The following is a 57,671-nucleotide window of genomic DNA, read 5'->3' as shown; positions in this document are numbered from 1 at the left end:
TTGGTAAAATTATCGATAGTGTGGTAAAGGATTTGATCATGCCGTTGATATCTGCAGTTATTGGTTCGGTAGATTTCAGTAATCTCTATATTGTATTGAAAGGGGAGGTTGCCGCTAATCTTGCGCTGGAGGAGGCACGTAAGGTGCCTGATACTGTTATTTTTGCCTATGGTAATTTCATTACTGTAGCCATTAACTTTTTATTATTAGCTCTGGCTGTATTTATGTTGGTGAAAGGTATTAATTCTATGAAACGCAAACAGGAAGCTGAACCTGTGGCGCCAGCTGCACCTTCAAAAGAAGAAGTGTTATTGGCAGAGATCAGAGATTTACTTAAAAATAAATAAAAGAATTTGCTGAATGAAAAGGGGCTAATTACAGAAGTAATTGGCCCTTTTTTGTGTTGACTGTTTTTTACCGATAAAATAGTGTTGTTTACCGACGATTAGAATAGCTACATGGCTGCTGTGTTGTTAATGGCACAGGTTGTCTGTAATTTTGATGAAGCAAAGGCGATTAAATAAATTGGAAACAATAGCGGTTAGCCATATTTAGATTAGAAAAGGAAATGGGAAATTTGAAAACAAATAACTCCAGCAGAATGTGTACAGGGCTAGTAGTCCTTTTGATCGGGGTAGTTTTTCTGTTGGACAACATAGGGGTTAATATTCCGAAATGGATCATCGATTGGCCGATGTTGTTGATTGCTATTGGACTATTGGTCGGATATAAACGCAAATTTGAGGTTGGACTCTGGATGTTTTTTGTGGCAGTGGGCGGTTTTTTTACAATTGAGTCAATTGTAAATGTAGATTTTTCGAAATATTATTTTGCACTAATCTTTATCGCAATTGGAGTTTTTCTGATCATTAAACCAAAAGGACGTGGTTTTCAGGGAAGACGCTGGAAAAAGAAATGGGCGCAAAAATGTGCTGCCTATGAAAGTGTTGGTAGCCAGAATGACGATGGTGTACAAACTCCGTATGATATAGACAAGAATGACATACTGGATACGGTGAATGTATTTGGTGGTAGTCATCAGAACATTTACTCTAAAAATTTCAAAGGCGGGGATGCCATAGCGATTTTTGGGGGCTCGGATATCAATCTTTCCCAGGCAGATTTTGAGGGAACCATATCGCTTGATGTGGTTGCGATCTTTGGTGGAGTTAAAATTGTTGTTCCTCCAAGCTGGGATGTAAAATCAGAAGTCACTGCGATATTTGGTGGTATAGATGACAAACGTGCACTTGGGCAAGTGGTTTCTGAGCCTAAAAAGACTATAATAATTAAAGGGGTGGCTTTATTCGGAGGGGTGGATATCAGAAATTTTTAAATTCTATGTTATGAAATGGTTTTTAGTAAGGTATATTTATGAAATTATTAGTGGCGACGGGGGATATAAGGCGCAGTTTGATGAGCAACTAAGGTTAATTAGTGCAAATACTGGTAATGATGCAATTTGCAAAGCGGAAGGCATGGCTGATGATTTTCATCCTCCTTTTAGAAACTATAAAGGCGAACTGGTAGAATGGAAGTTCATCTGTATTGCCGGACTTCATGAAATACAGACACCAACTGATGGTGCGGAGGTGACTTCAATATTACATGAACCTCAGGATGCCCTCGATTTTAGAGAACAAATAAACAAACGAAAAGAATTTTTGGATAATGCCATTGGTGTATTATAAAATAAATCAGCTTAAATAATCTATTTTGACAACAAGTCCGTTATCAATATTAAGAATACAAAGAGTTGCCGGTGCTATTTTTTTAGCCTGGGCTTCTTTGTTTGTAATTCTTTTTTACGTGACGCTGAACTTTAGTATTGAGGTTTCAATTGCTGATAGTTTAATTACCAACGGACTAATGGCGATGGGTTGTTTTATTTTGAGTAATATGCTTGGGTATTATCAGCCAAAAAAAGAAACCATCCTTTTTGTGCTGATGCTTACGCTTGTATTGGCCTTAATTGTCACTTTTATCAGTAAATTCTGTCTGAATATGTTGTTTCCCAGTGATTTGACATATCGAAGCTTTTTAAGATTATCATTGTTGGTTCGTTTTATCATTGTATTTGTGTTCCTTGCCTGGTGTGCATTAGCCAATATTTTATGGTACAGACTAGAGGAGCAGTCAGAAACCCAGGAGCGGCTATTAATGGCGCAGAACCTTTCTAAGGAAGCTGAGTTGAATAAACTGAGGCATCAGCTCCAACCTCATTTTTTGTTCAATAGTCTGAACTCAGTTTATGCGCTTACCATTGTGAATCCTAAAGAAGCAGGTACCATGATTACAAAACTTGCCGCATTTTTAAGAGGTACTTTGAAAAGGGATGATGAGGTTTGGGTGACTGTAGGGGAGGAAATGGAGTACATACAACTTTATCTTGATATTGAAAAAGTAAGGTTCAGCCACAGGCTGAGTGTCGATATAGATATAGACAAAGAAACGTTAAATTTGAAATTGCCTGGTACTTTACTTCAGCCAATCGTGGAAAATGCCATTAAGTTTGGCTTGTACAATACCGCTGCCGCAATTACAATAGCAATAACCGTTAATGTAGAAAATGGCGTGCTTGTCATTAGAGTTAGAAATCCATTTGATCCGGAAATGAAAGCTACAGGAGGTACAGGATTTGGATTGACGGCGATTAAAAGACGATTATACCTATTGTTTGCTGATGAGCAATTGTTGCATGCACAGGCTACTCAGGAAAATATATACATAACTACCCTTAAAATACCTCAAGCAGATGATACGAACCATACTAATTGATGATGAATCCCTGGCAAGGGATATTGTAAAGCATTATCTGAGTGATTTTCCTGATATTGAAGTCGTAGCAGAATGCAGTGACGGTTTTGAAGGATTAAAAGCGATCACACAACATCAGCCTGATTTTATTTTCCTGGATATTCAAATGCCTAAAATTAACGGGTTTGAAATGCTGGAACTGGTAGAGAATCCTCCTGCTGTGATATTCACCACTGCATTCGACGAATATGCTATCAAAGCTTTTGAAGTAAATGCGGTAGATTACCTGTTAAAGCCGATTGAACAGGTAAGATTTGAACAGGCCATTAAAAAAATACCGGCACGGTTGAATAGTACAGATACCGAGGCCACTCAGGAGCTTCTAAATTCGGCAGCGTTGAGCCCTGCCCAGAATAACCGGGTGGTGGTAAAGAAAAATGGAGTAATCAAAATTATTGCTGTCGGAGATATTCATTACCTGGAAGCAGATGATGATTATGTTAAATTAAGTACTACAGAAGGAATTTTTCATAAGAATAAAACCATGAGTTTCTTTGAACGGACACTGGATCCGGGTCAATTTATTAGGATACACCGTTCGTATATTATAAATTTGTCGGAAGTAACCCGCATAGAACTGAAAGAAAAAGATAGTTATGTGGTGCTTCTGAAGTCGGATATCTGGTTGCCGGTGAGCAAAACAGGATATGTAAAACTAAAAGCAGCCTTAGGTATGTAGAAAATTCTAATTCTATTTGCAATTAGAAAAAAATCAAACTATATTTGCACCTCTTATTTAAAAAAATAGTCAAGATATAATACAGTTATGAAAAGAACATTCCAACCTTCGCAAAGAAAGAGAAGAAACAAACACGGCTTCCGCGAAAGAATGGCTACAGCAAACGGTAGAAGAGTATTAGCTTCTCGTCGTGCAAAAGGAAGAAAAAGATTATCAGTTTCTGACGAACGTCGTCATAAAGCATAATTTTTGATTGCAGCACTTTAAGTGTTGGCAGATCAGAACATCTGCAAATTTGCGATCAAAAACATGAACACATTTAACAAAGAAGAACGGTTGTGTAGCAGGAAGTTAATTGACTTGCTATTTAAAAACGGTTCTTCTTTTTTATTATACCCATATAGGGTATCTTATTTGCTTACAGCTACTTCTCATCAATTTCCTGTTCAGGTTGTAATTAATGTGTCTAAAAAGCGCTTTAAAAAAGCTGTTGATAGAAACCGCATTAAAAGATTGACCAGAGAAGCTTACCGCCTGCAGAAGCAAGAGTATTTGTACGCTTTGATTCCTGAATCTGAAAAGCTCTTATTACTTTCCATCCAATTTATAGGCAAGAAGATTTATGACTATCCTTTTTTCGAAAAGAAGTTGTCAGGAGTTTTTAAAAAGCTTACAGCTGAATTGCAGGTTAAAATGACTCAGGAAAATGATCGGCCTTCTTAAACAAATAATTGGCTGGTTCTTCCTCGGACTGATCAAGCTTTATCAGTGGCTTTTGTCGCCATTGTTAGGTGCCAGTTGCAGGTATACACCAACGTGCTCACAATATGGGATTGAAGCGATAAAAAAACATGGGCCTTTTAAAGGAGGTTGGTTAACTTTGAAACGCATTGGCAGATGCCATCCCTGGGGTGGACATGGTCATGATCCTGTTCCGTAATTTTATATTTATCATCAATGGCTACTACTATACTTCAAATCGAAACTGCTACACAAGTTTGCTCTGCTGCACTATCAAAAGATGGTAAGACCATAGCGCTAAAGGAACTAATGGCAAGTAACATTCATGCAGGCAGTCTCACTTTGTTTATTGAGGAGGTGATGAAAATGGCCGGTCTTCAGTTTTCTGATCTGGATGCAGTAGCGGTGAGCAAGGGCCCTGGTTCGTATACCGGACTTAGAATAGGTGTTTCTACTGCGAAGGGACTATGCTTTGCACTGGATAAACCATTAATTGGCGTGGATACACTTCAAATGATGGCTTCTGGTTTTATACACGATGAACCTGCGTATACGGGTGCAATCTGTTCGATGATTGATGCAAGGAGAATGGAGGTTTTTACTGCGGTATATAATGCCAAATTGGACTCGATAATGGATACCAATGCTAAGATAATTGACGAGTATAGCTTTGCAGAGGAGCTGAATTCCGGAGCATTAATGTTCATTGGTGATGGTGCTGCGAAGTGTAAGGATGTGATCAGCCATAAAAATGCTTCGTTCTCTGAAGCTAATTTTAATTCTGCCAGCAACATGAGCGCATTGGCATATAATGCTTATTTGCAATCAAAATTTGAGGATGTAGCATATTTTGAACCATTTTACCTTAAGGATTTTGTGCTGACTACACCTAAGAAAAAGGCTGGCCTGTAGTATGTTTACCTCCTCTTTGAGAATACACTAAAGAGGCGTTTGAAAAAACTGGATTCTCCATCGTTAATTCCCGGCATTCTACTGCTATTCTGAGGATGCTCTACAGTATTTCCAAACTTAATTCCAATTCCCATGTAGAAGGAGGCACCATTGTAACCTTTTCCTATGGTAATATCTTGTTTGATCGCTCCTTTTGCTTGCGACACTGTTTTAAAAAGATCGTCAGATCCGAGAAAGACCTCGAAATTGGGTGTTTGATACATTCCCTGCATACCAAATAGAAACAAGTTGTTGAAATTGTATGAAGGAATGGCACTTAATGAAAATTGATCATACTTAAATTTGTTGACAAAAGCTGCGTCGCCTCCTTTATAGAACAGATTCTTCGATACAATTAAAGCAGGCGTGTAGGTGAAATAAGGAACTGAAATACTGAATGCTTTTGAGATCATAAAATCAGCTTTTGCATTCGTAAGACTATAGAAACGTTCGCGTGTTTCGCCGTCGGTGGCTATTTCTGTAATCCTGTTCTCGATAGATGAAGGGTTAGCCTCTGGGTCCAAAATAATCAGGGGATCATTGATGTTGTTGAATTGATTATAGTAAGAGCTTTTAGCCCATCTGATAACGCCCAAATCCTTTACGTTGGCCATCAGGAATACGCCGCTTTTTGAGGTGTAGCTGGTACCGAAGCTAAAGGCAAGTCCCGGATTTTTGAATGTTGGTACCAAGTCTTTTTTGGAGAGTTCATCTGTTTCAAGAAAATTTGCCCTGTAGCTTCCTTTAAGTGCAGCTACGAGAGGCTGTGTATCTGATCCTGGATTAAAAAATGACTGTTTGATTTGAAGTTTATTATAGGTGATGCCGCTCAATAAACTTAATTTAACACCAAATGCGAGTCTCTTGTTATAATTTTCCCGATAGCTGATGCTAAACTGGTGATAAGATTGTGCATAGCCATTGTTGTTAAAAGCATCTTCGAAATCTTGTCCTTTGTAAGCATCAAATCTATTGTAATTGTCTAGTAATGCAAATGTTTCATTGGTGTAGTCCAAATTTCCATCCGTACGCAACTGCCAGGAGAGTCCTATTTCTTTATGATATTTATAAGATTTGAATATTTTAAAGTTAAACAGGTAGATGTTACTGCTGTGGAAAATATGATTTACTTCATTGTTTCCAATGGTGATGTCTTTTGCTGAATATACGCCTTCATTAATCAGACGTCGGATAGTGTTTTCATTTCCTTTGGTTGACGCATTTAATCCGAGATATGGAAGGAAAAAGTTGGATGCAAATTTACGTGAAGAGTCCAGTACAAATGTTTTCTGCGCAGGATTTTCAAAACCATCAAACAGAGTTTTAGTATTGAATAGTCCATATTGCTGGGCTTTTGAATGTACTGTGAAAAATAAGAAGCAAATAACCAGGTATCTTTTGTTCATCATGTAGTTATGGAATACTTATTATTGAATCGGTTTGTAGTGAATTACTATCTGGTGATAGTTTGATCTTTTTATTAATCAGTACATTGGTTTGGAATTTTCCATTGTCGCCGCTTAACTGATATATGAATGAGGTATAGTTTTTTAGGCCTTTTTCATTTCTGATTTGTTTATAATACGGCTGGTACAAGTTCTTTAAGAAAATATCGGAAGAATTTTTCAGACCAATGAAATAACTGATATTGGCTGTATTTGCTAACTGGTCTATTGCCGTGCTATAATCCTTGTCATTAATTAAAAGCGTATTATTTTTGTAGCTATTTAAGAACGACTGTACGCTGCTGGCATTATTAGAAAAAACCATATAGTTATCTATAATGCAATAGAAAGGCCTTTTGAATTTCTTTAGTGGCTCACCAAAATAAGCATACAATAGGTTGTCTTCTTTTAATACTTTAATATCCTGGCTATATTCTGTGCTAAGGTCTAGAAGAAGCTGGGTTACTTTATCTCCATTGCTTAGTTCTATTGCTCCAATTTTTTCTGTTGTACTCAGCTGGAAGGTAATGAATTGATTTTTAAAGTATTTTGGAAAGATCTGCTCCAGGTTAATCCTGTATTTCTCATTATAATTCTTAATGATTTTGGAAGTGTTATGCTCATCTTTTATAAGTGCAAACCAATTGTCTAATGATTTTTTCCAGCTGGTGTAATTGTCTACTGCAAAAACTGAATAGTTGGCGGTGTTTTCAGGAAGTATATTCGTTATGCTGATTTTCTGAGCTTTTAACCCGGCAAATAAATGGTAATAACCGTTGTCATCATTAGGAGTTGTTGTTCCTGTAAGAAGGATTTTTTCTTTACTGAAGTTGTAGGTCAGGCTTGCAAATGCATGCTGATTGTTGAACACAGAGAGTTCTCCTGTTAATTTTCCAGGCAGCACTGCTTTTAAAAGTGAGGGCATAACCTCAAAATTGATATATACTTCTGCAAGGCTATTTTTTGTAATCCGGCTATTTGATTTTATATAATCTACAAATTTACTGCCCTTATTGAATGAGGATAAAAGCACGTCGTTGATAGGTTTGGTAGTACCCGACAATAACAATAAGTTGTCTTTTATACCCAGATAGAAGATATTGCTGTCTGGCAATCGCATACTGATCAAGTTTTCTTTGCTACCCGTTTCGATTGAATGGTCTTTTAAAGTTTTGCGTAACTGGTCAATGTTGATTCCTGCTTTTATCTGCGTACTGTAGAGGAAGTCTATGTTTTTGTTGCCGCCTGGAATTAAACTGATATAAACAGCTTGTTTGTCAATGGCATAGTTGATTTCAGGAACAGATAAAATGTAGGTTTTTAAAGACTCAAGCTCTGAGAATTTATCATCACCCGCTATTTCTTTGAATAAATCCTGTGCCTTGAGAATATCCAGGATGCTTTTGTCATTTTCAAAGGAGAAAATGAAGGCCGAGTTTGTAGTGGCGGCGTAAAGACTGCTGTCGTTATTCTTTAATTCTGAATTTAATCCGGAAAAATATAGATATGCCATTGTGATGATGGCAGCAATGAGTGTGATTATTATGACTAAAATCTTTTTCATCTGTCGTTTAAGCAAACTTAGAGAAAGTTATGCTAGTATCCATGAAGACCTATTAAAATATAGCCAATTTTATCTAAGTTTGTTTTGAAAAAAATTGGGTTATAATGAGTAGACGCATATTATTGACAGCGGCTCTATTGGGTGCTGTAGCAGTTATGTTTGGTGCTTTTGGTGCACACGGATTGAAAAGAGTTGTAGATGCAGGATCGCTGGAGATATGGGCAAAGGGTGTAGAATATCAGTTTTATCATGTGTTCGCATTGCTGTTTCTCTCACAACTTAAAACTGAGCAGACCAGGCTTGTCAATCTGGCTTACTGGTTTTTTACATTAGGTATTCTTTTTTTCTCAGGTTCGTTGTATCTGCTGGCTACAAGAGATGTTTTAAATATAGGTTTTGTCAATTATATTGGTCCTGTAACTCCCATTGGTGGCCTTTTATTTATATTGGGCTGGTTGTCATTGTTTTTAGCAGCAGTAAAGGGTAAATAATGTTTGAGATTGATGATGAGGAATTTGTAGAAAGGGAGACTTTATTTATTGAAGTGATACTTCCGCTGTCACTTGCTAAAAATTACATTTACAGGGTTCCCTTCGATCTAAACGGACAGGTAGGGGTAGGTAAAAGAGTAGTAGTTCAGTTTGGTAAAAATAAAATTTATACCGCACTGATCAAAAGCATCAGTCATGAAGCCCCCGGCATATATGAAGCCAAGTATATTATAGATGTTGTAGATGCCTATCCGATCATTACTCACGAACAATTAGAACTGTGGGATTGGATGACTTCGTACTACATGTGTAATGAAGGTGATGTAATGTCGGCAGCCTTACCGGCAGGTTTAAAACTTGCCAGCGAGACTATAATTGTATTAAAAGAAGATGCTGTTCCTGAGGAAGGCGTGGTGTTTACAGAAAAAGAGGATGTAGTACTCAAGGCTTTAAGAAGCAGACCACGCTTAACTATAGACGATGTTTCTGCCTTATTAGGTCAGAAGACAGTTTATCCGATTATCAATGGTTTGCTGGATAAAGGAATGGTTTATATTGCGGAGGAAGTGGTTGAGAAATATAAGCCATTACTAAAATCATTTGTCAGTTTAAGCTCTTTTTATCAGGACGAAGAGAATTTAAGACAACTCTTTGCTATTCTCGAAAAAGCGCCTAAACAGCTGGATGCTCTTTTAGCTTATTTAAAGCTCTCCAAGCAACAGGATGTAATATCTAAACAAGAGTTGCTGGAGGAAAGTAATTGTGGACAGGGAGCATTAAAATCCTTGTTAGATAAAGAAATATTTAAGGTTTACAAAAGACCCGTAAGCAGACTGCGGGATTATAGCGATGACTTTATTCTCAATTTTGAACTGAGTAATGCGCAAGATGGGGCGTTAAAGAAGATTGAGCAGGAGTTTGCTGAAAAAGACGTGGTGCTGCTGCATGGTGTGACCGCATCAGGGAAAACGCAGGTCTATATCAAACTTATTGAACAGGCTATTGAAAAAGGCGGACAGGTCTTGTTCCTGTTACCGGAAATTGCCCTTACAACGCAGATTGTAGAGCGGATCCAGCGTTATTTCGGAGATGCTATAGGTGTTTATCACTCCAAGTTTAATAATAATGAACGTGTAGAAATCTGGAATAAGGTTTTGAATGGGAAATATAGGGTTGTGCTTGGCGCTCGCTCTGCGGTTTTTCTTCCTTTCAAAGAATTGAAACTGATTGTTGTCGATGAAGAACATGAATCGTCGTATAAGCAACAGGATCCGGCACCACGTTATCAGACACGTGATGCTGCGGTATATCTGGCGCATTTACATAAAGCCAAAGTAGTATTGGGATCAGCCACGCCATCGATAGAAAGCTATTTTAATGCCAGAGGTGGAAAATATGGTTTGGTCACAATAAATGAACGCTTTGGAGGTGTTGAATTACCTCTTCAGGAAGTGATCAGCATTTCCGAAGAAACGAAAAAGAAAAAAATGGTTTCTTATTTTTCAGGTAAATTGATCGATGAGATTGCTTTTACACTGGAGCATAAAGAGCAGGTGATACTTTTTCAAAACAGGAGGGGGTACGCGACAATATTGATTTGTGCAACCTGCGGCTACGCACCTAAATGTGTGAACTGTGATGTTTCGTTAACTTATCATAAAACCAGCGGCAAATTACACTGCCACTATTGTGGTTACCATCAGAGCAGCATTAATATTTGCCCTGCCTGTGGATCAGTGCACGTTGAGCAAAAGGGTTTTGGTACAGAAAGGGTGGAAGAAGAGCTGAGCCTGATTTTTCCTGAGGCAAAGATATCCAGACTTGATGTAGATAGTACGCGTACTAAGAATGGATTGCAACAGATCATTTCTGAGTTTCAGGAGAAAAAAACTGATATCCTGATTGGGACTCAAATGGTCGCTAAGGGATTGGATTTTGATAATGTCACGCTTATAGGCGTAATTAACGCAGATACATTATTGAACTACCCTGATTTCAGGGCTTTTGAAAGGAGTTATCAATTGCTTGCCCAGGTAGCAGGAAGAGCAGGCAGAAGGGATAAACAGGGCAAAGTGATCATTCAGGCTTATGATGATAGCCATCGAATTATTAATCAGGTAATAGAGAACAAATATCTTGAGATGTATAACGAGGAATTGTCTGAACGCCGGCAATTTAATTATCCTCCGTTTACGAGACTGATTTTCATTAATATCAAACATAAGGATTCCGATCTGCTAAATATGGCTTCGCAAAAATTCGCTAACGAGCTTAGGGCTCATTTGGGAGGACGTGTATTGGGTCCAGAACAACCTTTGGTGGCTCGTGTAAGAAATTATTACATCAAACAAGTGATTATTAAGAGTGATAAGACTACTTCTTTACCTAAGGTTAAATCGCTGTTAAAAGAAGTTATTCTACAATTTCAGGCTGAAAAGGACTTTAGGGGATTGAACATACAGGTTGATGTAGATCCTTACTAATTTTATAGCAATTGATTCTGTGTTGATTAGCTGTTTTTTGTAGAATTGGGGATAAATATTTAACCGGATTAAATTTCAAAAGGCTATTTTTGGAACAGTATGGCATACAAATTTGTTGACAATTATAGGGAAAAGGGAGCTAGAAAGAAGTTGGTAGCTCATCTGGAAGCAAGAGGGATTGAAGATAAAAATGTACTCAAAGCAATAGGTAAAGTTCCCCGCCATTTCTTTTTTGATGAAACATTCTGGAACCAGGCCTATAAAGATATCGCCTTTCCGATAGGAGATGGTCAGACCATTTCACAACCCTATACCGTTGCTTATCAAAGTGAATTGCTCCACATTAAAAAAGGTGATAAAGTGTTGGAAATTGGAACGGGTTCGGGTTACCAGACTTGTATTCTGATGGAACTTGGTGCGAATGTTTATACGATAGAACGTCAGGAAAGTATTTACAGACACACGATCAGGGTGCTTCCTGGAATGGGGTATAATGCACATTTCTTTTTTGGTGATGGATCTAAAGGCATTGCTGAACATGCACCTTACCACAAGATCATCGTAACCGCCGGAGCTCCATTTGTGCCGGAAATTTTATTAAAGCAACTTAAAATCGGTGGCATACTGGTGATACCGGTAGGAGATGAGCATTCACAAAAAATGGTCACTGTAATTCGTGTCAGTGAAACTGACTATGAAAGGATCGAGTTGGATACTTTTAGATTTGTACCATTGGTTGGAGATCAGGCCTGGTAGTTTTATACCTTCATGGCCCTGTCCATCTCACGCTTCGATTCTCTGTCTTTAATGCTATCTCTCTTGTCAAATTCTTTTTTACCCTGCGCAAGCGCAATTTCTATTTTTGCAAAACCCCGCTCATTAGTGAAAATTCTAAGGGGCACGATGGTGTAACCTTTTTCCTCACTTTTTACTTTAAGTTTTTTTAGCTCTCTTTTTTGAAGTAGTAATACCCGGTCCCTTTTGATGTCATGGTTGTAAAATGAACTGTGACTATATTCTGAAATATGCAGGTTGCGAACGTACAATATGTTTCCAATGAACATACAAAAAGCATCTGACATATTGGCTTTTCCTTGTCGGATCGCCTTTATTTCAGTACCTAACAACGCAAGTCCGGCATTGTATTTTTCGACAATGTGGTAGTCAAAATAGGCCCTTTTATTTTTAATCTGGATATCGTTTTTCATTCAGGTTGCTAATATCTGAATTTTATCTTACTATAAGTACTGGAATGGAGACTTTATGACGCACTGAATTGACTGTGGTACCTAAAATGAGGTCCTTCAGTCCTTTATGTCCATGTGCTCCCATCACCAGTAATTCTAGATTGGTTTCATTGCTGATGTCTACAATTGCTTTCACTGTACCGCCATAGCCGATGTGGATGGTTGAATGGTAACCAAGTTCGGAAAGGTTAGTCTGGTATTTTTCGAGGTTTTTAGTATCGCTTTGTGTTTCATAATCCATTGCTGAATCGCCATGATACCTTGCAACAGCGGTCTCAACCACATGGATCAAATGATAGTGAGCATCTTTGCCGCCCTGGATGAGGGCGTGTCTGATGGTTGTCCGATCGTTTTCAGAGAAATCAACTGTGATGCCAATTCTGGTGTAGTTTATTTTTTCTATCTCTGAAATGTTCAATGCATTGCCGTGAGGTGCTATATTGTTCTCCTGTATTCTTGATTTTACCATAGGATAGATAAATATGTACAGCAAGAGCATCGCTATGAGTATTGCTAAAGGCACTATAATGGCATACACGTACCACCCGCCTTCTGCTCCCCAATTGGAAATCTCTTCTATTACCAACTTTACATTTAGTGAAACAATTACGATTGAACTTACCCAGGCAAGAACCTGAACCCATGGTTTTATCGCAAAACCTTTCATGGCTTTTTTATCAGAAGTAAAGTGGATTAATGGAATAACCGCAAATCCCAGTTGCAGGCTCAGTACCACCTGGCTCAAAATTAACAAACCGCCAAGTGCTTCATTACCAAACCACAATATGGTGAAAAATGCAGGTATGATGGCCAACAGACGTGTGATTAAACGGCGAAGCCAGGGTTGTATGCGTAACTTTAGATGCCCTTCCATTACAATTTGACCAGCAAGTGTACCTGTTACCGTTGAGCTTTGTCCGGCAGCAATCAGCGCAATAGCGAATAGGGCCGGGGCAACGTTTCCGAAGATGTTTTGTAAAAGCTTATGCGCATCTTGTATCTCTGCCACCTCGTGTAAGCCATTTTTGTAGAATGCTGCAGCTGCCAATATCAGGATGGCCGCATTGACAAAAAAAGCAAGATTTAAAGCAACAGCAGTATCTATAAAATTGAATTTAATCGCTTCTTTTATGCCTTTTGTGTCTCTTTCAAATTTTCTGGTTTGGACCAAAGAGGAATGAAGGTAGAGATTGTGTGGCATAACAGTGGCTCCTATAATTCCAATAGCAATATACAGTGCTTCACCTGAAAGCATAGATGGTTCAAAGCCTTTCGCTATCTCTTTAAGTGAAGGTTCAACGATGAACATTTCAACCAGGAAAGAGACGCCTACAATGAAAACCATAGATACAATAAAAGCTTCCATTTTGCGCATGCCTTTATTCAGGAGGAATAAGAGTAGAACCGTATCAAAAATAGTAACGCTGATGCCCCAGATGAGCGGTAGGCCAAAAAGCAAGTTTAACCCGATGGCCATTCCAATGATTTCTGCAAGGTCACATGCAACTATTGCAGTTTGAGCCAAAGCAAATAAAGGGATATTTACCCATTTCGGATAGGCATTTCTGGAGGCCTGAGCCAGGTCGAGTCCTCTCACAATACCTAGTCGGGCACTTAAAGATTGCAGGAGCAGGGCAATCAGATTGGACATTAACAATATCCAGATCAACTGATATCCAAACTTGCTTCCTCCGGCGATATCCGTTGCCCAGTTTCCAGGATCCATATAGCCTACACTTACGAGATACGCAGGGCCAATAAATGACAGTATTCGCCTCCATCCGGTACGTTTACTCGTGTCTACACTCTGATGTACTTCGCTTAAGGATTCAGTATTCTTTTTTGGTTCGGTCTTTTTCATCCGTATATGTTTGTTTTCAATTGTAATGAAGCTATCAGATTTATGTATGCGAGTTGTGGTTTTAACATCCTGATGGTTTCATATAATAGTTTTTTTGGTTCAAATACTAGGAGGTGGTGTTGTTGGTTGACGTTTTAATGAGTACATGCTTGGCAACTTCTCTGCTGACATTTAGTTTTTTGGACTCAACAAGTAGTTCTACTGATCCGTCAAAATCTATTACATCTATGATTTTTAATGGTTTGCCTAAAGTAAGCCCTAGTTTTTCAAGGTGTTTTAAAAATGGAGAGGAGTGGTCGCTGACCCCCATAATAATCCCTGTCTCTTCTTTTTTTAGTTTGCTTAATTTGACGAATGTTGCGGTATCGAATTTTCCATTTTTATCTGGTATAGGATCCCCGTGAGGATCATTTTTTGGGAAAGAAAGAAACTCGTCCAGACGTTCTATCAATTCAGGAGAGTTAATATGTTCCAGTTCCTCAGCAATATCGTGTACTTCATCCCATTTGAAGTGCAACTTTTCTACGAGAAATACCTCCCAAAGTCTATGTTTTCTAACAATATCAATTGCTAAAGATCGTCCGGATTCAGTGAGTTTTACCCCTTGATATTTTTTGTAATCTATTAATTGTTTATCAGCCAGCTTCTTTATCATATCAGTTACTGAAGCCGCTTTGGTTTGCATTCGTTCTGCTATTGCATTCGTTTGAACGTTCCCTTCATTATTTAATGAAAGATGATAAATGATCTTTAAATAATTCTCTTCTGTAAAGGATTGCATTTCTGTTTGTCTAACTAAAAGTTTAGACAAATCTAAAAAAATAATAGAGAAATAAACTATAAATATTTGCAACTTTTTTAGAATAAAATTTGGTAATTAATGCTTTCTTATTCTACCTTTGGGCTTATTATTTTTTTAAGATGGCAGCAGAACTAGATAAAACGGATTTTAAGATTTTAAAATTACTACAGGAAAATGGTAGGATTACCAATTTACTTTTATCTCAGGAGATAGGCCTTTCGCCGGCTCCGACTTTAGAAAGAGTGAGAAAGCTTGAAATGTCAGGTTATATTAAAAGTTATCACGCTTTAGTTGACGAGGAAAAACTGGGATTAGGAATTAAGACGTTTATACAAGTTCAACTTGATTTTCATAAAAATAATACCATACAGATTTTTCTTGATGAGGTAAACCAGATCAAGGAAGTCACGGAATGCCATCATGTTACCGGTCAGGCAGATTTCCTTTTAAAAGTTTATGTGAATGATATCAAGGCGTATGAACGTTTAATTATGGATAAGATCAGTAAAATTTCCGTAGTTAAAACTTTCCAGACCATGATGATCATGTCGACTACTAAAAAGGAACCTATCGTCCCTCTTGAATATTAATCTTTGATTTGCCAGTCTATTGGCTTTTGACCCTGCTTAATTAAGATTTCGTTGGCCTTAGAAAAATGTTTGCAGCCTAAGAAGCCATTGTAAGCTGAAAAAGGAGAAGGGTGAGCTGCTTTAAGCACAGTATGTTTTGTTTCATCTATGAGCACAGCTTTGTTTTGAGCATATTTACCCCATAAGAGAAATATAAGTCCTTTTCTTTTCTCTGACAATGTACTGATTACTTTATCTGTAAATATTTCCCATCCCTTGCCTTGATGGGAGCCGGCTTCATGTGCTCTGACAGTTAATGTCGCATTTAGAAGCAATACACCTTCATCTGCCCATTTCGTCAGGTTTCCGTGACCGGGAACTTTAAATTCTTCAATATCATCGTTGAGCTCCTTGTATATGTTTTTTAATGAAGGAGGAACTGTCACGCCTTTCTGTACAGAGAAAGAAAGACCATGAGCCTGACCTGGACCATGATATGGGTCCTGACCCAGAATGACCACTTCTACTTTATCAAATGGAGTGTGATTCAGTGCATTAAAAATATCAGGTCCTTTTGGATATATATTTGCTCCATTTTGTTTTTCTTCCAATAAAAAGGATTTCAACTGTTTCATGTAATCTTTTTCAAACTCATCTCCCAGTGCATCCAGCCAGCTTTTTTCTAAGGTTACAGACATATTATTTCTTTTCTAAAATTAGTAACAAATCGTTTTCTAAGCTCGTTTCGGGACTTTCAATTATTCTGCCAAGTTCCTTGTTTTTCTGATAAACGATAAAAGTAGGTACGTTGGTAATGCTAAGATTGTCGATCAAGCCATTCTCTGCTTTTTTTGCGCCGTCTACACAAATAAAAGTAATGTCATCTTCATTTACCTGCAGTACATCCATCAATTTGAGAAATCTCGGAACCTGCAGCTTACTGTCTCCGCACCAGGTACCCAACACAATAGTTGCATTTTTCTCTGTGATCAGTAAGTTTAGCTTAGTGATTATTGCGGATTCCGGCTCGTACAGGGGGTATTCTACATCGTATTGTGCTTTCATCTCTGGAAATAAAATAAGTTCATCCCTGGTGCATTTGTTAATCATTATAGTTTTACCTGTGGAAATATCTTCTATTCTTTTATTCAAATTTTGCGATTTGGCATTCATGGTAAATAACAGTCGAACAGAGTTTCTTTTTTTGTTGAAATTATAATTTTAAATCTGCTTTTTGGTATTTAAACACGATATTTGCAAAAAAAAATTATAAAAGGATATGCCAAATTTCGTTCGTTTGATTATAGGAGGTGTGCTGTTGGGAGCTTCAATAGCTATATTTTTTACCAGTTTTTGGGGTTGGGGCATATTGGGAGTTTTGTTAAGCATATTGGTTTTTGTGACATTTTTCTTTCATGAAAATATGTTGCTGGCACAATGGTTCTTGAGAAAGGACAATATGGCTAAAGCTGAAGTTTATTTAAGAAAGATAACCGATTATGAAAAACAATTGATCCGTGTTCAACATGGTTATTATAATCTGCTAATAGGTCTGATTGAGTCAAGAAAGGCTCCTATGCAATCGGAAAAGTATTTTAAGAAATCTCTTTCTTTGGGATTACATATGGATCACAATATTGCCCTGGCCAAGCTTAGTCTGGCAGGAATTGCGATGGCAAAGAGGAATAAAAGAGAAGCACAGATGTATTTAACAGAAGCAAAAAAAGCTGATAAGAATAAATTGCTGGCTGATCAGATTAAACAGATGAAAGATCAGATGGGAATGATGGATAAACAGCAACAGGTGAGGTACAGATAGTATTAATTTTGATATTAAAAAAGCCATATGCATTAGCATGTGGCTTTTTTATTTTTCACTCAGTCTGTCGAAGTTTTCACTGTTCTCATAATCTGATGACCTGCTGATGATGTCATCATCCATGTATTCTTTCTTTCTGCTGAAAAACTTTTGTTCTGATTGGATCCTGGTAATTAGCTGACGGATCAATGTCAGGTCAAATGCTTCTTTACTCAATTTAATGCAGTATTCGTTCTCTGTTATTTCAAGGCTTGAACTGTTCATAATTTTTAATTTTAATATGCCATAAAAATAAAAAGGCCTGCTAACATTTTTTGTAGCAGGCCTTTAAGCTTTTGTTATTTTTATGTTAAGCGAACCAGGTCATAACATCTTCTTTTGAAGGCATGGTTATTTCTAGTTTCAGCTTCTTGCGCATGCCACCTAAATCATTAAATACTTTATTGGGATTTGCAGCTTTTAGCTCTTCAATTGTATTGATATTCATTTTTCTGATCACCTGAACCCATTCAGCAGGAACACCTGCATTCACGAAATCTTCGTCGCTGGTAACTTTTGCTTTTTTCTCAGGTCTCATCTGAGGGAAGAACAATACCTCCTGAATGGTAGATTGGTTGGTCATCAGCATCACTAATCTATCTATTCCTATTCCCAAACCAGAGGTAGGAGGCATACCATATTCAAGAGCACGTACAAAGTCCTCATCCATTGCCATAGCTTCATCGTCACCTCTTGCAGCCAACGTGAGCTGATCTTCAAAGCGTTCCCGCTGATCGATAGGATCATTCAATTCTGAATAGGCATTGCCGATTTCTTTTCCCATAACGAATAGTTCAAATCTTTCAACTAAACCTTCTTTACTTCTGTGTTTTTTTGCAAGAGGGGTCATTTCCAGAGGGTAATCCGTAATGTAGGTAGGCTGAATTAGGTTAGCTTCAACTTTTTCGCTAAACAGCTCATCAACCAGCTTTCCTTTTCCCATCGTTGAGTCTATTTCAATATTCAAGCTTTTACAAGTTTCTTGTAACTGTTCTTCAGTCATGTCAGAAACATCGATGCCTGTATATTTCTCAATGGATTCATACATGGTCAGTTTTTCGTATGGGCCTTCAAAATTAATCTCATGTTCCCCAACTTTAACAATAGGAGTACCGTGAATAGCAACAGCAATTTTTTCAAGGCATTCTTCTACCATTCCCATCATCCAGATGTAATCCTTATAGGCTACATAGATTTCCATTGAAGTGAATTCTGGATTGTGAGTGCGATCCATGCCTTCATTTCTAAACATTTTGCCAAACTCATATACCCCATCAAAGCCAGCTACAATAAGCCTTTTTAAGTATAATTCATTGGCTATGCGCAGATACAACGGCATATCTAGTGTGTTGTGGTGTGTCGCGAAAGGACGCGCAGCTGCACCACCATGGATTGGTTGCAATATGGGAGTTTCAACTTCCATCCATCCCTGATTGTCAAAGTAATTTCTCATGGTATTGATTACTTTAGACCTGTTGATGAATATCTGTTTGAAACCAGGGTTTACTGTTAAATCTACATAACGCTGTCTGTAGCGCAATTCAGGATCTGTAAATCCATCAAATATATTTCCGTCTTCATCACGTTTTACGATGGGAAGTGGTTTTAAGGATTTGGAAAGGATTTTAAACTCTGTAACATGAATTGATATTTCGCCTGTCTGAGTGGTAAACACATAACCTCTCACGCCAATAAAGTCTCCAAGATCCAATAATTTCTTGAATACAGTGTTGTATAAGGTTTTGTCCTCATCAGGGCAAAGGTCGTCTCTTTTCAGGTATACCTGTATTCTTCCTGTAGAGTCCTGTAATTCAACGAAAGAGGCACTACCCATAATACGACGGGTCATTATCCTTCCAGCTATGCTAATGTTCTTATATGCTGTTTTATCTCTTTCGTAGTTGGCTAAGATGTCCGCTGCATTTGCATTGATTTCAAAAGCTTCGGCAGGATAGGGGTCAATCCCTAATTCACGTAATTGATTAAGTGAATTGCGACGCAATAGTTCTAATTCTGATAGTCCTGTACTCATATTTTGTGATATACGGCATGACCGTATAAGCTAATTGGTATATAAATTTAAAATTTATGCAAAAATAGGTATTTGTTTTTAATCTGCCTCTACAGTTTCTGCATACATTTCATTGATAACTGAGGCATATTTGTTTTCGATCACCTTTCTTTTAGCTTTTAAGGTAGGTGTGATTTCACCTTCCTCCATACTAAAAGGATTACGTTTCACCTTAAAATTCTTTATGCGTTCAAATTTCGCCAGTTCATTGGAATACTTCCTGATGTCCTGTCCGATCCAGTCGATGATCTCCTTTTCTTCAATAAAAAGTTCTGGCTTTTGGAAAAATGATTCAGTCAGGTTAAATGCTTCCTGAAGGTTTTCTTTATTTGGAATTACAATTGCCGTTAGGTATTCTCGTTTATCACCAATTAAAAACAATTGCTCTATTTTGAGGCTTTTCAGATATACATTTTCTACGGGAGTTGGGTATACGTTTTTACCATAAGCATTTACAATCATGTTTTTTAAACGATCTGTTATTTGCAGGTTGCCTTTGTAAAATCTTCCAATATCCCCAGTATGGAACCAGTTGTTTTTATCAATGGCCTCAGCAGTTTCAGCTGGTTTATTGAAATAGCCCTGCATCACGCAGTGTCCACGAACAATAATTTCTCCTTCCGGACATTCAAAATCTTCATTGAAGGATTCATGTGTCTGGATATTGATCATTTCCTTTGTTTCTACATTTTGAATGCCTATTTCAATACCAGGGATTACGCGGCCTACAGTTCCGTAAACCTGCCTGTGATATTCCGTTACGGCCATGACTGGAGAAGTCTCTGTTAGTCCAAAGCCTTCTAGTATTTTAATGCCAAGATTTCCAAAGAATTCACCTACATTTTTTGGCAGGGCAGCGCCACCGGAAATCATGAATTTTAGTCGGCCTCCTGTTTTTTCTTTTATTTTGCTGAATACTAGTTTTTCAGCTATCGCCTTTTTTGCAGATAGGACTATTCCTGGTGCATCGCCTTCAGCCTTCTTTTTTCGATATTCCTGCCCTGTTGCCAAAGCCCAAAGGAAAATCTTCGCTTTCAATCCACCGGCGGAGGTTCCGCTTTTAATGGCTTTATCATGGATTTTTTCCAGTAATCTCGGAACGCAATTCATAACTGTAGGTCTAACTTCACCCATGTTTTTAGCCAGAAGTTCCAGACTTTGCGCAAATGCTATCTTACAGCCCTGGGCACAGCAGACATGGTAGGTCGCAGTGCGTTCGAAAACATGAGACAGGGGCAAAAAAGAAAGGAAAGTTTCCGTTTCATCGATAACAGGTATTTGCTGCAGGCAAACCTTTACATTTTCTACAAAGTTGTAATGCGAAAGCATAGCGCCTTTAGGAGTTCCTGTAGTACCTGAAGTATATATTAAGGAGGACGTATCGGAAGGATTCAGACCTTGACGAATATTTGCTATTTCAGATATTCTTTCGTTACTGAGTTTAGATGCAGAACTGAGAATCTCTTCAAAGCTTATGATCTTTGCATTTAAATCTTCAGGTACAATTACTTTTTTATACTCTGCAAATGCCGGAATGATATAAGAAAGGTTTCTGCAGTTGTCAGCTATTTTAAGTACTTTCTTGTATAAGAAAGTATTGCCGACAAGTATTGCTCTGATACCCGAATCGTTAATGATGTATTCGACTTCATGCTCGGATAATGTTGGGTATATTGATACGTTAATGGCGCCTATTTGCTGTATTCCCTGATCATAATATACGTATTCAGGAGAATTCTCTATCATAAGCCCCATTCGATCTCCTTTTTTTATTCCCCTTTCTAAAAAGAAAGAAGACACAGCATCTGCATTTTCAAGGGTGGTTTTGAATGAAATTTCCTCCCATTCAGTGTTTTTTTTATGTATAAGAAAAGTTTCTTCCGGTTTATGGATGTTTTCTATTACATTTCTGAGTAAACTAGGTACTGTAGAAGACTCGTTAAATGATACCATAATTATGTTTGGTTAGCTCGTGATCACAATTATAAAATAATACACTATAATATACAAGTTACTTTTGCAGAGCTTATATATTAAAAAAGGGCGCCTAAGCGCCCTTTCAAATATAGTGAATGTCTGTTAAACAGAGAAACTTTCGCCACAACCGCATGAACGACTGGCATTTGGATTGTTAAAATTAAAGCCCTTGCCATTTAATCCATCAGTAAAATCAAGTTCAGTTCCTGCTAAATACAAAAACGACTTCATATCTAATGCTATCCTGATGCCTCTGTCTTCAAAAAATTGATCTCCAGTCTTTTCTTCATTATCAAAATCTAGATTATATGATAATCCTGAACAGCCACCGCCTTTAACTGAAACGCGCAAAAAATAGCTGTTATCCAGATGCGAATCATGCATAAGGTTATCAATTTTGCTTTTTGCTTTATCCGTTATTGTGATCATGTTATTTAATTTTTAATATGGTATTAAAACCCACACCATTTTAATTAAATGTTAGTGGTGTGATTTAGCTAATTCAATCGGTTCCATTCCGTTTTTAACGCGGTAGTCATTGATTGCCGATTTAATCGCGTCTTCAGCCAAAACCGAACAGTGAATTTTAACCGGGGGTAAAGCTAATTCTTCTACGATATCCATATTGTCGATAGTCAATGCTTCGTCTACAGTTTTACCTTTTAACCATTCTGTTGCCAGAGATGATGAAGCAATTGCAGAACCACAGCCAAATGTTTTAAATTTAGCATCAGTGATTACATTGTTTTCATTTACCTCAATTTGAAGACGCATTACGTCGCCGCACTCAGGTGCTCCAACCAAACCTGTTCCGACAGATTTGCTGTCTTTATTTAATGTACCAACATTTCTAGGGTTGGTATAGTGTTCCATTACTTTTTCAGAATATGCCATTTCTATTTCTTTTATCCTCTGTAAACAGAGGTGATTTAATGTTTATAACAATTAGTTGGACTTAGTGTTCTGCCCACTCTATTTTACTTAAGTCAATTCCATCTTTAAACATCTCCCAAAGTGGAGAAAGGTCTCTCAGGTGGTTAACTGCTTTTTTTGTATTTTCAATAGCGTAATCAATTTCTTCCTCAGTAGTGAAACGACCTAACCCAAAACGGATAGAAGAATGAGCAAGATCATCAGATAGTCCCAGGTTTTTCAAAACATAAGATGGTTCCAATGAAGCAGAGGTACAAGCCGAACCTGATGATACTGCCAGATCTTTCATTGCCATCATCAGGCCTTCACCTTCAACATATTTAAATGAGATATTTGCCACATGAGGTAAACGATGTTCAACGTTACCATTAACGTAGCTTTCCTCAAGCACAGTAAGCGCACTTTCCAACTTATCTCTCAAGGCTGATAGGCGCTTGGCCTCTTCATCCATTTCAAGACGGCAAAGCTCACACGCTTTACCCAAACCAACAATACCAGGAACATTCAATGTACCTGAACGCATTCCCCGTTCATGGCCTCCGCCATCCATTTGGGCTGTAACTTTTACTCTTGGATTTTTACGGCGAACATATAATACTCCAACGCCCTTAGGTCCATACATCTTATGGGCAGAAAATGCCATTAAATCTATACCATCTGCGTTTACATCTACTGGTATCTTACCTACTGCCTGCGTGGCATCAGTCATGAATAGAGCACCGAATTTATGAGCAATTGCAGCTATTTCTTTAACAGGCTGAACAACCCCGATTTCATTATTGCCATACATGATGGTAACAAGAATCGTTTGTTCAGTCATTGCGGCTTCCAGTTCCTGAAGATCTATCAGTCCGTCTTCTTTTACTTTAAGATAGGTCACTTTTGCACCTTGTTTTTCCAGGTGTTTGCAGGTATCTAATACAGCTTTGTGCTCTGTGGTAGCGGTAATGATGTGGTTACCTTTGTCCTGATACATTTCAAAAACCCCTTTAATACCAAGATTATCAGCCTCTGTTGCTCCTGAAGTAAAAATGATCTCTTTTTCTGTACAGCCGATCAATTTCGCAACTTGCTCGCGGGAATAATCAACAGCTTCTTCGGCTACCCAGCCGAAAGCATGATTGCGGCTCGCAGCATTACCGAATTTATTAGTAAAGTAAGGTAACATCGCTTCTAATACTCTGGGATCCAAAGGTGTAGTAGCATTATTATCTAAGTAAATAGGAAGTTCCATTGTTTTTGTTTATTCTTAATAAGACACAAAGATACGAAAAAAGATTGCCAACAATTATAAATAATACCTATGATGGTATAGTTAAAACTCGCATTTTTACATTTTTCTAACCTTTCATTGTATTTATGAACAAGATAGAACATATAGGTATAGCTGTAAATAGTCTGGATGCATCATGTGAACTTTATGAACGACTGCTCGGTACAGCTTGTTATAAAAAGGAGAATGTCGAATCTGAAGCTGTAAATACGGCATTCTTTAAAACAGGCATTAATAAAATAGAATTGCTGGCAGCTACTTCGACTGATAGTGCAATAGCTAAATTTCTTGATAAGAAAGGAGAGGGAATTCATCACATTGCATTTGATGTAGATGATATAATTCTGGAAATGGAGAGGCTAAGAACTGAAGGTTTTGTTTTATTGAATGAAAAGCCCAAAAAAGGTGCCGATAACAAATTAATCTGCTTTGTTCATCCTAAAAATACAAATGGGGTACTCATCGAATTATGTCAGGAAATAAGATAACAGGGCATTTAGCCTGTTGAACCATTTCTATTTTGAAATCTGTTATAAAAATATCTGATTACTATTTGTTTCTAAAAAATAAATTCCGATATTTGCATCCTTAAAAATAAGCGACAAATAAGTATATAACAATATGAAAAAAGATCTGCATCCATCAAACTATAGATTTGTAGTGTTTAAAGATATGTCTAACGAGTATTCTTTTTTAACAAAATCTTGTGTAGATACTAAAGAGACTATTCAATGGGAAGATGGTAATGAGTACCCTCTATATAAATTAGAGATTTCTCACACTTCTCACCCTTTCTATACTGGTAAAATGAAATTGGTTGATACTGCCGGCCGTATCGATAAATTCAAAACTCGTTACGCTAAGAAGTAATTCTACCAATAATAAAATTATTTTAGAGTCCCGTTGCTGTTGCTTCGGGACTTTTTTTATTTTTGCTGCTTATGATGATCAATTTATTTGATGATAGCGCATGGCAGTCCCTGCGTCCACTTTCTTTCACAAGGCCTGTTGCTGATCTCCGCGTTGGAATTCTGACAATAGCTGAAAAGTGGAAGAAGTATCTAAATGCTGAAGCTGGATTTTTAACAATTGCGTATCTTGCTGAAAAGTATCCTGCCAACAATGGCGCAGAATGGTTTATAAATGGATCAATATGTCCGGATAGAAGTTTAGTTGATGCCATATGCAGTCTGAAAATAGGAGAATCCTTAAAAAAAGGAAATCTCCTGATCGCTTATCGTACAAACACAGGTGAACTTTTAACCCCGGATTCAATTGTTCAGTTTGATGCCAAAAATTACTCAGAAAGTTTTATAAGAATTGAGTTTCCAGAAGATATTTTTAAATTCAATCATATAGAACTCACAAAAGACTTTGAACTGATCACACATGGGCGAATCTCAGCCAATTTGGGCGCTACCAATACTTTTTTAGGTGAAAACTTCTTTGCAGAAGAAGGGGCTATAGCTGAATGCTCAACATTTAACAGTCTTGCAGGGCCCGTTTATCTTGGAAAGAATACAGAAGTTTGGGAAGGTTGCCACATTAGAGGATCTTTTGCTTTATGTCACAATTCTCAGGTAAAGATGGGTGCCAGGATATATGGACAGACAACTGTAGGGCCGTATAGCAAGGTTGCCGGAGAAATGAACAATGTAAATATATGGGGATATTCTTCGAAAGGACATGAGGGCTATCTCGGGAATGCAGTATTGGGGCAATGGTGTAATATTGGAGCAGACAGCAATAATTCTAACCTCAAGAATAACTATTCAGATGTAAAAGTTTGGGAGTATGCTGTCCGGGATTTTCGCAATACAAAATTGCAATTTTGTGGATTGATTATGGCAGACCATGCCAAGTGCGGGATAAATACGATGTTTAATACCGGTACAGTAGTGGGAGTAAGTGCAAACGTATTTGGACCGGGTTTCCCTCCTAACTTTATTCCTGATTTTTCATGGGGGGGACCACATGGATTTGAATCTTATAAATTAGAAAAAATGTTCCAAACGGCTGCCAGGGTTTATGAACGCAGAAATTCGGAATTCAATCAGATAGAAAAAGATATTTTAATAAAGGTTTTTAACGATACAGAAGCCTATAGACATTTTTAAAGGTTCAAAAGCGCCTTAAGTCTTTATTGACCACACACAATAAAATTATAATTATGAGAAAAAAAATAGTAGCCGGAAACTGGAAAATGAATTTAAACTATGCTGAAGGAGTATCCTTGTTTTCAGAAATAGTAAATATGGTGAGAGATGAAAAAAAAGGTGATCAACAGGCCATCATCTGCGCTCCCTTTATACATTTAAATAGCCTCGCGCAATTGGGAGGATCTATCGTAAGTATTGGTGCTCAAAATTGCTATCAAAAAGAAAGTGGAGCTTATACCGGGGAGATCTCAGCAAAAATGATAAAATCAGTAGGTTGCGGATACGTAATCATTGGACATTCAGAAAGACGTCAGTATTTTGCTGAAAGTGACGAGCTGTTGGCAGAGAAAACAGTTATTGCTCTACAGAATGAATTAACACCGATCTTTTGTATTGGTGAAACTCTGGATGAAAGAAATGATGGAAGCTATTTTAAAGTATTAAAATCTCAGCTTCAAAAAGGTGTTTTTGGACTAGATAGTAATGATTTTTCAAAAATAGTGATTGCATACGAGCCTGTATGGGCTATAGGAACGGGTCTTACGGCTACTTCTGAGCAGGCACAGGAAGTTCATGCGTTTATTCGTAAAGAAATCGATGCTAAATATGGGACTGAAATTGCCGAAAATACTACCATCCTTTACGGGGGGAGCTGTAACCCAAAAAATGCTGCAGAATTATTTGCTCAGAAAGATATAGATGGGGGCTTAATTGGCGGTGCATCGCTAAAATCAAGAGACTTCGTTGACATTGTTAAAACATTCAACTCTTAAATGCAATATATTCAGGTTACTTTCCACTTCAATAAAGTTGAAGAATATCAAAAAGATCTACTGATTGACGAACTGGCCAATATTGGTTACAACACATTTGAAGATACTCAGGATGGGTTTTCGGCGTTTGTTGATTTTGATCATTACAGTGAAAGCCAATTAAAAGAGATGCTATTCCAGTTCGAGGGTGAACTGGAATATACGTACACGGTTACTGAAATTGCAGCGGAAAATTGGAATGAGGAATGGGAAAAGAATTTTGAGCCATTAATTATCGACGAACAATGCTATGTTAGGGCTACTTTTCATCAGCCACAACCGCAGTATAAACATGAAATAGTCATCGATCCTAAAATGGCTTTTGGTACCGGACATCATCAAACTACTACGATGATGATGCAATACATTTTGTCGGCCGATATAAGTAACAAAGACATACTTGATATGGGATGCGGTACTGGTATATTGGCGATTCTTGCGGCGAAAAGAGGTGCAAAAAAGCTTGTTGCAATTGATAATGATGAGGTGTGTTATTTAAGTGCAATTGAAAATTCTGCTTTAAACAGCATTGAAAATATTGAAGCAATTTGCGGCGGAAAAGAGGTAATACCTAATGCAGCCTTTGATACCATACTTGCAAATATCAACAGAAATATTTTGCTCGATCAGATCTCCACTTACTCCAATGTATTAAATTCAGGTGGAAGTATTTATTTTAGCGGTTTTTATGAATCTCCAGATCTGGATATGATCACTGAGGAATGTCAAAAGTTCGGAATTCATTATATAGATCATAAAAAGATTGGCGAGTGGGTTGCTGCTCATTTTAAAAAGGATTAATTATGCGTATACATTTTATCGCTATTGGTGGTAGTGCCATGCACAACCTGGCAATTGCTTTACATAAAAAAGGATATCAGGTTACAGGATCTGATGATGTGATCTTTGAACCGTCAAGCAGTAGACTGGCAAAGCATGGAATCCTTCCTGCACAAATGGGCTGGAATGAGAATAACATTACTGCTGATCTTGACGCTGTGATATTGGGTATGCATGCGCTTAAAGATAATCCGGAGTTACTCAAAGCACAGGAGTTGGGTGTTAAGATCTATTCCTACCCGGAGTATATCTATGAACAAACAAAAGATAAGCTTAGGGTTGTGATAGGAGGTAGCCATGGCAAAACAACTATCACTTCAATGATCCTGCATGTCCTTAATTATTGCAATAAAGATTTTGATTATCTGGTAGGGGCTCAGCTGTCTGGTTTTGATACGATGGTGAAAGTAACAGATTCGGCACCTGTAATTATTATCGAGGGTGATGAATATCTGGCGTCTCCTATAGACCGCAGACCGAAGTTTCATTTATATAAAGCCAATATAGCAGTAATCAGTGGTATCGCCTGGGACCATATCAATGTATTTCCAACTTATCAGGACTATACCAGTCAGTTTGAGATATTTATAGATACGATCCAGGCTGACGGAACCCTGATTTACTGCAGCGCTGATAAAGATTTGAATTCAATTGTTCAACAATCCAGTGCTCAAATAAAAAAAATAGGGTATGAAATTCCGCAACATGAGGTAAACAAGGGCATAACTTATTTGTTGCCAGACAGAACTGAATTGAAAGTGTTTGGTGATCATAATTTAATGAATCTAAATGCTGCAAGGTTAGTTTGTAATGAATTAGGGATCGAAAATGACACATTTAATCTCGCTATCTCTTCATTTACAGGTGCTGCAAAACGATTAGAGCTGCTAAATTCTTCTGGGGAAACAAACGTTTATAAGGATTTTGCTCACTCTCCATCAAAGCTAAAGGCTACAATAGATGCTGTGAAAGCGCAATTTACTACAAGAAAACTAGTTGCATGTATAGAGTTACATACATTTAGCAGCCTGAATAAAAACTTTTTGGTGCAATATGCCGATACTATGAACAAGGCAGATGTGGCAATTGTTTACATAGATGAGAAAACTTTTGTGCATAAGAAACTTAAGCCATTTACGAAATATGATGTTCAAGCGGCGTTTAACAAGGATGACTTGCATTTTTTTAACAATTCAGAGTTGCTACAAGCTTACTTATTAGACATAAATTTTTACCAAACGAACCTGTTGTTGATGAGTTCTGGAAACTTTGGCGGATTAGACCTTACGAAATTGGCACGTGAGTTGAATATACTATCTTAAAAAGAACAAGAATAACAAACCTAAATTTACGACATGAATATCATTGGTAAAAACATTAGACAATTACGCCAAAAGAATGGCTGGAGCCAGGGGGAAGTTGCTAAACGTTTAAATATTTCAATTCCTGCATTTTCAAAAATAGAAACTGGTATTACCGATATAAACATATCTAGATTGGCGCAGATCGCTAATTTGTTTGAAGTATCTACCATGGACATTATTTCTAAGGAAGGGGAGAACCCACAGTCGCTTAATTTTGAAGAAATCAATAGCTTAAAGGATAAACTGTCTCAAAGGGAAGAAGAAATTATTAAACTTCAAAAAAAGGTCATTGATCTTTACGAAGAAATCCGCGAGAAATAAGCTCTTAATCTAAGAGAATATTTTACGCAACGTCAGGTGCCGCTTTCCAAAAGTGGCACCTGTTGCTTGGTGGATAGCCAACATCTTATCGTTGAAATCACCCACCCAGGAAAGCTCCAGTTCGTCATATTGATTCAAGGGCAAAACATATTCCTTCAACTTTATAAATAATGCTGATTCTAAGCCGTGTTTTTGATAAGCCTGTTTAGTCCCCATGACTATGGCCCGCATTCTATTAACACCAACCCATCGTTTGTATACAAACTTTAATTTTTCTATTAAACCTAGTTTTCCATTAAAATCTTTAATCATTTGATTTGCATCGGGAATAATCACCACAAATGAAGCCGGTTCCCCATTCACATATGCAAACCAAATCAGTTTTTCATCCATTATAGTTTCCATTTTTTTGAAACTCTCCAGTAGTGTATCTTTCTTAATGGGTACGAAATTTTCAAAATCCTGCCAGCCATCATTGTAAATTTCCATAAGATCACTAACATACTTTTCTGCATTTTTCTTAGAGAAATGTTCAAAGGTATAACCTGCTTTACCGGCTACCCAATTTGCAATCTTGGTAAAACGTTCAGGAAATGGCTTTCTTACGGCCAAATGATTTGTGATCTGCTCATACTCCTTCTCAAATCCATAATTTTTAAAGAAATCATAATAATACTCAGGATTGTAATTCATTCCATAGGATGGGGGGATAAAGCCTTCTATCAGCAAACCCCAAAATGAATCATTTTCACCAAAATTAATAGGGCCATCCATTGCTTTCATACCTCTTTCCTTTAGCCATGACTGTGCAGTATCAAATAGCATATTCGCCGCCTCCTCACTATTGATGCATTCAAAGAAACCCATTCCTCCGGTGGGCTGCTCGTAGTTATAGGCTTTTTTATCATTGATAAATGCCGCTACCCGACCAATCGTTTGTCCCTGGTTGTTCTTTAAAATCCAGCGTGTACACTTACCATGATTAAAAAAAGGATTCTTCGCCTCATTAAAAACGAGTTCTACATCCTGATCAAGAGGGCAAATCCAATTCTCATCATCTTTATATATGAAACGGGCAACATTTAAAAAGTCTTTTCGGGTTTGTTTATCAGATACAGGTACTATAGTCATGCTTTTCTTAAATAAGGGAAGGAGTCAAAATAAAAAGCATCCCATAGGGATGCTCTTAATCATTTATGTTTTAACTAATTAATAATCGTCGTCATCATCATCAGAGTTGAAATTATCAAAAGTATCAAGATCGTCTAATGGCATGTCGAAGTCATCATCGTCATCATCGAATTTCTTCTTTTTACTAACTTCTTCATGTGAATCTTCCATCTCTGTTTCAGGATCAACTAATGGACTTTTCTTAATTGGTTTCTTTGGAGTTTTCATTACAAATAATATAATTCCCTAGGGTTCTTTATTTATGAATTAAATTTACAAAAAATCTTTTTAAATAGAAACAACGCTCTTTTTTTTGTTTTTTGCTAGTCCAAAAATAATACAAAAAACACTTTTAAGAAAGGGTAAAACATAAAATATTGACTTTTTTTTAGAATTAAAAAAAGTCCGGACCAGAACAAAAAAAAATGGTAAAGCTATGAACTTTACCATTTTTTAACACACAAATGAAACCTGAATTGAGATATAGTTTTAGGTTAGGTAAAATATCTTTGATCAATTCTATAAGAACGCTTTTTACAAACTCTGTTTGTTTTAATATCTATAACAAGTTTAATGCAAATTTAAACACCATTCTTTAATACTTAGTAAGTGGTATGAAAAATTGAGTAAACGGTATTTTAATGATTTAAAGGAATTGAAATGGAGACAAATGTGCCTGATTTTCCATTTTGCCTGATCTGCATCTGTATCGGATTTGCTTCAACCTGATTTAGCAGATTGATCCTTTCTTTAGTCAGGTCCATGCCTTTACTTACATGCTCGCCTTTTTTGTCTCTCAGAGAGTTTTCTATCCCGATGCCATCATCTATGATATTGATCAGCAAATGGTCATTTCCGACGAGATTGATTTGGATGTCTATTTTCCCTCCCTCTTCTTTGGGCATTATGCCATGCCATATGGCATTTTCAATGTATGGCTGCAATAGCATAGAAGGTATCATCGTTTCTTCTTTATCAATTTCAGGATTTACATTTATTGCGTAATTGAATTTTTCACCAAACCTTTTCTTTTCCAGACTGAGGTATAATTCAAGGTATTCAAGCTCTTCTTCCAGCGTAATGAAACTTTGCGTACATATGTCCAGATTTTTTCTGATCAGTTTTGCAAAACCAGTTAATATTTTATTTGCAGAGGCGGTGTCTTTAGTATTTATATAGTGCTGAATAGAATTCATCACATTGAATACAAAGTGGGGATTCATCATGGCCTGCAGTGCCCGTTGCTCCAGCATAAGTATTTTGTTCTTCAACAGTAACTGTTCCTGTTCTTTATTCTTTTGCCTTCTGGTCACTACTACTGCAATCTTGTAAAACACAAATCCAGCAATAATGAATATAAGTCCTAAAAACCATAATGTTTGCCAAAAATGTTCTTCTAAAACAAATTTGACCAATGTTGCTTTTCCCCATTCACTATCATTATACTTCGCGCTCAGTTCAAAAACATATTCACCCGGCTCTAAGGAAGAAAATTCAAGTCTCCTGTTTTTTGTTTCCGTCCAGTTGGCATCAGATTTTAATCTGTACCTATATGTAATGTTCTTGTTCTGAAAGTCTATCGCACTGTAATAAAATGTAATGTTGTTGTTTGAGGGATCGAGAATGTGTTTTGACCCATTTAAACTAAGTTTAACTTTATTGTTTACTATAGATGATATCAGCACCACAGGCAGTTCATGTGCTGCTTTAGAGTTATTTACAGGGAAGTAAACCAGGCCATTATTCGTAGCAAAATAGGCATAGTCAGCATCGATGTACAAACTGTTTACATCATCTTTTAATAGCGCATTGGTATATTCAAAAGTCTCAACTATAGCATTTTTATCAACTAATGAAACTTTATTAATCCCATTATTGGTAATTACCCATACAGCATTGTCTTTTACAAAGAGTTTCTTACATATGTTGTCCGCAAGCCCATCACGTTGTGTGATTACTTTAATGATCTTTCGGTTTTTTATAAACAGAATCCCATATCCATCTGTAGCTAAAATGATCGTTCCGTCATTGAGTTCCTTTATATCATTGATCCTCCTGGTAAGCAAAGGACTTTTCTTATAGTAACTATATAAGGTGTTGTTTGAAAGCTCTGAAAGTCCGTTTATAGTAGAAAACCAAAGATGCTCATCTTTGTCGTAAAATGTGCAATAAGATCTGTTGTTAAAAATATCTGCACCTTCTTTCAGATAAAGTGAACTGAATTCAAATTTGTTGATCCGGTCGTTTAAAATAACCACACCTGAGGATAAAGCCATGGCCAGACTTTTATTTTTGGCCAGACTAAAACTCTTGATCACAAATATCAGATCATTCGATTCTCTTAAATAATCTATTTGATTCACAGCTCGATGGATATTGTTTAATCTCCCTAAGCCATAATCTGATGCAAAATAAACCGCATGATTGACGCTGTCAAAGCTGAGCTGTTTGATCACATTATATTTTTTTTTATCTGGCAATGTGATTTTAACCACATCATTCTTTTTCAGGTCAAGGATATTGATGTTTGCTTCATCAAAACCCAGCCAGAACCTGTCTTTGTCATCTTTAATTAAGCTTTTTATGACGTCACTTGTCAGTCCGTCTGTTTTATTGATGACGTAAAGCCGTTCGCTCTTTTTGGGCAACATGTATATCCCATTGTTTGTGGTAAACCACATATTTCCCTTCATGTCTTGTATTACCTGGCTGGTAAACATGTTGTTTAGGTAATGGATCTTTTTGCCGTCGGATTGGATATGATAGATGCCGGATGAAGTACTCAACCAAACATTTTTCGATCTATCCATGTAAAAATATCCAAGTTCACTATTCAAAAGTGATTGATCTATAGGATATTCAAAATGATCATTATTGTTTTTCTTTGTTACCAATCCGTTTTTATTGATATACGCCAGTAAATGATCGGAGGTGCTCAAAATTGTCTTGTAGGATATCGGCAGATCAGCTTGTTCTACAACGTCGAAGTCAGATCCATTGAATATCCTGACACTACCTGTACTGTATGCCCATATTTTGCCGTCAGCATCTTCATGTATGAAAGTGTTGAAAAACTGACGGTTAACATTCGCTGAGATGTATTTCATTATGGTTTTTCCATCCCACATGACCAATATGTTTTTATTGGTGCCAAACCATATTCTACCTTTTGTATCCTGGTAGAACGAAACAATAACTGCATTGAAATTCAGTAATTTAAGCAGTTGGTCGTTGCTGTCATTGTATATTTTTCCATTAAGAAAATAGCTCAGTTGTCCGTTCAGAGATAAAAACCAGATTCTTCCTGTATTGTCTTCTCTCAACTGTAAGATCTGATTGTCGGGCAATCCATCATCTACTGAAAAATTTTCAAATACCTTTCCATCAAACCTGCTTACACCCGCATCTGTTGCCACCCATATATAGCCCCTGGAATCCTGCAATGTATAAAAGCAATTGTTGCTGGGCAAACCATTTTTTGTATTGAAATGCTGTATGTACGTACTTTGCGGGTAACAGCAAGTACTAAAGAATAAAGCAATAACAAAGGTTAAAAGCCCGGGTAATAATTTATTTAAAACAGTTGTCAATTTGAGGTAGCTTTATCACTGTCAAAACTGGTGTATGCTCTTACTTTATCTGCAAAATCACTGGCACGCCTTCTTGAAACAGCTAATTTACCACCATTTTTCAATATTACCTCTAATCCATTTTTTGAATTGTATTCTTTGAGGTAATTCAGGTTAACTATACTCGATTTATGGATCCTTACAAACTGATTATCCGGCAAAATCTCTTCATATTCCTTTAAGACCTTTGATACGGTGATCTTATCGCCGTTTGCCAGATAAAAAATCGAGTAATTGCTATCTGCTTCTATGTGAATGATGTCGTCAATGCTCACCAGACTATAACCCTGCCCATTTGGTAGACTGATTTTTCTGATCTCATTACGCTCATTAAGGCTTGCAGAAAGGTTTTGTAAACTTTCACTTCTGTTTTCACCATTCTTACTCATGGAGATATATTTCGAAGCTTTATTTACAGCTTCCTTTAGTTCGTCGATATCAATAGGTTTTAGCAAATAATCCAGGGCATTGGCTTTAATTGCCTTTAAAGCATATTGGTCATACGCGGTGGTAAAGATAATGTGGGCTTTACTTTGCTGAACCTGAGGGATCAGCTCAAAACCATTTTCACCTGGCATCGCAATATCCAGAAAAACCAGATCTATCGCATTTTGCGTCAAGAGATTGCGTGCTTCAGCAACAGACTTTGCTATTCCTGAGACATTGATGTCCTCACAATTCTCCTGCAATAAGAAATATAATGAAGAGCGGGCAAACTCTTCATCGTCTACAATAATGGCATTCAGCACGGTCCATGGGTTTTTATTATGGTGAATTTATTAAAAAAATGAAGGATAGAAGAATATTTTTTCCAAATGCTAAAACCAAACCTTTTTTTCTTTCGTACATAAGCCCAAAGACCCTTAAAACTTAAAAATAATGAAAGCTGCAAAGCAGGCTTCATGACATTTAAAACTTAAAACTAATAATTATGAAAAACTTACAAGAACCAAAAACGCAGGAGGTGCTGCCAGAAAGTGGTAACGTTTTTACTGCACCTTTACAGCGTCGTTCCTTCCTGCAATTTGCAGGGGCAAGTGCAGCAGCCGTTGCTTTAGTGGCAGCAGGATGCAGAAAAGATAGACCCAACATGCCGATGTCTACCGGCGTGACACTGGATTTTAAAAACGACTTCGGTGTATTGAATTATGCATATGCTTTGGAGCAATTGGAAGCTGCATTTTATATACAGGTTGCTTCTGCACCACCATCGGGCTTTAGCGCAAATGAAAAAGCTTATTTTCAGGATATACAGTTCCATGAAATTGCGCACAGAGAATATTTTAAGAAAGCTTTGAGTACTGCCGCTATCAGTAGTTTGGAAGTTGATTTTTCGAGTATCGATTTTACCAGCAGGACAAGTGTTCTTGGGGCTGCAATGGCATTTGAGGATTTAGGTGTTGCGGCTTACAATGGTGTAGGTGTACGTCTGACGGATGTTAACTTTTTGCTTGCTGCCGGAAAGATTGTTTCTGTTGAGGCTCGTCATGCTTCATACGTCCGTGATCTTGTTTCTTATGGAAGTTTCGCAGATTTAAACTCATTAGGCCCACTTGGTGCAAAAAATGCCGATGGTTTAGATGCTGCTTTAACACCTGATAAGGTTTTACCTATTGCAGGCAAATATGTGAAAACCAAAATTAACGTGATTAACCTATAACCTTAACTCTAGAAAACATGAATATTGTAAATATATTAGAAGAAATAGAAAAAGTTGACGGTGAGATCTATGAAAGATTAAACCCAAGAAGGGCTGCCATGAAGGACTTTTTCAACATGAGCAAAAAAATTACCCTGGCAGCCATGCCTTTGGCACTGGGATCATTGTTCCAGAAAGCATACGGACAGACTGCACCGGCAACGGTAAATGAAGTCCTGAACTTTGCTTTAACACTGGAGTATTTAGAATACCATTTTTACAATCACGCAGTGGTTGCTGCTCCTGGATTAATTCCTGCTGGTACTCCTGCAGTTGGTGCGATTACCACGATCCGTGATCATGAATTGGCTCACGTAAACTTGTTAAAGGGTGCGTTAGGAACGGCTGCAAGGGCTCCTCTTGCTTACACAGACTTCGATTTTACGGCGAAAGGAACTTTTGGGGATGTATATACCAATTATCAGACCTTCCTTGCGGTAGCTCAGGCATTCGAAGACACAGGAGTGAGGGCATATAAAGGTCAGGCAGGTGTACTTAAAGGAAATGCGGTGCTAACTACTGCACTTCAAATCCACTCAGTAGAAGCACGTCACGCGGCACATATCCGTTTCATGCGTCAGGGCGGCCTCAACGGTGGCGGCGCAGCCATCAAACCTTGGATTAGTCTTGGTGCAGGTGGCGTAGCAAACGACACGGGCATAAGTCAGGTGGATGCTGTATACGCAGGAGAAGACCTGGATATACAAACAGGAGTAACCATTACCGGAATTGCAACGGGCGTTACTAAAGCTAAAGCTGTGGAATCATTTGATGAACCATTAAATTCTACACAGGTACTTGCTATTGCAGGCCTATTTCTTAAATAATAAGCCTTAGGGAATAATGTTTGTTTAAGTTTAAGATGGGGAAGGGGACTAAAGTCCTCTTCCTTTTTTTAGTAGTTGATCACCTGTTCTTCTAAATGCTCGGGCATGTCACGATAATTATATTGTTGTCCGCGAAGTTGGGGTTCAAAACCGGCTTCCCTGATCGCATCCTGGATTCCTTTAGCTGTAAAACGATGTGGAGCACCGGCAGCGGAAACTACGTTTTCCTCTATCATAATAGAGCCAAAATCATTAGCACCGGCATGCAAACAAAGCTCCGCTACATTTTTACCTACCGTTAGCCATGACGCCTGAATATTGACCACATTAGGCAACATGATTCTGCTCAGGGCCAGCATCCGGATATATTCATCACCGGAAACATTATTGCTGATGCCTCTAAGGCGTTTCAATAGTGTACCATCATCCTGAAAAGGCCATGGAATGAAAGCCAGAAAACCTTTTGCATGTGCAGGCTTTTCACTTTGTACTTCCCTGATCCAAACCAGGTGTTCAAAACGTTCTTCTATGGTTTCCACGTGTCCGAACATCATTGTTGCTGATGTGGTTATGTCCAGCTGATGAGCTGCACGCATCACGTCCAGCCATTCCTGTCCGCCACATTTTCCTTTAGAGATCAACCGTCTTACACGGTCATTCAAAATCTCCGCACCCGCACCTGGCAAAGAATCCATTCCTGCAGCTTTCAGTGCTTTTAACACTTCAGTATGTGAAATGCCTTCCAGCTTTGCTACGTGCGCAATTTCCGGCGGACCAAGGGCATGCAGTTTTAAATCCGGATATAATTCTTTCAGTTGTTTAAAAAGAGCGGCATAAAATTGCAATCCTAAATCCGGGTGATGGCCGCCTTGTAAGAGCAACTGGTCACCGCCCAGTCTGAATGTTTCCTCAATCTTTACTTTATAGGTCTCAATGTCTGTAATATAGCTCTCATCATGCCCTGGTCTCCTAAAAAAATTACAGAACTTACAATTGGCAATACAAACATTGGTGGTATTTACATTACGGTCTATCTGCCAGGTCACCTTGCCGCTCGGCACTTGTTTCTTTCTCAGCTCATTGGCCACAAATGCCAGTTCGGCAGTAGCAGCGTTGTTGTATAAAAAAACACCTTCTTCCTTTGTCAGGAAGTCGAATTGTAAGGCCCTTTGTAATAAATCCGTAGTATTCATATTGCAAACTTAGGTAAAATTGAAAAGCAATTATTCACCTTCATGCAATAATTTTAAAGCGCATCATAAATGCTAACACAGTTTTGGCTAAGTTTGCCACAACATTTTAAATTATGGTAAATTTTAATCGTTTTACATTAGCTAACGGGCTTCGTGTATTGGTACATGAAGATGATACAACGCCAATGGCGGTGTTAAACATATTATATGATGTCGGCGCTCGCGACGAGGAAAAAGACAAGACAGGGTTTGCACACTTATTTGAGCACCTGATGTTTGGTGGATCTGTCAACATTCCAAGTTATGATGAACCCCTGCAAAGGGTAGGAGGTGAAAACAATGCTTTCACAAGTAATGATATTACAAACTATTACATTACACTCCCTGCTGTCAATTTAGAAACTGCTTTTTGGTTGGAAAGCGACCGTCTGCTGAGCCTTGCTTTTTCTGAAAAAAGTCTGGAAACACAAAGAAACGTGGTTTGTGAGGAGTTCAAACAACGCTACCTGAACCAGCCTTATGGTGACGTATGGCTTAAATTAAGGCCGCTTGCCTATCAAACACACCCTTACCAATGGGCAACGATCGGACAAGACCTTAAACAAATAGAGGATGCTAAAATGGAGGATGTAAAAGCATTTTTCAAAAAGCACTATAATCCTCAGAATGCAATTATGGTTGTTGGTGGTAATGTTAAAACATCAGAAGTTAAAGCGCTTGCTGAAAAGTGGTTTGCTCCAATACCTGCAGGTGATAAATACCACAGAAATTTACCTCATGAACCAAAGCAAACTGAGGCCAGAAGTGAAACAGTGAAAGCTGATGTTCCCCTTAATGCAATCTATATGGCATTTAAAATGCCTGCAAGAAAAGATTCGGAATACCAGACGTACGATCTGCTTTCTGATGTACTTTCTCAGGGGCAGTCATCCAGGTTGTACAATAGCCTGCTAAAAGAGCAACAACTGTTCAGCGACATTCATGCCTACATCACCAGTAGCATAGATGAAGGCTTATTTGTTGTAGAAGGTAAATTGGTACAGGGTGTTACTGTAGAAGCAGCTGAAGCTGCTATCTGGACAGAACTGAATAAAATAGCGACAGAAGAGGTTACTGATGAGGAGATCACTAAAGTGAAAAACAAGTCTGAATCCATTATGGTCTTCGCTGAAATGAGCTTACTTGATAAAGCCATGAACCTGGCTTACTATGAGTTGCTGGGCGATGCAGCGGATTTGAATACGGAAATCAATAAGTACCTTTCGGTTACCCCACAGCGAATTTTGCAGGCCGCAAAAACAACCTTTGTAAAAGAACAATGTTCCACACTTTATTATTTAACTGCCCAAGATGCTTAATCGTACACTAGCCCCCGAATCAAAACAGGTTGATGAAATTAAATTTATTGAGCCGCTAAAGCAAAAACTGGACAATGGTATCCCGGTATTTACCATCAATGCCGGACAACAGGAGTTGGTACGTATTGAGTTTATATTTGAAAACGTAAACTGGGATCCTTCCAAGCCTTTACAGGCAATAGCAGTGAGTCACCTGATCAACAATGGTACCGCACAGCTGACTGCAAAAGAAATCGCAGATAAGGTGGACTACTATGGCGCATTTTTGCAAACAGAATATGGTGCAGACCAGCTTGCGGTTAAGCTTTACACCTTAAATAAACACCTGGCATCAGTATTGCCCATAATGCGTTCAATTTTAAATGAAAGTATTTTTCCGGAACAGGAACTGGCCATTTTTATTCAAAATCAGAAGCAGTCTTTACAGGTAAACCTTCAGAAAAATGATTACCTGGCCCGCAGACAGTTCGCAAATGCCTTATTTGGCAATACTACTTACGGATCAAATATCGAAGCTGCTGATTACGATGCGCTAAAAAGGGCTGATCTTGTCGCTTATTTTAAAGCGGCATATAAACCTGAAAACTGTACCATTTTTGTTGCCGGTAAATTCGAACAAACCGGGTTTGATGCCTTAAATGGTGTTATGGGGCAGCAGTGGGACAATAATGCAGCTGCTGTGGTCAACAAATTCAGCTTCACAGAACATCCTGTAGGAGACATCTTCGTGGAACGTCCTGATGCCATTCAGTCGGCCATTCGTATGGGAGCCCTCGGTATCAGCAGAACGCATAAGGATTTCCCTGGATTCCAGGTTTTAAATTGTCTGCTTGGTGGATATTTCGGTTCAAGACTGATGGCCAATATTCGCGAGGATAAAGGGTATACTTATGGTATTGGGTCTGCTGTTGTTTCTTTAAAGGATGCAGGCTACTTCTTCATTGCTACTGAAGTAGGGGCCGATGTATGTTCCGATGCGTTAAATGAGATCGAAAAGGAGATCGGTATTCTAAAAACAGAACCAATTGAAGAAGAAGAGCTAAGTCTGGTACGCAATTACATGCTGGGTTCTATGCTTGGGAGTTTGGAGAATGCATTTTCTCATGCCGATAAGTTCAAAAACGTCTATTTTTCAGGCTTGGATTATAGCTACTATACAAACTATATTCATACCGTAAAAACCATTACATCGGCTGAACTGGCCGCACTTGCCAATCAATACCTCAATACTGAGAGATTTGCAAAAGTTGTTGTCGGGAAAAAATAGTTAAAGAGGCTGTCCGAACGCACCTTTTCGGATAGCCTCTTTAAAACAATCTTCTATTACTCTGCTTTAGCCAGAATACCTTTTTGTTTATCAGCCTGATATATTTTCTTATAAAAGGCTACAAAGTCATTGTATTTTTCAGGAGGATATTTCTTGTTGGTCATGGTCTTGGTCCGCGTATAAACGATCGTATTGTCTTTGTTCGCAAACTTTGCTGTATACTTCCCAAATTCAGATTCTATCACAATATCTTTAGGGATAAACTCCACTTTATATCCTTTAGGTAAAGTATAAATGATCTCATCTTCATCATTAAAACTATAATCAACTGCAAAATAGGTTTTACGATTTTCAATAGGGGTAACCACACCATCCTGCCTGTTCAGCAGGTTCAAAGTAAGAAACAGTTTGTCAGCTCCCTTGGTGAGCAGCTGCGATGATTTCAAACCGATCTTTTCATCTAATACCGCAGTATTTTTATCTGGTTGGGAATAGCTCAGGTTGCTGATTTCCATATTGGGGATACTCAAGGAGTTCATCAATGTTTTACGTTGCTCGGTAGGATCCTTAAGCAGCATTCCAAGATTGCTTTCAAACTGGGCGTAGGCATACTTTGAATCGATAGAGATATCTGCATTGCCATCTTCAGTCAGTGTTACTTTCGTGATACGTTTCTGATAGTTGTCTGCAGGCTTGTAAACTGGTGTTTGTGCAAGTCTGCCTCCTTCGTCCGTTACCAGCAATACGGTTCTGTCTGAATTGTCATAACCTATATATCCCGCCGGTACGTACTGACTTGTACATTCCAGCCAGGTGGTATCTTTTTGTAAAGGAACACAAAGGATCATGTGGTTGGCCTGGTTCATACTCGCAAAATCCTTATTCAGGGAAGGCATGTCATTACCGATCACCACCAGGTGTGATTTTATCCCGGCTTCTTCAAGAATCGCTTTCATATAGTTCGACAGGGCTTTACAGTCACCATAACTCACGCTTGCTACCTTTTCCGCAGCAATAGGTCTGTAACCTCCGATACCAAGCTGCACACTCACATATCTGGTATTTGACTGTAAGAATTTATAAAGCAATTTGATTTTTTCCTCAGGTGTTTTTGCGTCCTTAATGATGGCCTGTACTTTTGCCTTAGTGGCCTCCGGCAATACCTGAAGCCCCTTACTGAGGTCCTGCATAAAACTGCCCAGGTTTTTCCAGTTTTCAATATTGGCCTTTGCGTTGTCATATTCAAACTGATTAGGTGCTACAGTTACCCAAGGCAGCACATTCCTTAAACCTGTACTCATAGGCTCGTATTCCACTGCGCTGATATTCTTACAACTCCAGTTGTACTCAGTTTTACCTTTTGTTTTCAATGAATCCGTAGCCAGACCTTTACTTTTAAGGTATTTAAAGGTCATTGTTTCCGGAATAATGAAGGTATATTTTGACTGTTCAATGGACTGACCCCATGAACTTGTCGGATACCACATCGGATAAGAGCGTACACCATTGTAACTAACGCTGTAACTGAATTCTATGGTGTAAGGGTAAGTCGTATGTGTAAACTCAAGGTATTTTATGCGACTGTCTTCATAAATTGAGCCTTCAGAAACGGCACTCCTGTCTTTAAAATCAGATGATTTATAATCTTTGATTTTATTGCCATTGGCATCATACAGCGTAGCTTTTAAATTGCTGATGCTGGAAAATTTATCATAACCCTCCACCATATGTGAAGCATCTTCTCCATTTTTATTCAAAATAGTCATGGCAGTTTTATAGTCCAGACTCGCACTTCCCGGACTTTTCACCTCATAGGTCTGCTGCTCATTTCTAATTACAACAGAGGCATTCCTGGTCAAATCTGCGGGGATCTTACTGACGTCGTAGATGCCTTGAGCGTAAGCACCGTTAAATGCAGGTAAAGCCAGTACAAAAAGCAATAATCTCTTCATTTTAAATTTTCTTTAGTACGATTTGTTCAGCCTGTTTCCTCACTATGTTTTTAAACAGCTCTTTTAAGTCAAAATATTCCTCAGCCGTAAATACCGGTTTTTTAACAGTGATCTTGCTGTTGAGCATAATCCTGTTGTCTTCAGCCGCGAATATGAATGTAAATGCCGCCGTTTCATCCGGAAGAATTACTTTTTCGTTTTTAGGTATTTTATCCAGCTGATAATCTTTTGGCAATTCAATGGTCAAACGGAAAACTTCTTCTGATGGAAAACCAAAATCCACCGGGAATTTTCTTTCTTCAAGTTTAAAGGGGTTTTCCTTTGTTCTTTCAAATAAAAGCGGTGTAAAATAAGCCAGATTTCCTGCTTCTTCTATGTTGTCTTCTATTTCCACATCCATCGATTCAATCAATGGTTCTGTAGGGTTGTTCAGGTTTTCAATTTTATAGTTTTTGATCCCCAGTCCTGGCTTATTGGTTTTGTAATCCTTCAAAAAGTCTGTTTCATTGGTTGCAGACAAATACTGGTCTCTTCTGGCCAGGCCTTCATAATTAGAAGACGACATATACAGCTTTCCGCTTAGCTTTCTTTCGCTATCCATGGTCAGCACATAATTGATGTTCTTCTTACTCATCTTATTGTCATCCGTAGATACCCACTCAGCAGATTCGTTTTCCCAGTCGATTTTTAACCCCTGATGGTTTAGGTTATCATAACTGATCATGTCTACGCAATGATTTTTGTCTGTCGCATCGAGCATGACAATATTTTCACCAATCTTTGCACCCACAATTACATTGTTAAATGCGGTAAGCATTGGCAATCCGGGATGCGCCCCATTGTCCCTTGTACTGATCAGTATAAGAGAGGCAGCTATGTCCGCTTCTTTCAATAAGGAGTAAAGGCATAAATTGATGTCTGCCGAGTTGCCTGCTTTCTTTTCAAAAATAGTTTTAGGATTGGTTTCAGACGTGTACAGCTCTGTTTCTTTATTCCACTTAATGTTATTTTTTACATAATTGAAAATAGATACCAGCATGCTGTCTTTATTACTCGGGTCACCTTTTATCTGTTCTTTTAAAAGGCTTTTGATAAAACTTTTCTTATCTACAAACTGTCCGAAGTTCTCTTCAGTTTTTAATCCTGCCACAAGCTTAGGCCAGGTAGTTGTAAATTCCTTATAAGCTTCACCGGGAACAGTGATAGAGGCCAGTTCAAAGTTTACCCTGCTAACATAGTCTTGCATGGTGGTAATGAAACTTTCCTTTTTTAAACCAGGGGCATTTTCAACTACAAAATTATATTTTCTGCAATTGAGCGTAGCGCCGTTGAAATTCTGGTTAACATTTTCTTGTGTGGGGTTTAAGAACAGAAAGCCGTTTGCATTCTGACGGTACCTGTAATATTCAGGAATAGTGACATCAAATTCGGAATACAATGTTGGGATATCCTTCTGGAAATACCAGGTACGAAGTGTAAAAATGAAATCAGATACAATTCTGTATTTGTATTCAATGATAGATCCTTCCTTTACATTAGGCAATGCAAATTTTTTCAGGGTAACGTTCTTATCCTGTTTTTCGGTAAACTTCGCATCCTTATTGATTTTGCTGGTTACGATTTTCCCGTTTTCAAGATTGTAGGTAGCCGCGTCTAACTGATCCAGTGAAGTCCCGTTTCCCTGACTTTTGTAAAACTGGAGTTCCAGGTTTCCATAATCATATCCATTTTTGTTGATGATCTTATAACGGGTATGCCGGTCAAGAACATATACAAGACCCTTGGAAGTGAGGTCAAAATAACCTTTTCCCACATCAAACAAAACCACTGCCGACGCAGCAGAATCTACACCGCTAACTTTGGTTTCAAATTCGGTGAGGTCAACTTTTCCGTACTTAAATGTTTTGTGGTTTACTTTTACTTGCTGGGCATAGCAAGTACACGCCAGTAAAAACAGGCTTAAAAAGAGCGAATTTATTTTAATCATTGAGGCTGTAATTTAGATATTGCAATAATAGCATATATCCTGAAAAGAAAAAAGATTAAAATCCTCATCATTTTATATATTGCAATATCGGTAATTGTCTAACAGACCAATAAGTAATTATGAGAGCATGGACCCCAGTTCAAAGGCTATCCTTTAGATTTGTCTTCATCCTGTTTATTCTGTTCATCCTATTTGTGAATAACGGAGCCTATCCACTGTTTTATTTCGTGATGCAGTTCGTTACAGAACTGATGCATCAGTTTATTCCATGGGTAGGAAAGCATATCCTCAAACTGCCTTACGAAATCACCGAATTTACGGGAGGGAGCGGAGATACTACCTATGATTATGTGGTATTGTTGTTCATAACCACTGTTGCCGCTACCGGCACCTTAATCTGGACTGTAGTTGATAGAAAAAACCTGAATTATCCGAGACTATATTACTGGCTTACTGTTGCCGTGCGGTTTTACGTAGGTATCATGCTGTTCAACTACGGTATGGTCAAAGTAATTAAGCTGCAGTTTCCTTCTCCGGGAATCTCCCGTTTACTGACGCCCTATGGTGAGTCATCTCCAATGGGCCTTGCCTGGACCTTCATGGGCTTTTCAAAAGGGTATAACCTCTTTATGGGATTTGCAGAAGTAATGGCTTTGTTGCTGCTCTTCAGGCGGACTGTAACCCTTGGCGCATTGATCTGCTTTGCAGTTACGGCCAATGTGATGGCGATCAATTATTTCTTTGATGTACCGGTTAAGATCGTGTCAACAGCCTTGTTCCTGATGAGTGCCTTTCTTCTGGCACCCAATGCCATAAAATTCTACAGGTTGCTAATCAAAGGCGAAGCCGTAGCACTGCGTAAGTTTAATGCCCCTGAAATTCAAAAGCGCTGGCTGCGGATCACCAAGTACAGTGTCAAATACGTCATCCTCTTTCTCGCTGTAATTATGCCAATCTTTGGGCTGCTCCAATCGCGAAAAATGTATGGAGATGCAGCACCAAAATCACCACTCTACGGAGCTTACGATGTTAAGAAGTTTATCAGGAACAGCAAAGTTATGGTTATGGGCGATGATGATGCATTTCAGTGGAAGCAGCTGAGGATGGGAGCGGTCGATAAATCATCTATTGTGTTTATGAACGATTCCGTGGAATTTCATACCATCAAAACCGACACAAAATCTAAAAGAATCGACATTAACTTCAATGAAGATCCGAACGTAACCCATATCCTGAAATATACAAGCCCAAATCCAGACAGTCTGGTGCTGGCGGGCAAGATCTATAAAGATTCTGTAAGGATAGAGCTTAAAAAGAAGCACTTTATCCTTACAGAAAGAGGTTTTCACTGGATCAATGAAAAGCCTTACAACAGGTAGGTTATTTTAGCAGCTCCAAAGCTTTTTCCAGGTATTCATCCCTGCCTTCAGTCACACCCTTGATGGTTTGGTTTACCAGGACGTCTGGTTGTATCCCGAGGCCATGCAATTGTCCGCCATCCTGAAGCTTCACCTTCATGCCGGTAAAGCTGAGGTTGTAACCTCCAGGCAGGTTAAAAGGATTGATGTTCCCATTTGCGCCTGCAGTCGGTTGTCCTACTATGGTCGCCAGTTTATAACCCTTAATGAAACCCATATAACTTTCCGCATAGCTAATCGAACCACCGCCTGTGAGGAAAATTACCTTGGCAGTGATGTGCGGCGTCTTAACAGGCATGTTCCAGCCCATACCTTCATAGCTTACTTTTTCATAATCAGGATGGGTAATGCGTGGTACAAACATCCATTTATTCGAATCCTGTACTGTCAGCAGGTGGGAGATGAGTTCGTGGTTCCCTTTAGGATAGCCCCTCAGGTCGCAGACCAGACCTTTGGCCTTTGCCAGTTCAGGCATCATTGCTGTGATGTCCTTCATTTCGGTATTTCCAATGTTTACGTAATAGATCCCGTCCTTTAGTTTTTTGATCGTAGTGGTATCCCGCGAATCTCTGTAGCCTTTTCTGACCAGGCGAACCGCTTTTTCAGTTTCTCCGGCACGCTTGATTTTGAGCAGCATTTCCGTATCCTTATTGCCGTTAAAAAATACAGACTGGGCGATAGAAGTTTTATACTGTTCAGAACCCGAGACTTCTTTCTTAAGGTCTGTCAGGCGTTTCATTGCTGGCACACCATCAATAGAAATCACCTCGTCGCCGGCTTTGAACGGCAGTTGCTCCGCAGGATTTTTCACCTCATCTACCTTACTGATGACGATCTTGCCTTCCGCAAGAACCACACCTGCAGGAATGGAGAAGTAATCCTGGCTTCCGTAATTTAAACGTACATGTCCGTCTTTCAGCTTTTCTGTCATCACACGCAATACGCTCGCAAACCGTTCTTTATCATTGGCTTCATATGCCGCACGCAAGTTTGCAGGCAGTTCTTTGTCCCATTCCAGCTTAGCTTCTTCTTTATATGGGAAAAAATGCTGGAATGCATTCCAGGCTACCGTTACCGCTGCAAGCCTCACATAAAGGTCGTTCGCTGTCATCGGCAGTTTTATCGCTTGATCTATCTTATCTTTCAACTGCTTCAGCTGGAGAGCGTTTGCAGCAGGGTAGGTGGTGCTGTCAGTCCCCATCAGTACCAGCGGTACTATACAGGAAAGGCCATTGCCAATGTTTTTGATGAAATACTCACCGAACGCCGGTTTGTCATCAAAGATGGTGGTCAGCATTTTACTTTCCGAAATGTCTGCGATCAGCAGAGCCTTTTGTCCTTCCACTTTGGTATCTTTCACCTGTGTATAGCTATATCCTGCCGACCCGGTATTCCAACCTGCAGTGTCTTCTGCTTCAAAGGAATGATTGCCGACAGGTATCGCTGTCCACTTTCCGCCCGTTTCCACCTCAAGGGTAAAGTTATCTATCCATAGTTTTCCGTCGCCAACGAGGAATGCCCCGAAGACCATCTCTTTTGCCTCCTGATCTACCGTTCCGCTGATTTCATAAGCTTTCCAATCCTTAAGTTTAACTGGTCTGCTGTCCATATTATCAAAGAAACCCCTTTTATCTCCTTCACAATCTATCCTCATCCACATCTGACCCTGCCCCGAGGTGACCTCTGTTTTCATCCATCCCCTGAGCCTGAATTTCTTCCCCCGATATGCGGTAGCATCCACCGAAGAGGTCGCCACTGCAAACCTCGCCCGTTTAGGATCTCTTATTTTGATCGGTCTGTTGGTACGGATACTCTTATAAAGACCATCCTGATTGCCCATGCCGTAGTGTTGCCAGGTGATTTCTTTCATGTCCTGCTTATTTGGCGGAGTAATGCTTTTTACGTCAAAACCCTTTGCAGCAGCAGTACCTACGATACGCACCGAAGGTGCTATCGGATTAAACAAGGCATTCAGTTTTTGATTGAGTACCTGTGGATTTGCCGCATTCTCTACTTCTTTACTGCCATAGTAGAGGAAGTTGTCCCAATTGACAGCAGCAGCTTCTTCCGAAGGATGAAAATACCTTACATAACCATATAATTTGGCAAAGCTTTCTAAGTTGGAAATTTGTTTGTCTTTGCTGATTTGCTGGGCCTGTAGCTGGACGGTGGCAGCTAACAGCAATAGGAGCGATAAGCGTTTTTTCATCTGTATATAATTTATGTTTTTGACTTTAAAAGAATATCCTAAAACTAGGGATTATACAATTGAATCAAAAGACATTAACATTCTTTAACAGCTTGACACCGATAGTTAATCTTACTGTAATCTTTAATAATCGGCACCGTAAAAGCCAGAAATCTGATTTAAACTAAAGTAAGCCCTGTTGGTTAGCAATGCTGATCAGTTCAGCTACGTTTTTTGCTTTTAGCTTTTGCAGTATATTTTTCCGGTGATTTTCCACTGTAAACTTGCTCAGGAAAAGCAATTCGGCGATATGAGGCGTAGTCGTGCCTTCGGCAATTAACTTCAGAATTTCGGTCTCTCTTTTTGTGAGTTTTGTCAGTCTGTTTTCTTTTAATTGCGCCTGTATAAGAATATCATTAATGGCCCTGCTAAATGTGATCCTGCCATTCAGCGCTTCATCAATGCAAAGCATCAGCTCGTCTATTGGAGCATCTTTTAGCACATATCCGCTTGCGCCATTTTCCAGCATTTTCATAATACCGCTCCGTTCCTGATGGTTACTAAAGGCCAGCACAATAGTTGACGGTGATATATTTTTTATTTCTTTACATAAATCCATACCATCTATACCCGGTAATACAATGTCCAAAAGCACAATTTTTACAGGATTGGTTTTTAAAAAAGGAATAAAATCCTCACCATTGGTAAAACTCCCAATGAGGTCAAATTTTTCTTTCTTCATTAAAAGTTTGGTCAGTCCCTCAATGACAATCGGATGGTCATCTACAATGGCAAGGCTGGGTTTAGGTAGTAACATGCAGTTCTATATTTATGGATGTACCTTGTTCGTTCTCTTTTGATAAAATTTCTATTGTTCCGTTTAAATGTTCAACCCGGCTTTTGATGTTTTTAAGTCCGATGCCCTGATTTTTTACCGGGGCATCAACGTTAAAGCCTTTGCCGTCATCGTCTATGGTAATGAAAAATACGTGCTCACTTTGTGTGCATTGCAAAAGTATATTTTTAGCATCGGCATGTTTAACCGCATTAGCTAATGCTTCCTGTACAATCCGATAAATGGTAATCTGTTCCTGAACGGGCAATTCGGTCTTTATGTCCAGCCACTGGAACACCACATCCAGGTTTTGCGTGCTCAACGTGTCGCATAAATCACGCAGTGCCGCCTCCAGGCCCAGTTTTAAAAGCATTCCGGGTATCATATTATGGGCTATACGCCGAAGTTCTGTTATGGCGTTTTCCAGCTGAATCACCACATTACCAAGTTCCGCATCAGTATTGTTGTTCTTTTCCTGGGTATAATGAAGTAAATTGACTTTAGCGGTGGATAGCATTCCGCCCAGACCATCGTGCAAGTCGCGGGCCACGCGGTTTTGTTCATCCTCCTTGGTGTTCAGCATCACTTGCACCATATCTATCTCTCTTTGTCTTTCAATATCTGTTATTTGTTGTTGATGGTTTAGTTCTTTTTGTGCGGACAGCTTTTTACTATTTCGGTAAAATAGCCAGCCCAAAGTAGCAATTGCCAATAAAAACAAACTAATCAAGCCCAGTAGCCAGTTTAACAGGTGGTTTTGTTTGATTTTATTATTGGCATTTTGGTTTTCGGCATGCAGGGATAGAATTTTCTTTTCCTTCTCTGCAGTTTTGTATTTTATTTCCAGGTTGCTGACATCCGTTTTTAATTTGCTTTCATTTAAACTGTCTCCCAGGGTTTTGCTTTTTTTTAACCAATCATAGGCCTTGGTCATATTGCCGGTTGTATGGTAAAGGCTGGCCAATGCATTAAATGTTTTTAACCGGTTTTGAGTTAAAGAGCTCGTCTCTTTTTGCGTCACTAAATCCGTTAAAATTTTTTCAGCTTCAGGATAGCGTTTTTGTTCCAGGAGAATGGTGTGCTTATCGAAGGCAATTTCCTGCAGGGAATAATTGTCATTCAGTTCTTTCGCCAGTTTAATTGCCTCATCGGCATGTTGTAACGCTTTTTGATGCTGTTTGGTAGTTACAAAATAGGTTGTAGCACATTTATAGTAGTCAAGCAGAAATATTTCTATGCGATACTGGGAGGCAATATTTTTTGATTTGTCCAGCACCGTTTTGGCTAAATCCAGATACTTTTTGGCTAGCTTGTAGTTTTCCAGACCAAAATAGTTGTCGGATGTAGTCAGGTAAGCATTCACCAGCAAAAAATACTGACTTCGGGGGGCATTTTGAAAGAGCTCAATGCCTTGGTTCAGATAGGGGATTGCTTTCTTATACTGCTTTAAATTCATGAAAATCGTGGCTATTGAAATATATTCAGTGCCTAGCCATATTTTGTCGCCCGCCATTTTCGACAATGGCAGCACATGATTAATCAGTGCATCTAAGGCGCCTCTGTGGTCATCCTGATGTTGTTGCACCAAAGCATAATTATGCCAGGCCCCGGCTCGTTCCTGGTAGGCTTGTTTGGTCTTGAAAACAGAAAGTCCCTTGTCGGCCTTTAAAAAATTGAGCTCACTTTTGGCATCGTCTATCCCTAGATAATAATTTCCTAAATAAGAATAGTAAAACGCTTTCATGAAAGGGTATTTATCGCCCAGAATCTTCCCCTTTTCCAGATAAGCTCTTGCTTTGGTTGTATCCTGCTCTCTCCAATAATCAGATAGCAGGAAGTAATTACGGGCCTTTATACTGTCGGACTTGGTTGTCTTGATCAGTTTATTTAGACTGTCGAGGTACCTGTCAGGGGCAGAAGATTGCGCATCGCTCTTGATAGCAATCAGAAGAAGAACTAGGCTGAAACAATAGGTTTTCATGGGTTGGTAGGATGTAGTAGTGATTTTTTATCTCCTGATAAGGTTAAGCATAATCTGCATTTTATGGAAATAAAATGTGAAATATAGCTGTAAACAGCTATATAAGAATGACTGCTTGTAGTTATTGTACTGCCTGTTTTGGGGAGGTAACTTTGAATACCTTAAAACTCAAACCATGAAAAACATGAAAAAATCATTAACCGTATGTTTCGCTTTATTGGTGTTTGGCGCAACAACAGCAAGTGCACAAGGCATTTTAGATAAAATAGATAAAGTTTTAAATAAGGCGGACCAGGCTGCTGGTTCTGCTGATAAAGCTTCGAAAACGGGATTAAAAGCTGCGGGGTTATTTGGGAAGAAAAGTGCAGCAGCAGAAACAAATACGATTATAAAATTCAGCGGTGTGGATTTTTCTATGCTTAAAAGCATTAACGAAAAGGTTCAAACTGCCAAAGGTGTAGCCAGCACAAAAATGAAATTCAATGCGTCGTCTTCAACTATTCAGGTGCAGCATGCTGGCACTAGTGAAGAGTTGTTAACTGCACTGCAAAAAGTATCGGCGACTACGTTTGCTGAGAAGAATCTGGAAGGACTGGACGATGGAGAGATATTGATAAAGATAAATAAGTAAAACAAATAATAAATACAACCTATGAAAATCAACAAAAATGTAATGATGCTTGCCTGCGGACTGACCGCTTTAACAGTTTTATTCTCTTGCAAAAAGAAAGATGATGACAGTCCGTCAAGTGGCAAGAAAGCAAAAATCACTTTAACCCTTTCAAGTGATTTTAAAAAAGCGGAAGGTGATTATTTTGATGTAACCGTTGCCGGATCAAAAACCAATGGATCAACTGTAGACTGGAATGTTGATGGAGTTTTAGTGAGAGGTGCATCGTTAACCCTGGGTACCGATAATTTTAACGGCGGAAAGACCATAGTTATAGAATCTGCCGATAGTTTCTACGCTGGTGTTTTAAATATTGGTGGCTTTGAATTTGGTGCCACGCCTTTTACGGTTACCTACAAAGTTGAGGTTAACGGAAAAGTAGTTAATGAAGGATCTGAAAGAATAGTAAAAGACAGAGAGCCGGTTTTCTCAAAATCTACTCAATTGTAAGTAAACATTCAAGTTACATAAAGGCTGTCCGAAAAGGTACGTTCGTCATCCTGAAATAAATTCAGAATGACGGCAAGAATAAATTGACCTTTTCGGACATTCCCTTTTTTATATCCCACGTCGTCCTGACGTCAAAGAAGCTGCGAAGCAAATTATTTAATTTGATTGTAATCTTTTGCCCTTACAGGTCTATTTCCAGATAACTATTGCGTGTTACGAATAATAATCGTATTTTTGCCCGGCAAATAGTAACTCGTAAACTTATTTGCTATGCAACTCGATCCCAATAAATTTATCGCTGAAGGACTAACATACGACGACGTATTATTAGTACCTGCTTATTCTGAAGTTCTGCCACGTGACGTGGATACCGGAAGTTTCCTTACCAAAAAAATACGTATTAATGTTCCTATAGTTTCTGCTGCTATGGATACTGTAACTGAAGCCGGACTAGCCATTGCTATTGCCCAGGCAGGAGGTATCGGTATGCTGCACAAGAACATGAGCATCGAGCGTCAGGCGGAGGAAGTAAGAAAGGTAAAACGCTCAGAAAGCGGAATGATCCAGGATCCTGTAACCCTTCGTGAAGATGCTAAAGTAGCCGATGCCTTTCAGATCATGAAAGAATTTAAAATCGGCGGTATTCCTGTTATTGATGCCGACAACAAGCTTGTAGGAATCATCACCAACAGGGATCTTCGTTTCCAGAAAGACATGCAGCGCAAAGTTTCTGAAGTAATGACCAGGGAAAACCTGATCACTGCAGCTGAAGGAACTACATTAATGCAGGCTGAAGAAATTCTGCAGGACTATAAAATTGAAAAACTTCCTGTGATAGATAAAGACGGCCGTTTGGCTGGTCTGATTACTTTCAAAGACATACAGAAATATAAAAACTACCCTAAAGCTTGTAAAGATGAGCAAGGCAGACTTCGCGTAGGTGCTGCTGTAGGTGTAGCTGCTGATAACATTGACCGTGTAGCGGCATTGGTAAAAGCAGGAGTAGATGTGGTAACGGTTGATACTGCCCACGGACATTCAAAAGGAGTGATTGACATGGTGATCGCCATCAAAGAACGCTGGCCTGAACTACAGGTAATAGCCGGTAACATTGCTACTGCAGATGCTGCAAGAGCTTTGGCAGCAGCAGGAGCTGATGCGGTTAAAGTAGGTATTGGTCCGGGTTCTATCTGTACTACAAGGATCATTGCAGGGGTAGGAGTACCTCAATTGTACGCTGTATTTGAATGTGCACAGGCATTAATCGGAACAGGTATTCCGGTGATCGCTGATGGTGGTATCAAACAAACGGGAGATATTGTAAAAGCAATCGCTGCGGGAGCAAGTGCAATCATGGCAGGTTCATTGTTTGCAGGAGTAGAAGAGTCACCAGGTGAAACCATCATTTACGAAGGACGTAAGTTCAAATCGTACCGTGGTATGGGTTCTGTTGAGGCAATGGCTCAGGGTTCTAAAGACCGTTATTTCCAGGATGAAACTGATGTGGTAACCAAACTTGTACCGGAAGGTATTGTTGGCCGTGTTCCTTATAAAGGTACATTGGCAGAGGTGATTTATCAGTACGTAGGCGGTTTGAGAGCAGGTATGCACTATTGCGGTGCTGCTACTATAGATCAGCTTCAGAAAGCGAAGTTCGTAAGGATTACCGCTGCTGGTATGAGAGAAAGTCATCCGCATGATATTTCAATCACTAAAGAAGCACCAAATTATTCAAGATAAGAAAAAGGCTCCCGATAATCGGGAGCCTTTTTTACAAATACTCGTCAGGCCCGATCTCCCAGGTCCAGGGTTTCTTAAAACTAGTAAACGTCCTTAATGCCTTTACTGATAAAGGCTGTTCTATCTTTTCGTTATTAGCGTTCTTATTTTCAATAGTTCCGCTGATCACCACTCGTTTTTTATTGACAAAATCATACTGCTTATCGTTCATTTCTCCCGAACTATTGTGGTAAGCAAAATTATTGGCTTTGGTAAGCTGCCAATCGTTGTTCTGGTGCCTGAAAGTATAGCTCAATTTCCATCTCCAGTTGCCACCGCCTTCAAATGAAAGCGTAAGCTTATTGTCTGCGATCTTCAAAGGCCTTAAAGGATCGCCCATAGCGCCGCCTTCTTCAGATCTTAAAATGAAGTTGTTGTTTTGAGTAGACAGGCGATAGTTTCTGCCGGATTTAAAGTAAATAGCCAGTATTCTCGGTTTCTGTATCTCGGTAATCAGCTCTGTAGTATTGTCGCCATAAGCCCGGTTTTCTTTTACAGCTGCATAAAACTCATAAATCACTGCAAGGTCTTCAATCTTGTCGTTATTTAAATCACCGTACACAGAATCTACCGCCTTCCATTGAGTGGGTGCCAGAGATTTGATGGTTTTCCCCTGAGGATTGAGTACAGGGTATTTGAAAGTCTGGGCCTTTATGGCGGTAGCGCAAAATAATAAAAACAGGAATAGTTTAAATCTCATATCGATATAAGAACGAGAATCATGCCGAATTAGTGTTCGATTATAGTTAATACGGGGGTGATAAGAGGTTAATATAGGAATCTACCTCATGCTTACCTTTCTCGTATCTTGATATTAGCTCCTTCGCAAAACGGTACTTGTTGGCGAAGGAGGTACGCATCAGGTGATAATGAGGTAATACCCAACTACGACGGAGATCCCATACAACCGCCATGACGAGTCAAAATTATTTGCCTTACGACGCAATTCTTTGACTATTTTACGTTTTGATAATGATCTCTAATTCTCAAAAATAAATTCAATAAATCTATATTTGTACAGTTCCAGTACTTTAGTAAAAACTTTATATGAATGCAAAGTCGCTCTCTTTAATTCTTTTTATATCAATTTTATTTATCTTAAACTGTCACGGACAGTTGAGCCTGCAGCTTGATCAGAATAATTACCTAAACAATCTTTATATAAAAAAAGTGATGGTTACTCATGATGATCAGACCGTATGGGCCCTTACCGGAGATGGAAAAGTGTATTACAAAAAAGCTCAGGAGATTGATTTTACCGCCTACTTAATTATCAGTGATATTATAGTTACAGACTTTGCAGGATATAACTTTAATGATATGTATTTTACTCATGAAGCTAAAGGGTTAATGCAGATTAAAAATGGCGTAAAGAAAGAATTGATATTAAGCGATCCTGCAATAACACAAATCAGGAATATTGCAGTTGTTCTTAATGACACAAAATCAGATGCCGCTATCAAAGGAGATCCTCTATATGAAGACTTTCTGGCTATTGCGACTGATCAATACCTTTATCACGTTTTTCGTGGAACAACTAACATGGTAAAATATGATATCTACAGACAACCAAGCTATGATATAAAGGATTTTACGATAACCCGTACAAGTATACGAGGGGTAGAATTTCAGGGCAAGTTTTCTACTTCAGGAAGATGCGAATGGAAATCTGATTATTCAGTTATCAAGACTCTGGGTCATACAACCTTTGTCTCAGTAATTCCAGATAGAGAAGGATATTCAAGAATTACAGCCTCACTCTTTGATTTTCAATCTAAAATTTATACATCAGATGAAGCCTATGATTTCTGGGGTACCAGCGAAGGGTTATACGTCAAGAAATATGGACGTTGCGGAACTGCTAGTCAGCTTAGACAAGTCATTTCCGGAAAGCAGATAACTGACATCATCGAGGTCGTAAAATTGCCAGGTCTATTGGAACAAAGTTTCATTATCGCTGCATCAACTGAGGGCCTTTATTATACACCATTATCGGTTTATGATGAATTTATGCAGGTAGCACGACCAGATTTGGTGAATTTTATTCCCTTCCCGGATTTGAATGGCTTGAAAATCAATAATATTGCGACTGAATATACTAATTTTGCTTACGAAAGCCCAAGGATGCTCAGTATGTGTGAAAAGGTAGTTTGGGCTGCCACACCTTTAGGATTAAAAAAGGTATATCTTGAATTTGATGGGACAAACTATCAAAACAAGGTGGTTCCTGGCTTTATTTATTTAGGAATTCCTGTAGAACAGACGGAGGAAAAAGTAGTTTTTGAACTCTGTGGAAGTAACAATCTGAAGATTATTTCGAGCGTTCCAAGTAATTTTTTGGGACCTGTCCTGATTGAATGGTATAAAGATGGACTAAAAGTTAATGGATTAACGGGGATTCGTGAAGGTGTATTTAATGAAGAAGGAACTTATAGGGCAGAAATGACTGCGCTCTGTGAAGGTGTAAAGCTGCGCTCGAAAGATTATGTGATAAGAAATAAGGCAGCTCCTGAGATCACTTTTAATTATCCGACCGAGATCAGTGTATGTGAAACCGAAGGGATACAGTTAAATACTGTATTAAAGAACGGATATGCTTACCGCTGGTTTAAAAATGATTTGCAAATTCCCAACGCAATAGGTAATAGTTACTTTGCAACTGGTGACGGTAAGTACAGGGTAGAAGTTAGTAACTGTGATCAAAACTACGTCACGTCATCTTCAGTTACATTAAAGATAACTGCTTTGCAAAAACCGGTGATTGGCCATAATCAGCCCAATTATTGTGAGGGACAGTCATTGGAATTAACAGTAAACAATCCCATGAATTATCAGGTGAAATGGTATTTTAATGGACAGGAAATTTCTGAATTTGAAGGACAGTTGAGCATTAAGCCTAAATTAAATGGTAATTATCGCGCTACTTTCAATAACGGGATTTGTGCCAAAGAATCAGATCCTTATGCTTTTATATTGGTCATCTCAGAGAAGCCGCTGGTAAGCATTAGCAAAAGCACAACGAAGCTACTATGCTTTGGAGAAACTGTCACCCTTACTGCTGAGACTAATGCTAATTCATACAAATGGAATACTGGAGCTGTGACGAAAAGTATTATGGTGACTGCCCCCGGAAATTATAGCGTGGAGGTTAGAAATAACTCAGGATGTAGTAATATAAGTGATCCCGTGACTGTTGAAGTGAATAACGAAATTATCCTTAGCGTTCCCAGTGAAACTAAATTGTGTACGACCGCTGGACAGGAGCTCATTCTGCAGGCTGATCCCGGTTATTCCAGCTACACCTGGAATGGCGTTAAAGGGACCAGTAATTTACTTAAGGTCAATGCGCCGGGAAATTATCAGGTCTTGATTGAAGATGAAAAGGGCTGTACAGCGACGGGCATATTTAAAGTGATTAAATGGTGCAAAGAAGATGAAATAAGTCGTGCACTTGTAATGACAAATGCATTTAGTCCTAATGGTGATGGAATAAATGATTTTTGGTATGTTAAGGGTTTGGAAAATGACCCTTCTGCAAGTGTATTGATATTTAATCGTTTAGGTCAGATTGTTTTTGAAGGGAAAGGTGATAATTGGTTCTGGGACGGTAAGTTCAGAGGAAAAGATGTATCGGAGGGAACTTATTATTATAGAATTAAAAGTAAGGCACATACTAACTATTTGAAAGGTAGTGTTACGGTTATCAGATAGCTAATACATAGAAAAGGCCGGAATCCTCCAGCCTTTTCTATGTATTAGCTATTGTTATATATGGGGTTATTCAATGATTTTACCGTCTTTGTCGATTTTCAAAGAACCGGTTTCTTGTTCTTTCTTCACATTGATCAGATAATACGAAGTTTTGTCTGCATTAGTTACTAAAAACGCTGCAGTTGGAATCCATGCTTTTACAGGGTCAGATTGTAGGGTCTTAGTAACCGCCTCTGGAAGGTCTTTCAACTCAACCGGAGCTTTTGTAGTACTATCTTGTTGTACAGCAACGACAACTA

55 protein-coding genes (1 of these 55 running past the window's edge) are annotated in these 57,671 nt (G+C 38.6%); 30 read left to right on the top strand and 25 right to left on the bottom strand.

What is annotated here, in order from left to right:
• From mscL to tsaB, 9 genes are all read left to right on the top strand, one after another.
• A protein-coding gene (gene mscL, locus R2Q78_RS21335; protein WP_136834438.1) for a large conductance mechanosensitive channel protein MscL crosses the window boundary here: on the top strand, positions 1-347 show its 3' portion. 85 nt of this gene lie to the left of the window's left edge; the window shows 347 of its 432 coding nt (coding positions 86-432); its start codon lies off the left edge, out of view; its stop codon occupies positions 345-347.
• A 221-nt stretch (positions 348-568) separates the two neighbouring features.
• Entirely contained in the window at positions 569-1,336 is a 768-nt protein-coding gene (locus R2Q78_RS21330; protein ID WP_316794626.1) for a LiaF transmembrane domain-containing protein, read from the top strand.
• A gap of 10 nt (positions 1,337-1,346) precedes the next feature.
• On the top strand, positions 1,347-1,691 hold the full coding sequence (locus tag R2Q78_RS21325) for a DUF4288 domain-containing protein (protein WP_316794625.1): 345 nt from the start codon (positions 1,347-1,349) through the stop codon (positions 1,689-1,691).
• A 25-nt stretch (positions 1,692-1,716) separates the two neighbouring features.
• On the top strand, positions 1,717-2,778 hold the full coding sequence (locus tag R2Q78_RS21320) for a sensor histidine kinase (RefSeq protein WP_316794624.1): 1,062 nt from the start codon (positions 1,717-1,719) through the stop codon (positions 2,776-2,778).
• On the top strand, positions 2,756-3,496 hold the full coding sequence (locus R2Q78_RS21315; protein ID WP_316794623.1) for a LytR/AlgR family response regulator transcription factor: 741 nt from the start codon (positions 2,756-2,758) through the stop codon (positions 3,494-3,496). Before R2Q78_RS21320 ends, R2Q78_RS21315 begins: the two co-directional genes overlap by 23 nt.
• Positions 3,497-3,583: 87 nt before the next feature.
• On the top strand, positions 3,584-3,742 hold the full coding sequence (gene rpmH / locus R2Q78_RS21310; RefSeq protein ID WP_055133745.1) for a 50S ribosomal protein L34: 159 nt from the start codon (positions 3,584-3,586) through the stop codon (positions 3,740-3,742).
• Between the two features lie 63 nt (positions 3,743-3,805).
• On the top strand, positions 3,806-4,219 hold the full coding sequence (locus tag R2Q78_RS21305; protein ID WP_316794621.1) for a ribonuclease P protein component: 414 nt from the start codon (positions 3,806-3,808) through the stop codon (positions 4,217-4,219).
• Positions 4,203-4,436, top strand: a complete 234-nt coding sequence (gene yidD, locus R2Q78_RS21300; protein WP_316794620.1) for a membrane protein insertion efficiency factor YidD — start codon at positions 4,203-4,205, stop codon at positions 4,434-4,436. Before R2Q78_RS21305 ends, yidD begins: the two co-directional genes overlap by 17 nt.
• Before the next feature lie 17 nt (positions 4,437-4,453).
• Positions 4,454-5,149: a tRNA (adenosine(37)-N6)-threonylcarbamoyltransferase complex dimerization subunit type 1 TsaB gene (tsaB, locus tag R2Q78_RS21295; protein ID WP_316794618.1), complete on the top strand. Its 696-nt coding sequence runs from the start codon at positions 4,454-4,456 to the stop codon at positions 5,147-5,149.
• 5 nt (positions 5,150-5,154) lie between these two features.
• On the opposite strand, the gene R2Q78_RS21290 is transcribed toward tsaB, so the two are convergent.
• The gene (locus R2Q78_RS21290) at positions 5,155-6,597 is read right to left on the bottom strand and encodes a DUF5723 family protein (protein WP_316794616.1); all 1,443 of its coding nucleotides are present in this window, start codon (positions 6,595-6,597) and stop codon (positions 5,155-5,157) included.
• A 4-nt stretch (positions 6,598-6,601) separates the two neighbouring features.
• Positions 6,602-8,197 carry a hypothetical protein gene (locus R2Q78_RS21285; RefSeq protein ID WP_316794614.1) on the bottom strand — a complete coding sequence of 532 codons (1,596 nt, stop codon included), beginning with the start codon at positions 8,195-8,197 and terminating at the stop codon, positions 6,602-6,604.
• Between the two features lie 104 nt (positions 8,198-8,301).
• On the opposite strand from R2Q78_RS21285, the gene R2Q78_RS21280 reads away from it, so the two are divergent.
• From R2Q78_RS21280 to R2Q78_RS21270, 3 genes are all read left to right on the top strand, one after another.
• Entirely contained in the window at positions 8,302-8,688 is a 387-nt protein-coding gene (locus R2Q78_RS21280) for a DUF423 domain-containing protein (RefSeq protein ID WP_316794612.1), read from the top strand.
• Complete coding sequence (priA, locus tag R2Q78_RS21275; RefSeq protein ID WP_316794610.1) at positions 8,688-11,171, top strand: primosomal protein N'; 2,484 nt, start codon at positions 8,688-8,690, stop codon at positions 11,169-11,171. Before R2Q78_RS21280 ends, priA begins: the two co-directional genes overlap by 1 nt.
• A 99-nt stretch (positions 11,172-11,270) precedes the next feature.
• The gene (locus R2Q78_RS21270) at positions 11,271-11,927 is read left to right on the top strand and encodes a protein-L-isoaspartate(D-aspartate) O-methyltransferase (RefSeq protein ID WP_316794609.1); all 657 of its coding nucleotides are present in this window, start codon (positions 11,271-11,273) and stop codon (positions 11,925-11,927) included.
• Positions 11,928-11,929: 2 nt separating this feature from the next.
• Here R2Q78_RS21270 and smpB read toward each other — a convergent pair whose 3' ends face one another.
• The 3 genes from smpB to R2Q78_RS21255 form a co-directional block, all read right to left on the bottom strand.
• On the bottom strand, positions 11,930-12,379 hold the full coding sequence (smpB, locus tag R2Q78_RS21265; protein WP_316794608.1) for an SsrA-binding protein SmpB: 450 nt from the start codon (positions 12,377-12,379) through the stop codon (positions 11,930-11,932).
• Positions 12,380-12,401: 22 nt separating this feature from the next.
• Positions 12,402-14,279 carry an Nramp family divalent metal transporter gene (locus R2Q78_RS21260; RefSeq protein WP_316794607.1) on the bottom strand — a complete coding sequence of 626 codons (1,878 nt, stop codon included), beginning with the start codon at positions 14,277-14,279 and terminating at the stop codon, positions 12,402-12,404.
• Between the two features lie 106 nt (positions 14,280-14,385).
• Positions 14,386-15,132: a metal-dependent transcriptional regulator gene (locus tag R2Q78_RS21255; protein ID WP_316794604.1), complete on the bottom strand. Its 747-nt coding sequence runs from the start codon at positions 15,130-15,132 to the stop codon at positions 14,386-14,388.
• Between the two features lie 68 nt (positions 15,133-15,200).
• On the opposite strand from R2Q78_RS21255, the gene R2Q78_RS21250 reads away from it, so the two are divergent.
• Positions 15,201-15,671 (top strand): Lrp/AsnC family transcriptional regulator, encoded by a 471-nt coding sequence (locus tag R2Q78_RS21250; protein WP_316794603.1) that lies wholly within the window; start codon positions 15,201-15,203, stop codon positions 15,669-15,671.
• Here the strand turns inward: R2Q78_RS21250 and ung are convergent.
• Together ung and R2Q78_RS21240 are read right to left on the bottom strand one after the other, a co-directional pair.
• A complete protein-coding gene (ung, locus tag R2Q78_RS21245) occupies positions 15,668-16,348 on the bottom strand; it encodes a uracil-DNA glycosylase (RefSeq protein WP_316794602.1) in 681 nt (226 codons plus the stop codon). The genes R2Q78_RS21250 and ung overlap by 4 nt on opposite strands.
• 1 nt (position 16,349) lies before the next feature.
• Positions 16,350-16,802, bottom strand: a complete 453-nt coding sequence (locus R2Q78_RS21240; RefSeq protein WP_316794600.1) for a thioredoxin family protein — start codon at positions 16,800-16,802, stop codon at positions 16,350-16,352.
• Positions 16,803-16,929: 127 nt separating this feature from the next.
• Between R2Q78_RS21240 and R2Q78_RS21235 the strand changes: the two genes are divergently transcribed.
• Complete coding sequence (locus R2Q78_RS21235; protein WP_316794599.1) at positions 16,930-17,469, top strand: DUF2892 domain-containing protein; 540 nt, start codon at positions 16,930-16,932, stop codon at positions 17,467-17,469.
• Positions 17,470-17,517: 48 nt separating this feature from the next.
• On the opposite strand, the gene R2Q78_RS21230 is transcribed toward R2Q78_RS21235, so the two are convergent.
• From R2Q78_RS21230 to R2Q78_RS21205, 6 genes are all read right to left on the bottom strand, one after another.
• Positions 17,518-17,733 (bottom strand): hypothetical protein, encoded by a 216-nt coding sequence (locus R2Q78_RS21230; protein WP_316794597.1) that lies wholly within the window; start codon positions 17,731-17,733, stop codon positions 17,518-17,520.
• An 85-nt stretch (positions 17,734-17,818) separates the two neighbouring features.
• Positions 17,819-19,540 carry a lysine--tRNA ligase gene (gene lysS / locus R2Q78_RS21225; RefSeq protein ID WP_316794596.1) on the bottom strand — a complete coding sequence of 574 codons (1,722 nt, stop codon included), beginning with the start codon at positions 19,538-19,540 and terminating at the stop codon, positions 17,819-17,821.
• A 78-nt stretch (positions 19,541-19,618) separates the two neighbouring features.
• Positions 19,619-21,532, bottom strand: a complete 1,914-nt coding sequence (locus R2Q78_RS21220; RefSeq protein WP_316794595.1) for a long-chain fatty acid--CoA ligase — start codon at positions 21,530-21,532, stop codon at positions 19,619-19,621.
• A 126-nt stretch (positions 21,533-21,658) separates the two neighbouring features.
• Entirely contained in the window at positions 21,659-21,985 is a 327-nt protein-coding gene (locus R2Q78_RS21215) for an iron-sulfur cluster assembly accessory protein (protein WP_316794594.1), read from the bottom strand.
• 51 nt (positions 21,986-22,036) lie between these two features.
• Positions 22,037-22,450 carry a Fe-S cluster assembly scaffold IscU gene (gene iscU / locus R2Q78_RS21210; protein WP_316794593.1) on the bottom strand — a complete coding sequence of 138 codons (414 nt, stop codon included), beginning with the start codon at positions 22,448-22,450 and terminating at the stop codon, positions 22,037-22,039.
• Between the two features lie 61 nt (positions 22,451-22,511).
• Positions 22,512-23,723 carry an IscS subfamily cysteine desulfurase gene (locus R2Q78_RS21205; RefSeq protein ID WP_316794592.1) on the bottom strand — a complete coding sequence of 404 codons (1,212 nt, stop codon included), beginning with the start codon at positions 23,721-23,723 and terminating at the stop codon, positions 22,512-22,514.
• A 125-nt stretch (positions 23,724-23,848) separates the two neighbouring features.
• Between R2Q78_RS21205 and mce the strand changes: the two genes are divergently transcribed.
• From mce to R2Q78_RS21170, 7 genes are all read left to right on the top strand, one after another.
• On the top strand, positions 23,849-24,250 hold the full coding sequence (gene mce, locus R2Q78_RS21200) for a methylmalonyl-CoA epimerase (RefSeq protein WP_316794590.1): 402 nt from the start codon (positions 23,849-23,851) through the stop codon (positions 24,248-24,250).
• Positions 24,251-24,383: 133 nt separating this feature from the next.
• On the top strand, positions 24,384-24,632 hold the full coding sequence (locus R2Q78_RS21195) for a type B 50S ribosomal protein L31 (RefSeq protein WP_099437417.1): 249 nt from the start codon (positions 24,384-24,386) through the stop codon (positions 24,630-24,632).
• A gap of 71 nt (positions 24,633-24,703) precedes the next feature.
• Complete coding sequence (locus R2Q78_RS21190; RefSeq protein WP_316794589.1) at positions 24,704-25,879, top strand: putative sugar nucleotidyl transferase; 1,176 nt, start codon at positions 24,704-24,706, stop codon at positions 25,877-25,879.
• Between the two features lie 53 nt (positions 25,880-25,932).
• A complete protein-coding gene (tpiA, locus tag R2Q78_RS21185; RefSeq protein WP_316794588.1) occupies positions 25,933-26,694 on the top strand; it encodes a triose-phosphate isomerase in 762 nt (253 codons plus the stop codon).
• Positions 26,695-27,534: a 50S ribosomal protein L11 methyltransferase gene (gene prmA / locus R2Q78_RS21180; protein ID WP_316794587.1), complete on the top strand. Its 840-nt coding sequence runs from the start codon at positions 26,695-26,697 to the stop codon at positions 27,532-27,534.
• Positions 27,535-27,536: 2 nt separating this feature from the next.
• The gene (locus R2Q78_RS21175; RefSeq protein WP_316794586.1) at positions 27,537-28,895 is read left to right on the top strand and encodes a UDP-N-acetylmuramate--L-alanine ligase; all 1,359 of its coding nucleotides are present in this window, start codon (positions 27,537-27,539) and stop codon (positions 28,893-28,895) included.
• Between the two features lie 33 nt (positions 28,896-28,928).
• Entirely contained in the window at positions 28,929-29,258 is a 330-nt protein-coding gene (locus R2Q78_RS21170; protein ID WP_048906616.1) for a helix-turn-helix domain-containing protein, read from the top strand.
• A gap of 9 nt (positions 29,259-29,267) precedes the next feature.
• Here R2Q78_RS21170 and R2Q78_RS21165 read toward each other — a convergent pair whose 3' ends face one another.
• From R2Q78_RS21165 to R2Q78_RS21150, 4 genes are all read right to left on the bottom strand, one after another.
• Positions 29,268-30,389 (bottom strand): GNAT family N-acetyltransferase, encoded by a 1,122-nt coding sequence (locus R2Q78_RS21165; RefSeq protein WP_316794585.1) that lies wholly within the window; start codon positions 30,387-30,389, stop codon positions 29,268-29,270.
• A gap of 78 nt (positions 30,390-30,467) precedes the next feature.
• Positions 30,468-30,599, bottom strand: a complete 132-nt coding sequence (locus R2Q78_RS21160; protein ID WP_316794584.1) for a hypothetical protein — start codon at positions 30,597-30,599, stop codon at positions 30,468-30,470.
• A 467-nt stretch (positions 30,600-31,066) separates the two neighbouring features.
• Complete coding sequence (locus R2Q78_RS21155) at positions 31,067-33,898, bottom strand: two-component regulator propeller domain-containing protein (RefSeq protein WP_316794583.1); 2,832 nt, start codon at positions 33,896-33,898, stop codon at positions 31,067-31,069.
• A gap of 116 nt (positions 33,899-34,014) precedes the next feature.
• Entirely contained in the window at positions 34,015-34,806 is a 792-nt protein-coding gene (locus R2Q78_RS21150; RefSeq protein ID WP_316794582.1) for a LytTR family DNA-binding domain-containing protein, read from the bottom strand.
• 182 nt (positions 34,807-34,988) lie between these two features.
• Between R2Q78_RS21150 and R2Q78_RS21145 the strand changes: the two genes are divergently transcribed.
• Entirely contained in the window at positions 34,989-35,717 is a 729-nt protein-coding gene (locus tag R2Q78_RS21145; RefSeq protein ID WP_316794580.1) for a ferritin-like domain-containing protein, read from the top strand.
• A 17-nt stretch (positions 35,718-35,734) separates the two neighbouring features.
• Positions 35,735-36,583, top strand: a complete 849-nt coding sequence (locus R2Q78_RS21140; RefSeq protein ID WP_316794579.1) for a ferritin-like domain-containing protein — start codon at positions 35,735-35,737, stop codon at positions 36,581-36,583.
• 68 nt (positions 36,584-36,651) lie between these two features.
• Here the strand turns inward: R2Q78_RS21140 and R2Q78_RS21135 are convergent, their stop codons facing one another.
• On the bottom strand, positions 36,652-37,776 hold the full coding sequence (locus tag R2Q78_RS21135) for a CofH family radical SAM protein (RefSeq protein WP_316794578.1): 1,125 nt from the start codon (positions 37,774-37,776) through the stop codon (positions 36,652-36,654).
• Between the two features lie 113 nt (positions 37,777-37,889).
• Here R2Q78_RS21135 and R2Q78_RS21130 point away from each other — a divergent pair, with 113 nt between their 5' ends.
• Together R2Q78_RS21130 and R2Q78_RS21125 are read left to right on the top strand one after the other, a co-directional pair.
• Positions 37,890-39,134, top strand: coding sequence for a pitrilysin family protein (locus R2Q78_RS21130; protein ID WP_316794576.1), 1,245 nt, complete (start codon positions 37,890-37,892; stop codon positions 39,132-39,134).
• A complete protein-coding gene (locus tag R2Q78_RS21125) occupies positions 39,127-40,401 on the top strand; it encodes a pitrilysin family protein (protein WP_316794575.1) in 1,275 nt (424 codons plus the stop codon). Before R2Q78_RS21130 ends, R2Q78_RS21125 begins: the two co-directional genes overlap by 8 nt.
• A gap of 56 nt (positions 40,402-40,457) precedes the next feature.
• Here R2Q78_RS21125 and R2Q78_RS21120 read toward each other — a convergent pair whose 3' ends face one another.
• Positions 40,458-42,353, bottom strand: coding sequence for a DUF3857 domain-containing protein (locus tag R2Q78_RS21120; RefSeq protein WP_316794573.1), 1,896 nt, complete (start codon positions 42,351-42,353; stop codon positions 40,458-40,460).
• Position 42,354: 1 nt separating this feature from the next.
• Positions 42,355-44,340, bottom strand: a complete 1,986-nt coding sequence (locus tag R2Q78_RS21115; protein ID WP_316794571.1) for a DUF3857 domain-containing protein — start codon at positions 44,338-44,340, stop codon at positions 42,355-42,357.
• Positions 44,341-44,459: 119 nt separating this feature from the next.
• Between R2Q78_RS21115 and R2Q78_RS21110 the strand changes: the two genes are divergently transcribed.
• On the top strand, positions 44,460-45,719 hold the full coding sequence (locus tag R2Q78_RS21110; protein ID WP_316794570.1) for a hypothetical protein: 1,260 nt from the start codon (positions 44,460-44,462) through the stop codon (positions 45,717-45,719).
• A 1-nt stretch (position 45,720) separates the two neighbouring features.
• Here the strand turns inward: R2Q78_RS21110 and R2Q78_RS21105 are convergent, their stop codons facing one another.
• The 3 genes from R2Q78_RS21105 to R2Q78_RS21095 form a co-directional block, all read right to left on the bottom strand.
• On the bottom strand, positions 45,721-47,967 hold the full coding sequence (locus R2Q78_RS21105) for a S41 family peptidase (protein ID WP_316794568.1): 2,247 nt from the start codon (positions 47,965-47,967) through the stop codon (positions 45,721-45,723).
• Between the two features lie 163 nt (positions 47,968-48,130).
• Positions 48,131-48,763, bottom strand: coding sequence for a response regulator transcription factor (locus tag R2Q78_RS21100; RefSeq protein WP_316794566.1), 633 nt, complete (start codon positions 48,761-48,763; stop codon positions 48,131-48,133).
• Positions 48,750-50,762 carry a sensor histidine kinase gene (locus R2Q78_RS21095; protein WP_316794565.1) on the bottom strand — a complete coding sequence of 671 codons (2,013 nt, stop codon included), beginning with the start codon at positions 50,760-50,762 and terminating at the stop codon, positions 48,750-48,752. The genes R2Q78_RS21100 and R2Q78_RS21095 overlap by 14 nt, the downstream gene beginning before the upstream one ends.
• A gap of 184 nt (positions 50,763-50,946) precedes the next feature.
• On the opposite strand from R2Q78_RS21095, the gene R2Q78_RS21090 reads away from it, so the two are divergent.
• The 3 genes from R2Q78_RS21090 (at position 50,947) to guaB (ending at position 53,622) form a co-directional block, all read left to right on the top strand.
• Positions 50,947-51,393: a hypothetical protein gene (locus R2Q78_RS21090; RefSeq protein ID WP_316794564.1), complete on the top strand. Its 447-nt coding sequence runs from the start codon at positions 50,947-50,949 to the stop codon at positions 51,391-51,393.
• A 21-nt stretch (positions 51,394-51,414) separates the two neighbouring features.
• The gene (locus R2Q78_RS21085; RefSeq protein ID WP_316794563.1) at positions 51,415-51,882 is read left to right on the top strand and encodes a hypothetical protein; all 468 of its coding nucleotides are present in this window, start codon (positions 51,415-51,417) and stop codon (positions 51,880-51,882) included.
• Between the two features lie 270 nt (positions 51,883-52,152).
• Entirely contained in the window at positions 52,153-53,622 is a 1,470-nt protein-coding gene (gene guaB / locus R2Q78_RS21080; protein WP_316794562.1) for an IMP dehydrogenase, read from the top strand.
• Positions 53,623-53,653: 31 nt separating this feature from the next.
• On the opposite strand, the gene R2Q78_RS21075 is transcribed toward guaB, so the two are convergent.
• Positions 53,654-54,361, bottom strand: a complete 708-nt coding sequence (locus R2Q78_RS21075) for a hypothetical protein (protein ID WP_316794561.1) — start codon at positions 54,359-54,361, stop codon at positions 53,654-53,656.
• Between the two features lie 347 nt (positions 54,362-54,708).
• Between R2Q78_RS21075 and R2Q78_RS21070 the strand changes: the two genes are divergently transcribed.
• Complete coding sequence (locus tag R2Q78_RS21070; protein ID WP_316794560.1) at positions 54,709-57,372, top strand: gliding motility-associated C-terminal domain-containing protein; 2,664 nt, start codon at positions 54,709-54,711, stop codon at positions 57,370-57,372.
• Between the two features lie 66 nt (positions 57,373-57,438).
• On the opposite strand, the gene R2Q78_RS21065 is transcribed toward R2Q78_RS21070, so the two are convergent.
• A partial coding sequence (locus R2Q78_RS21065; protein WP_316794558.1) for a hypothetical protein occupies positions 57,439-57,671 on the bottom strand: 233 nt, incomplete at its 5' end.

Source organism: Pedobacter frigoris (genome assembly GCF_032678645.1).
Taxonomy (GTDB): Bacteria; Bacteroidota; Bacteroidia; order Sphingobacteriales; family Sphingobacteriaceae; genus Pedobacter; species Pedobacter frigoris_A.
Note: the sequence above shows the minus strand (reverse complement) of the source record. Positions and strands in the feature narration are given on the sequence as shown.

What these genes read in the sequence shown, in the direction of transcription:
- rpmH (WP_055133745.1), top strand. Translation starts at nt 3,584, where the DNA reads ATGAAAAGAACATTCCAACCTTCGCAAAGAAAGAGAAGAAACAAACAC.
- lysS (WP_316794596.1), bottom strand. Translation starts at nt 19,540, where the DNA reads ATGAGTACAGGACTATCAGAATTAGAACTATTGCGTCGCAATTCACTT.
- R2Q78_RS21330 (WP_316794626.1), top strand. Translation starts at nt 569, where the DNA reads ATGGGAAATTTGAAAACAAATAACTCCAGCAGAATGTGTACAGGGCTA.
- yidD (WP_316794620.1), top strand. Translation starts at nt 4,203, where the DNA reads ATGATCGGCCTTCTTAAACAAATAATTGGCTGGTTCTTCCTCGGACTG.
- priA (WP_316794610.1), top strand. Translation starts at nt 8,688, where the DNA reads ATGTTTGAGATTGATGATGAGGAATTTGTAGAAAGGGAGACTTTATTT.
- tpiA (WP_316794588.1), top strand. Translation starts at nt 25,933, where the DNA reads ATGAGAAAAAAAATAGTAGCCGGAAACTGGAAAATGAATTTAAACTAT.
- R2Q78_RS21140 (WP_316794579.1), top strand. Translation starts at nt 35,735, where the DNA reads ATGAATATTGTAAATATATTAGAAGAAATAGAAAAAGTTGACGGTGAG.
- R2Q78_RS21165 (WP_316794585.1), bottom strand. Translation starts at nt 30,389, where the DNA reads ATGACTATAGTACCTGTATCTGATAAACAAACCCGAAAAGACTTTTTA.
- R2Q78_RS21325 (WP_316794625.1), top strand. Translation starts at nt 1,347, where the DNA reads ATGAAATGGTTTTTAGTAAGGTATATTTATGAAATTATTAGTGGCGAC.
- R2Q78_RS21105 (WP_316794568.1), bottom strand. Translation starts at nt 47,967, where the DNA reads ATGAAAAAACGCTTATCGCTCCTATTGCTGTTAGCTGCCACCGTCCAG.
- R2Q78_RS21230 (WP_316794597.1), bottom strand. Translation starts at nt 17,733, where the DNA reads ATGAACAGTTCAAGCCTTGAAATAACAGAGAACGAATACTGCATTAAA.
- R2Q78_RS21190 (WP_316794589.1), top strand. Translation starts at nt 24,704, where the DNA reads ATGATGATCAATTTATTTGATGATAGCGCATGGCAGTCCCTGCGTCCA.
- R2Q78_RS21235 (WP_316794599.1), top strand. Translation starts at nt 16,930, where the DNA reads ATGCCAAATTTCGTTCGTTTGATTATAGGAGGTGTGCTGTTGGGAGCT.
- tsaB (WP_316794618.1), top strand. Translation starts at nt 4,454, where the DNA reads ATGGCTACTACTATACTTCAAATCGAAACTGCTACACAAGTTTGCTCT.
- R2Q78_RS21285 (WP_316794614.1), bottom strand. Translation starts at nt 8,197, where the DNA reads ATGAAAAAGATTTTAGTCATAATAATCACACTCATTGCTGCCATCATC.
- smpB (WP_316794608.1), bottom strand. Translation starts at nt 12,379, where the DNA reads ATGAAAAACGATATCCAGATTAAAAATAAAAGGGCCTATTTTGACTAC.
- R2Q78_RS21260 (WP_316794607.1), bottom strand. Translation starts at nt 14,279, where the DNA reads ATGAAAAAGACCGAACCAAAAAAGAATACTGAATCCTTAAGCGAAGTA.
- R2Q78_RS21110 (WP_316794570.1), top strand. Translation starts at nt 44,460, where the DNA reads ATGAGAGCATGGACCCCAGTTCAAAGGCTATCCTTTAGATTTGTCTTC.
- R2Q78_RS21195 (WP_099437417.1), top strand. Translation starts at nt 24,384, where the DNA reads ATGAAAAAAGATCTGCATCCATCAAACTATAGATTTGTAGTGTTTAAA.
- R2Q78_RS21120 (WP_316794573.1), bottom strand. Translation starts at nt 42,353, where the DNA reads ATGAAGAGATTATTGCTTTTTGTACTGGCTTTACCTGCATTTAACGGT.
- R2Q78_RS21070 (WP_316794560.1), top strand. Translation starts at nt 54,709, where the DNA reads ATGAATGCAAAGTCGCTCTCTTTAATTCTTTTTATATCAATTTTATTT.
- R2Q78_RS21095 (WP_316794565.1), bottom strand. Translation starts at nt 50,762, where the DNA reads ATGAAAACCTATTGTTTCAGCCTAGTTCTTCTTCTGATTGCTATCAAG.
- R2Q78_RS21305 (WP_316794621.1), top strand. Translation starts at nt 3,806, where the DNA reads ATGAACACATTTAACAAAGAAGAACGGTTGTGTAGCAGGAAGTTAATT.
- iscU (WP_316794593.1), bottom strand. Translation starts at nt 22,450, where the DNA reads ATGGCATATTCTGAAAAAGTAATGGAACACTATACCAACCCTAGAAAT.
- R2Q78_RS21290 (WP_316794616.1), bottom strand. Translation starts at nt 6,597, where the DNA reads ATGATGAACAAAAGATACCTGGTTATTTGCTTCTTATTTTTCACAGTA.
- R2Q78_RS21250 (WP_316794603.1), top strand. Translation starts at nt 15,201, where the DNA reads ATGGCAGCAGAACTAGATAAAACGGATTTTAAGATTTTAAAATTACTA.
- R2Q78_RS21315 (WP_316794623.1), top strand. Translation starts at nt 2,756, where the DNA reads ATGATACGAACCATACTAATTGATGATGAATCCCTGGCAAGGGATATT.
- R2Q78_RS21215 (WP_316794594.1), bottom strand. Translation starts at nt 21,985, where the DNA reads ATGATCACAATAACGGATAAAGCAAAAAGCAAAATTGATAACCTTATG.
- R2Q78_RS21270 (WP_316794609.1), top strand. Translation starts at nt 11,271, where the DNA reads ATGGCATACAAATTTGTTGACAATTATAGGGAAAAGGGAGCTAGAAAG.
- R2Q78_RS21170 (WP_048906616.1), top strand. Translation starts at nt 28,929, where the DNA reads ATGAATATCATTGGTAAAAACATTAGACAATTACGCCAAAAGAATGGC.
- R2Q78_RS21085 (WP_316794563.1), top strand. Translation starts at nt 51,415, where the DNA reads ATGAAAATCAACAAAAATGTAATGATGCTTGCCTGCGGACTGACCGCT.
- R2Q78_RS21075 (WP_316794561.1), bottom strand. Translation starts at nt 54,361, where the DNA reads ATGAGATTTAAACTATTCCTGTTTTTATTATTTTGCGCTACCGCCATA.
- R2Q78_RS21125 (WP_316794575.1), top strand. Translation starts at nt 39,127, where the DNA reads ATGCTTAATCGTACACTAGCCCCCGAATCAAAACAGGTTGATGAAATT.
- prmA (WP_316794587.1), top strand. Translation starts at nt 26,695, where the DNA reads ATGCAATATATTCAGGTTACTTTCCACTTCAATAAAGTTGAAGAATAT.
- R2Q78_RS21160 (WP_316794584.1), bottom strand. Translation starts at nt 30,599, where the DNA reads ATGGAAGATTCACATGAAGAAGTTAGTAAAAAGAAGAAATTCGATGAT.
- R2Q78_RS21115 (WP_316794571.1), bottom strand. Translation starts at nt 44,340, where the DNA reads ATGATTAAAATAAATTCGCTCTTTTTAAGCCTGTTTTTACTGGCGTGT.
- ung (WP_316794602.1), bottom strand. Translation starts at nt 16,348, where the DNA reads ATGTCTGTAACCTTAGAAAAAAGCTGGCTGGATGCACTGGGAGATGAG.
- R2Q78_RS21145 (WP_316794580.1), top strand. Translation starts at nt 34,989, where the DNA reads ATGAAAAACTTACAAGAACCAAAAACGCAGGAGGTGCTGCCAGAAAGT.
- R2Q78_RS21175 (WP_316794586.1), top strand. Translation starts at nt 27,537, where the DNA reads ATGCGTATACATTTTATCGCTATTGGTGGTAGTGCCATGCACAACCTG.
- R2Q78_RS21205 (WP_316794592.1), bottom strand. Translation starts at nt 23,723, where the DNA reads ATGGAACTTCCTATTTACTTAGATAATAATGCTACTACACCTTTGGAT.
- mce (WP_316794590.1), top strand. Translation starts at nt 23,849, where the DNA reads ATGAACAAGATAGAACATATAGGTATAGCTGTAAATAGTCTGGATGCA.
- R2Q78_RS21220 (WP_316794595.1), bottom strand. Translation starts at nt 21,532, where the DNA reads ATGGTATCATTTAACGAGTCTTCTACAGTACCTAGTTTACTCAGAAAT.
- R2Q78_RS21135 (WP_316794578.1), bottom strand. Translation starts at nt 37,776, where the DNA reads ATGAATACTACGGATTTATTACAAAGGGCCTTACAATTCGACTTCCTG.
- R2Q78_RS21280 (WP_316794612.1), top strand. Translation starts at nt 8,302, where the DNA reads ATGAGTAGACGCATATTATTGACAGCGGCTCTATTGGGTGCTGTAGCA.
- R2Q78_RS21100 (WP_316794566.1), bottom strand. Translation starts at nt 48,763, where the DNA reads ATGTTACTACCTAAACCCAGCCTTGCCATTGTAGATGACCATCCGATT.
- guaB (WP_316794562.1), top strand. Translation starts at nt 52,153, where the DNA reads ATGCAACTCGATCCCAATAAATTTATCGCTGAAGGACTAACATACGAC.
- R2Q78_RS21130 (WP_316794576.1), top strand. Translation starts at nt 37,890, where the DNA reads ATGGTAAATTTTAATCGTTTTACATTAGCTAACGGGCTTCGTGTATTG.
- R2Q78_RS21090 (WP_316794564.1), top strand. Translation starts at nt 50,947, where the DNA reads ATGAAAAAATCATTAACCGTATGTTTCGCTTTATTGGTGTTTGGCGCA.